The organism is Paenibacillus sp. J22R232, assembly GCF_056269165.1.
The window spans coordinates 1-57,671 of the sequence record NZ_JBWDNK010000015.1 but is presented as its reverse complement, the minus strand read 5'-3'; the positions used below and the strand labels follow the sequence as shown (position 1 = coordinate 57,671).

The window sequence follows — 57,671 nt, the reverse complement described above, 5'->3', positions numbered from 1 at the left end:
CCTTATCTAAAAGGGCAGGACAAGATACATCATTTCCTATTTTGGATATCCAAAAAACTGACGCCTGCAGGAGGACGCCAGTCTCAGTCGAATGGTCGGGTAACCGATTAGTTAGGCAAGCAGCCGGAACATATGCGCAACAGGCGCCTTGCCAGCGTACTCGCTTGGCGGCAGCTTAACGATCAGGCCAGCCTCCGTTTGTTCAAACCGCAGGCTTTCATCTGTACCGACCAAGCTAACGCTTCTAATAGGCTCGGTATATGGTATTACGACATGCTCCAGAACCGTCGTATCCTCGGAAGGGTACAAATAAGCGGCGAATACGCTGTCCTCCTTGCGGGTGAAAGCAAAGCCGCCGGTAAAGTAAGGGGCACATATTCTCGTGCCGTACACAGCGTCACCATAGGTTTTCATCCATCCGCCCAATTCCTTGATCGTTGCAATCGCTCCTTCCGGAAGCCTTCCGTCCGGCTGCGGGCCGACATTGAGCGCAAGATTCCCGCCTTTGGCAACGACCTCCATCAAGATATGGACCACCTTGCGCAAGGATTTGTACTTGTCCTCATATCGGAACGAGAATGAGGTGCCGAGCGTGATGCAGCTCTCCCAAGGCACGTTCATCGGCCCGTCCGGAATCGTCTGCTCCGGTGTTACGATATTCTCGTAGGGGCCGCCGACCGTGCGGTCTGCCGACAGCAGCCACGGCTGCGTTTCGCGCGCGCGATCGACCAATTCCCCCAAGCGAATATCCTGCGACACTCTGCCGCCATCCCTTACCCAGCCGGCATCGAGCCACAGCACGTCAATGCGTCCATACTTAGTCAACAGCTCCATCATTTGCTCATGCGTGAACTGCACGAACTTCTCCCATAGCCACGGATATTGCTTCGGATCATACGAGGGACCGCGCCAAGTATGCGTACCCCGCTCCATGCCCGGCGCCCAATAATATGGCGTGTGCCAATCGGCCTTGGAGAAGTAAGCCGAGATAGCTAGCCCCTTATTCCGGAAGGCATCGAATACATGCTTGCATATATCGGCGTACTTATGCGTGTGGAACGGCGTTTCGAGCCCGGTACTCCGGTAATCCGTCGTATGGGTGTCCCACATGCAGAAGCCGTCATGATGCTTTGTCGTAAAGGTCAAATATTTGAAGCCGCCTTCTGCGGCTAGCTCTGCCCATGCCTCCGGCTGCAGCCGAACGGGATTAAACGTTTTGTTTAGCCTAAAATATTGTCTTTTCAGCTCCTCGCTGTCCACGCCCCAATCGATGCCGTCACGGGACCAATCTCCGTCCTCGTCGCTAAGCGCCCATGATTCCACGAGACCCAGCTGCGAATAAGGTCCCCAATGCATCATAATGCCGAGCTTCTGATCCTTGAACCATTCCAGACGCTCCAGAATAAGCGGATTGTCCGGCTTGACCCACTCTTCCTCCGCGCTGAAGTTATGTACGCCGTTTTCCACCTCTGCTGTTTCCAATGCCGCTTCGTCCATAACGCTTTCCTCGTGCTGCTGTATTTGCCCATTGCTCATTTGCCTGCTCCTCCTCTATGCTCATATGTCTTTGTTTGCCGAGCCAATGACTGCTGCTCTGATTTCCTTCATGTATAATACAAAAGCCGCAGCGCCCGCAATTGCCATCTTTCCAACAAAATCACCTTTTTCGTTAAGCCTTTGTAAAGCTGCCTGCTGTAAAGTACGCCATTTTCGAAAAGATTGCTTTTTTCGGAAAAGCGCCGCAGAATACCGGTTTTCCGCAAAAAAAAGGCGCGCTTTGCGTAACAAAGTGCAGCCTTTTCTTCGATTCCACCCGATACCCGCGGAATGGATATCGCCTTATTCTCTTTAATCATACGTTCTCTGTCTTGGCAAGCTTGCCTTAATCACTCGCATCATAGATGGAAAAGGAACGAATATGGGGCGTGCCCACGCTCTCAAGAATCGTTAGGCGGATATGCGAGGTGCGAACAGGCAAAGGAAGCGAATCAATCTTCTTATGGCCGATCGCACTGCCTCTCGCGATTACCGTCCACTCGCCGCCGCTTTCCGCTTCCACCCTATAACGCCTAACCCTTTCCCCCCGCTCGATTTGCTCCATCAGAACGATGCGATGGATATCCGCCTCCTGTTCCAAGCGGATCGACACCGAATGGCCACCGCTGCTCTCCGCAAGAGGTGTTCCATATCTTCGCTTGATTTCGTCGCCCAGCTCCAACAGCCGCTTGACCTCCGCATCGGGAATCAAGCCCCTGTCGTCAGGCGCTGCGTTTAGCAGCAGCATCGCGCCATGGCCGACGGATTTTTCATATATATCGATGAGCTCCTCCAATGAACGGAGCGGCGTCTTGTCGTTCGGGTGCCAAAACCAATGATTGCCTCGGATCGGAACGGGGCATTCAGCCGGTACCCAATCCGGAGTTTCTGGCAGCCATGCCGTCATATCATTCGTGAACATGCTGACTCGCGCCGCATCCGCCGTATTCCAGCAAGGATATGGAGCGACTCCGTCCTCGTTGCCTACCCAGCGTGCGGTCGGCGCTCCCATATTGAATACGATGGCATTAGGCTGGTGCTTCCTCACGAGGTCCATAATACGCGGCCAATCGTACTGCCTGCCTTCAGAGCCCGCGCCATCGAACCACAATTCAACGAGCGGACCGTAACCTGTGAGCAGCTCCGTTAGCTGCTCGCAGTAAACCTCGTCATAGGCTGCTTCATCCGGATAACGCGGATCATGCCGATCCCAAGGCGATAAGTAAATGCCGAAGCCCAGCCCCTCTTCCCGGCAAGCATCCGCGCATTCACGGACGACATCCCCTTCCCCGTTCCTCCATGGGCTGGATTGGACGGAGTATGCGGTCGTCCTCGTCGGCCATAAGCAAAAGCCGTCATGATGCTTCGCAGTAAGCATCACATAGCGAAATCCGGCTTGCTTAGCCGTCTTTGCCCACTGCCTGGCATCCAGTTCCGTCGGATGGAACGCCTCAGGGCTGTCCTTGCCTTCTCCCCATTCGTGATTGCAAAAGGTGTTCAATCCAAAGTGACAAAACATGCCCAGCTCATAGTCCTGCCATGCCAGCTGCTGCCGTGTCGGCTTCGCTAAATACGGTTCCGTCATATTTCTCCCTCCATTTATCCGGTATCGGCATAGCCTTGCCTTCAATCCGCAATCGACATGCGCAAGCTTCCGGCACCTTGCAGCTGCCTGCGTTTCTTTGACGATAATCCGTTTTTGAACGTCATTCAATGGGAAATATTCATCCTCTCCCCTTTTTTCAGCTGTTGCTCCCAATAATCGGGCGATAATAGAGAAATATACGTCCTTACTAATTTCTATTCAAAAGCCGCAGGGAGAAAAAGGAGAACTTCCGCCTGTACCGTGGCAAAAAAAAGAGATGCCGAGCGGTCATGTAGACCGCTCGGCATCTCTTCAACAGCATGAATGGTTATTCAGCCATCAAATTGCTCAAACGTAAAATGGTCGTATAAGCCTGCTGGCGTGTGTACGTGCCTTTTGGACTGAAATTGTTGCTGCCCGTACCGTTCATAACGCCAAAAGTAAATACAAAATCAACGCTTGGCTTTGCCCAGCTTGCGATTGCCTTGTTGTCCGCGAATGTCGATGCATCGCCCGTAACGTCAAAGCCGAACACGTCTACTGTATTCGTGAGCATAACAGCCGCTTCTTGCCTTGTGATACTGCCGTAAGGATCAAACTTTCCGTTTCCTTTGCCGTTAACGATTCCCATGAGATTAGCCGCGATGACTTGTTTGATCGTCGTATCCGTGAACGGGTTATCGCTCAAGCTAACTTCATTCTCGTCAAGAATCACATCGATCGTTTTGCCTGTCGTAACCTCAAGCAAATTAACGATGAGCTTCGCGAAGTCCGCGCGCGAAATTTGCTGTTTATAGTAGCTTTGCAGTCCTTCCGGAACGAGGCCGCCCGCAATAGCTGCATCTACCTCTGCTTTGGCCCATGCATCAGGCTGGTCTCCTGCAGCGTTAGCTTTGTCGATTTTGAAAAAATAACTCGTTTGGTCGCCAGTCGTCTCATCAAATATGAACAATTCGTAATACGGCAAGCCGTATTCAAAGGCTACCGTTCCCGTTGTATTGGCAGCAAGGCTGTTCACAAGCTCTTTCTTGCCTTTTATCGTCCAAGGAAGAGACTCGGAAACGAGAATGCCCTTCTCTAGGCTGTAACCTAATACGACTGCGCTTGTCGTTGCTTTCGCCGTAAAGGTAAGCACTGCTTTATCCGGTACGATTGTCGATGTCACTTCCAGATCCTCGTATAGCTCGCCTAGGTCTTCGATCGTGATGACCTCATCCACTTGGCCTAGGCTTTTGGATACCGAGTAGGTATACTTCTCCTTTGCAACTTCTGCTGCCGCAGCCGGCATAATGAATGACAGCGACATCAAACAAACGGCCATCATTACAAATAAAGACTTCTTCGTTCTTTTCATTTGCTTACCTCCGAGAATATGGTATTAATACCTGTATACCATTCTACGGCCCGTCTGGAAATACCTTCATTTTCGACAAAATTCAGTGCTTCCCTCCTATAGCCGCAACGTTGCGCCTTCATTTCATAGTGGCCCTGCTTTGGCTTTTAATCGCTCCCGATCAAAAGGGCAGCCAAACATCATCCAAGATGACGCCGGCTGCCCCTCTATTTGCTTATTGCATACATGCCATATGAGCGTGCATTACCTACAGCTGATGCTGCTGTATAAGATCACGCTTCAGCTCCCACAATGCTTCGCTCAAATTAACCCGGTAGGCCTCCGCATTCAGCTTGCGCAAATATTGCGGCCAAAACCAATCGAATTGTTTGAGATGGTGATCTCTAATTTGCTCCAAGCCCGGCAGCTCGTACGCAAGCTCTCCGTCAATAAAGATCGGTTTTAATAGCGGCAGCGCCTCATAATGCTCAATATATTTGTGAATGTAAGGGTGTATCGGATCAAAGAGCTTAATACGCTCGCCCTTTGCGATATGCTGTTCATCCTTCAGCGCGATATAATCCGCCTCCGCTTTGCCTGTCTCCTTGTTAATGATCCGGTAAAGCGATTTGAAGCCCGGCGTTGACACCTTCTCCGGGTTAGCGGATATTTTGATTACCGGCTCATAGCTGCCGTTTTTCTCGCGCGCAACAAGCTTGTATACGCCTCCGAGCGATGGCTGGTCTGCTGCGGTAATGAGCTTGGTACCCACGCCCCACACATCGATCTTGGCTCCTTGCGACTTCAAATTCGAGATAATGCCCTCATCAAGATCATTGGAAGCCACGATTTGCACATAAGGAAAACCGGCTTCATCCAGCATCTTCCGAGCCATCTGCGATAAATAAGCAAGATCCCCGCTATCAAGGCGGATCGCATTCATTCGCTTTCCTTGCTTCTCTAGCTCCCTTGCGATTTGAATCGCGTTAGGAACGCCGCTTTTGAGCGTATTATAGGTATCTACTAGCAAGGTTACTTGATCTGGCAGCGACTCCGCATACGCACGGAACGCCTCTTCCTCCGAGTCATGGCCCTGCACCCAGGAATGGGCATGGGTTCCTTTGGCCGGTATTCCAAACAGCATCCCCGCGCGCATATTCGAGGTGGCATGGAAGCCTGCTATATAGGAGGCTCTTGCTCCCCAAATGGCAGCATCCGCCTCCTGCGCGCGCCTTGTGCCAAACTCGAGTAAAATATCATTCGCTGCGACTTGCTTGATTCGCGCAGCCTTCGTAGCGATCAATGTTTGATAATTCATCATATTCAGGATTGCCGTCTCCACCAGCTGCGCTTCGAATACGCGTGCCTCCACGCAAAGCAGCGGCTCATTCGCGAATACAAGCGTCCCTTCTTCAACCGCATAAAGATTGCCGGTGAAACGGAAATTTCTTAGCTCCTGAAGAAACGCCTCTTTATAATTTTCCTCTTGCTCACGCAGGTATGTAATTTCTTCTTCCCCGAACGACAGCGCCCGGATATATGATATGATTCTTTCCAGCCCAGCAAAAACAGCGAAACCATTGCCGAAAGGGAGCTTGCGGAAATAGGCTTCAAAAACCGCTTTCTCGTTCAAGCTTCCTTGGAGCCAGTGTGCATACATCATGTTAATTTGATATTTATCGGTATGAAGTGTCAAATTCGTATCGCTCATCCCCATCTCTCCCTTCCCTATTACTCTTTCCAATACCCATTCCTTTCACTCTTGTACCTCTATATAAGAAGAAACGCGTGACGCGTCCTTTAGCGGTGCGGCGCGTTTCATTCCGAGAAATATAGAGAATGGATCGGCTAAGGATATACTTTCCTATATATAAAACAAAAATAGCGCTGTTGAGATCGGATCGCTCCACTCAATAGCGCGAAATCGCTTGCCTACTCGTGCGATTAGGCTTGTTATTTGAACCAGCCCTTTTCCTTGAAGCGGGTAATTGCCTCAATGCGGTTGCTGACGTCAAGTTTGTCTAGAATAACGGAGATGTAGTTGCGCACCGTTCCTGTCGTGATAAACAGCTCACTGGCTATTTCTTTCGTATTTTTGCCATCTGCCACAAGAACAAGCACTTCCTTCTCGCGTTCCGTTAACGGGTTTTCTTGGCCGTAGGCTTCGTCAACCAGCTCAGACGCAAAGATGCGCCGGCCGGCCATGACGCTGCGAATCGAGTCAGCCAGCTCTTCGCTCGGGCTGTCCTTTAGCAAATACCCGCTCACGCCCGCTTTGAGCGCACGTTCAAAATAGCCGGATCTGGCAAAGGTCGTCAGGATGATCACCTTGCAGTCTTCCCCCTTCAGCTCCTCCGCGGCATCAAGCCCTGTTTTGGCAGGCATCTCGATATCCATAATGCAAATATCCGGTTTATGCTGGTGGACAAGGTTGACCGCATCCTCTCCATTGCTTGCTCTTCCGACGACCTTCATGTCCTCTTCCAAATCAAGCAAAGAAGCGAGGGCGCCCAGCAGCATGCGTTGATCCTCGGCGATGACGATTCTAATCATACCCACATTCCCCTCTCTCGCAATTGCATTAGATTTGCTTAATCACATTAGGGATTTTAATAACTAGCGTTGCTCCGGCTTCGTTCACGATATCCAAGCTCCCGTTCACGAATTCCAAGCGCTCCTTCATGCCCTGAAGGCCATGCCCTCCGTAGTTGCGCGCCGACTCCGGAATGCCCACCCCGTTGTCCTTCACCATAAGAAGCAGTTCTGTCCGTGAAGACTCGATCGTTACGGTGCAGGTAGAGGCTTCGCTATGCTTGACTACATTCGTAACAGCTTCCTTCAAGCACATGCTGAGTACGTTCTCGGTTAATAAATCCGTCGTGCCCAGCTTGATATTTCCTTCGAATTCGAATTCGATTTCGGCTGCTTTCAGTATCTGCTTGATCCGAAACATCTCGTCTTCGATCCGCGTGCCCCGCATTTGGGTAACCATTTCCCGAACTTCCTTAAGCGCGGTTCTAGCCGTCTGGCGCACGTCGTTAATTTCCGCCTGCGCCTGAGCGGGATTTTTGAGCATCAGCTTCCCGGCCAAATCGCTTTTCAAGCCAATCAAAGAAAGCTTCTGTCCGAGCGTATCATGCAAATCGCGTGCGATCCGTTGTCTCTCTTCCAGCTTGACGAGCTCCGATATCCGTTTGTTCGCATCCTCAAGCTGTCCTTCCAGCTGGCCCTGCTTGTTTTTGTTGTACGTGTTGAAAGGCAGCAGGATGACGACGATCAAGCTGATGAGAATAAACGGAAACTGCGTGAAAAACAAAGAGTTTTGAGTAGCAAAGCCATAATTGACCGTAATGAACGTGCTGACAATGTGGATCGCGTACAAGGTGAAAAATCCAGCCCTATTCTGAATATTCCCGATAAAAAAGGCTAAGAAAATCGAAAAATAGACGTAGCTGAACAACAAAGTCATCGCAATCGATATGACAATTTGCACACTCGTCCAGAAATACACGAGCCAGCCTTTGGATACAAAGGAGAGCCGGTAGCATATAAAAAACAAAATAATCATAATAATGCCCGATACAGCCTGATAAGGAGTGGATGAGCGGAATATGAAATAGAAAGGCAAAATACAGAATACGACCCACACATACGGGCTTAAGCCAGTATTTTTATGAAAGATCTGATACCATTTGTTCATCGTCGTTCATCCTTTGTGTTAAAGCCGAATCGAGCTGCATGGAGCGAGCATAATACCATTTTATCATATACATCTCAACGCGTATTTATTTTACTTATCGATTTACATGCGAGAAGCCAGCCTGTGAGGGCGTGGCTTCAAGGTCGTCTATAGGGCAATCGTTATTTGAATTTCAAGCTTGGCTGATTCGCTTTCAGCTTATCGGAAGCCGATTGCACCTTCCGAAGGCGATGCTTGATGCCTTTGAAGCTGACGAATTTCTTGTCCGTTTCGTCCCACAAGCGGAATTGCAGCGATTCCAAGCTTTCGCTTATCGTAATCGTCGTTGCTTTATGAAGCGGAGGCGTCGCATTATGCGCTTTCTCCAGATTGTAGTTAGGAACCTTAGGGCTTAAATGGTGGACATGGTGGAAACCGATGTTTCCTGTAATCCATTGCAGCACTTTAGGCAGCTTATAGTATGAGCTTCCGTCAACGGCTGCGTTCACGTAGCTCCATTCATCTTCATGCTCAAAGTAGGAATCCTCGAATTGATGCTGTACATAGAACAGCCAAATGCCCAGCAAGCCTGATACGAAAAATACCGGTCCTTGCACGAGAAGGAAGGACTGCCAGCCAATTGCCCAAATCAAAAGCGCATATAAGCCTACGATTGATGCATTCGTCAAATACGTATTCATGCGTTCCTTGCGCCTAGCGCCTTTTACGTTGAAACGGTATTGGATAAGGAAAACGCCGATTGGGCCAAGTCCGAACATAACGAGCGGATGGCGGTACATCCGGTATGCAAAGCGGCGCATAAACGGCGAAGCCGCGTATTCCTCTACTGTCAGAATCCATAGATCGCCAGTGCCTCGTTTGTCGAGGTTGCTGCTTGTTGCGTGATGGATGGAATGCGAGTTTTTCCACTGTCTATAAGGAACGAGCGTGATGACACCTGTGATTGTCCCAAAAATGTCATTCGCTTTTTTGCTTTTAAAAAATGAGCCGTGACAGCAGTCATGGAAGATGATGAAGGTACGGATGACAAAACCTGATGTAAGCAGCACGAGCGGTGCCGTAAGCCAATACGAAATCGAGAGACTATAGTAAGCAGCATACCAGAGCAGAACCAGGGGCACTAACGTGTTGATAAGCTGTCTGATGCTGGACTTCAAATCCGTTTTTTCAAATGGGGCAACATCTTTCTTCAGGTGAGCATGCTTCAGCTCTGTCATCGCATTCTTCCTCCTCAATATGACGCTTAGGAGTGTCCGTGGCGTCTATCGCAGTATTCTAACTTTATTGTAAAGAAAAGCGTCACGTGCTCACAGTCATAAGTGTCATCCGTTCGTATGACAAATGTCATATAAAACGCTGAAAATCCACCAGATATAGGTATGTGCTCCTACTAAAAAGAAAAAAAGCTATTCAAAAGAGGATCTCGCCTCTTCTGAATAGCTACATGCTGTTTGCGCTTTATTATATAGCCCAGTTTCCTTTACGGAATATCGGAACGACCGTGCCGTCGCTCTTAATGCCGTCGATATCCATGTCCGCTGAACCGATCATGAAATCGTTATGCGTGATGCTTGAATTGACGCCGCTTGCTTCAAGCTCTTCGGGAGACATCGTTTTGCCGCCTTCGATATTAAACGCATAGCCGCTTCCGATTGCAAGGTGATTCGATGCGTTCTCGTCAAACAGCGTATTGTAGAAAAGAATGTTGGACTTCGAAATCGGAGACTCATGCGGCACTAGCGCCACTTCGCCTAGATAGTGCGAGCCCTCGTCGATATCGACCAGCTTCTGCAAAATCTCTTGGCCTTCCTCGGCTTCTACCTTTACGATTCGGCCTTCCTCGAACGTCAGCTTAAAACGGTCGATGATGTTGCCGCCGTAGCTAAGCGGCTTGGTGCTGGATACATAGCCGTTCGCGCCGGTTTTGAGCGGCACCGTGAATACTTCCTCCGTCGGCATATTCGCCATGAACGGGATGTTGCTCACGTTCGTGCTGCCAGCTGCGACCCAGATATGCTTCTCGGGCAATTCGATCGTCAGATCGGTGCCGGGCGCCGTGTAATGCAGTTTTTGAAAATGGTTCTGGTTAAGCGTCTCGCCTTTGCTATGTAGGTTCGCATTGTGCTCTTCCCATGCTTTCACCGGATCGTCCGCATGAAGCCTCACGGATTCAAAGATCGCTGTCCACAGCTTCTCGACTGCTTCATCGCCTGACTCTGGGAATACCTTTGCCGCCCACTCCTTGCCGGCAGCCGCTACAACCGTCCAGCTCACCTTGTCCGATTGGATCGCTCTGCGGAATTCCCTCAACCCTTGGCCGGATGCCTTCTGGAAGCTTGAAATACGGCTCGAATCGATTCCCTTCAGCAGATCGGGGCTTGAAGAAACGATAGAAATAAAGGCTGCTCCGCGTTCTACGAAGGAATTGCGTTTCGCGGTTTCCCACTCGGGAAATCTAGTGAACACGTCCTCGGCTGCCTTCTCGTATTTCAAGCGCGATAAAGAATCGTCCATCCAATCGACGTGTACGTTGCCCGCTCCCGCCTCATACGCTTTTGCGGCTATTAGCCTGACCAAAACGGCCTGATCGACTGCTCCCGTTACGAATACCTCTTGGCCTTGCTGTACGTTAACGCCTATTTTCACAATTAATTGTGCGTAAGTTTCTAAATGATGTTCAAAACCGCTCATAATTTCGCATTCTCCCTTCAATCCTGCCTCTAGGCTCTTCTTGTTGTCCCCTAAATTGTATCGAAAATACAAGCCTACAGTCAAATAAGGGATTACAAGCGTAAACGGCTGAAACCGTCCTCTGGCGGCTAAGCTTACGTTTCGCGTAGAAATATAGAGAAAGCTGGCGAAATCATATGCTTTCCTATATTTTGAATAAAACAAAGACCGCTCCCCTTAATCGGAGAGCGATCTTCGTCAAGCGTATGGGCTGCTATTGAATAGCCGACCATATCAGCTTAGCAATCTCAGCGCGCGTTACCGTTGCTTTCGGAGCGAAGAGGTTGCCGCCTTTCCCCTCCAGAAGTCCGAGTGACTGCGCCACTTCTATCGATGCCCGCGCCCATGGCGAAGCTTTGGCGATATCGCCAAAAGCCTGTCCATTTGGCGACGGTGTTTGTGCGCCATTCAAGCGTTCATATAAACGAACGACGATTGCTGCCGCTTCCTCGCGCGAGATCGTAGCCTGCGGTCGGAAAGCGCCATCGTAGCCTGTCACTAGCCCAAGCTCTGCAGCCTTGGCCACATAACCGGCATAATAGCTGTCGGTGGAAACATCCGAGAACGGACCGGATACGGCCTTGACGTCAAGGTAACCTAATGCTTTCACTGCAATGACAGCAAAGTCCGCGCGTGAAATGGCTTTCCCTGGCGCAAAATGCTCCGCGTCAATGCCGGTAATGGCATGCCTTGCCGCCAATTTGGCAACAAAGGCTTCCGACCAATGGCCAGCCGTGTCCGCAAATGATTTCTTGTATTCAAAAATCGAATACATAGAGAAATGATCGGTTTCGAACGTTACCTTATTTCCCTTGAATGAGCTCGGGACATAGGATGCTTGCCCGTCGTTCAAATAATATACGCCTGCATAATCGAGATCGAGTGCTGCAAGCTCTTCCGCTGAAAGAGTTCTCGTTATTTTAATCGGCTTATTAAAGCTATGGATCATTGACGGGCTTCCTGAGCCATTGCTTGTTCTCAGCTCCAGTGTATAAACAAGCCCCGTTGCTTTAAAGCTCTTTTCTTGACTGGCTGCTCCGCTAACCGCTGTTGCTGTCGCATCCGTCTGCTTCACATTTACGAACCATTCCACAGAATCAGCTGCCGACGCCGCTTCCGGCAGCGCATCTGCCGGAACATCCAGCGTGACCGCGTGCGAAGCGATGCGAAGAGGGTGATTGCCTTGCTGCAAGGCGCGGATTCCTTCTCCGCTCATTACAAGCCCGTTCCCACCGGCTTCATTCGCACCAACTAGTCTCACTTCAATGGCTGCTCCTGCTGCTGCGCCTTCCATTGCCTTTTTGATCACGCTCGCATCAAGCTTATACTCGCCAGCTTTGCTGGCCGTAAGCTCAATCACCCCGTTAGCAGGCGACGACGTTGGTGTCGGCGATGCCGGTGACGTTGGCGTTGTTGGTGTCGGCGTCGGTGACGTTGGCGTTGTTGGCGTCGGTGACGTCGGTGGTGTCGGCGTTGCCTCGACTGCTCCCGTACGGAAGCGCCAAATGTCCGAGCGTCCCGATCCGCCATGCTCATCCTCAGCTAACGCGTACCACTCGTATTCACGGTTCTCGTTTAGCCCGTCCCACAAACTTGAAGCCTCTTGGCCGCTTTCGGCCTGAACCGTGTCCCCAATTTGATTGGCTGTATACACCCGCACCCCGAAATAATCGGTCGCGACACGTTTGTTGGAAGCGCCCAAATCCAAGTCCACGGAAAACTCGTCTTTGCCTGGGAACTCCTTCGGATCGTAGTAATTGTAATCGTCAAGCGTAGGCGAATAGGTTTTCATATGCATCTTGTTGTTCTTCATATCGAATTGCATCAGCCTGATATAGCCCAAACCGCCGTCTTCCGCGCCTTGGTAATCGGCAAGCATCTGGTAGACGTTACGATCCGTTTTGCCGTCTCCGTCATCGTCAATCGCGTCGAGCTTCAGCTCCGCGTCGTGGTAATGACCCGACAAGGTAGCGAATACGTTTTTGTTAGGCAGAACGACACGCTCATACACCTTGTCCGCAATCGGAGCCCGGTTGCCGGATACGAGCAAATATTCGTGGAATGCCAGAATTGCTTTCCGGTTCGGATATTGCTTCACGATCTTGTCCATCCAATCGATCTCGGTATCGCCAAGGCCCCAGCCCATATAGACGATAATGAAGTCGTTGCCCCCGGCGGATACGAGATCATAATGGCCCATATTGTTCTGGTAAGAGCCGCCAAAGGTAGGCTGATCCTTGAAGCGATCCTCGCCGAACCATTTCCAATAGTCCACATAGGAGCCCTTCTGATGGTCAACGTCATGATTGCCTGCTAATACGCCGTATGGAATCTTGGCATCATCAAGCACCTTCATGTTTTTGTCCGCTTCTTCCCACTGGTACACCTTATCCGATTCATCTACGATATCCCCGGTATGAATCACGTATTTAATTTTGTTTTCATCCATGTGATCCCGAATCCAGGCAACGTTATCGCGATAATATTGGAAATACGTTTCGGAGTAATACTGCGTGTCCGACATCCACACGAAAGAGAAGTCGTAAGGATCATCCGATTCCTGGACCTGATCCTGCACCATCACTTGGATGCTGTTCCCGTCACGGTACTGGCCGGCTGCCACCTCGGCGCGAAGCTCGAAATCCGCATTCCCCGCCACGGTCGTGTCGAGCATTTCCCATTTCTTCGCGTCCGGATTCCACGCATAAAGGCTGACCAAGCGGCCTTCCAGCGATTTCCCGGTCCAGTTGATTGCGACGAAATCCGTATCCTTTACCGACGGATCAAGCGTAATCGCGAAACGCTGATAAGGAAATTGCTCCGTCGAATCGTCTATCTTATATTGACCGTCAATCTGGCCAATGGCCGAGTAATCTTCTACGGTAAACGCCTTTTCTCCCGCAGGAGCCATTTCCTTCGGAGGCTCTACGTCCGCTGCGTTGCTGTAGGCATTGAAGCCTGCTTTGGCATTCGCATCATATTTGAAGCCCTGGAAAAACGTTACCTTCATGCTGTCTCCCAGCGGATCCTTCACCTTGACCGATAGCTTAACGGAACCGCCAAGATCGGCAGCATCCTGAGCAGGGGCTACCAGCTCCGGACCAAGCGGGTTCTCGTCCGGCACCGTGAAATGAATCTCTGCTTCTGCCTGATTGCCCGCCATATCCGCTGCTTCGACCTTAAAGCTGTGCGAGCCCGGCTTAAGCTTCGCCGACGAGGTCGCATACGGCAGTGTGATCGACACGCCGTCAAGCAGCGCATGGGATGACTTCACTCCGGCAATCGGATCGCTTATGGCTGCATCGATGACGAAGCTGCCTCGATAATCCTTTCCTTCTTCGAGGGAAGGATTAATGACAGGCGCGGTATTATCAACCTTCACCTTGCGGGTAATCGTCCCTAGCGTTCCATGGCTTAACGTGACCGTGTGCTCGCCATCCGCCATTTCCTTCGTTTGCCATACGTATGCTTTGGAACTCAGCTTCTCGCTTGGAATCGCCAATTTGAAATCAATGAACTCATGTTTGCCCGCACTGTCGCCCATCTTGAGCGAAGTCGATTTATTCGCGAACGCGGGGTCATAAATTTCCGTACCGTCGGCAAGCACCAGCCGTACGTTGCGCACCTCGAAATCATCCTTATTCTCCTCTGGACGGTCATCGAATGGCCCGGATTTGGAGCCTGCATAGATAGAAAGGATATTCTCGCCCTGCTTCAGACGGTCGGCCGAGATCGGAACCGTGAGCGTTGACCAAGTCGGAATCGGATCAAGGAAGGTATTCAATATCTCCGTTCCCTGAACGACCGCATTTTTGAAATAATAATTGACGCCTTGAACCTCGAAGGCAAAATAAGCATCGCGTTCAACCGCATTGTATGTGCCCGCTGTTAAAGGCTCCCCGTCTATGGAGAGCGTAAGCTCATCGGCTGCAGCCGTTTCGCTCGTTCCTCGCAAAATTTTGGTGCCTGCCAAAACCTCGTCGTCCGCTGCGTTAAGACGAAGCTCCGAGCGGTCAGCGCCTCCAAGAATCGCAACCTGCTTCGGCTGCGTCGTCACCGTATTGGTCCCGTCGGAAACCTCGTAATAGTACGTGATATGCTTCCGGCCAATCAGTTCCGGCGAGAACAGCGTATGATGATATAAGCTGTCATCGTAGCTTTTCGTCAAATAGATCGGTGTATATTCGCTCTGGATGTCGGATTTATAATACAGGAGCACCGTTTTAACCAACTGGTCATCCTTCGCGTCAACCGCAATTGCCAGGCTTTTGGATTGATCGATTTCCGAGCTCCCCGTCAAGTCCGCAATGGTTGGCGGTGTAAGATCGGCAATGATATGCACCGGTACCGCTGGCGCTTGTCCTTGCGCAAGGCTGCCCGGTGTAGCTGCGCTCCTGCCAGGGCTGTACTTAATCATCGAAGTCGTGCCGTCCGCTGGATACGTATAGAAAATACCCTTGTCCGGTTTCGTCTCTTCGTCATTATCGTAATAGGCCGCGGTAACCTCGATGCCGCTGTTCGTCGATATGACCATCGCGCGTTTGCCGGCGTTAGCCATGCCGTCGCTGTAAAGCTTGAACAAATTCACGCCTTCCACAAGCTGCGTCCCGCCATAGTTCGCATTGAAATTGGCTGCGGTTGCCGCCGTATTGCCGCTGTTAATAACCCAGAACACGACCGTCCCGCCCGCTGGAATAACCGCATCCTCTTTGGAGGAAGGCCAGATCACGTCTGCCGACGGACCCGAATCGGTGTACCGATAACGGATTTTATAGTCCTTCAGCTGGATAGGCTGATCGGTATTGTTATACACCTCGGCGAATTCGTAGCCGTCGCCGCCATTCAAATTCGTGGAATCCGGCACAAGCTCGGTTAATAGCAGCACCGGCGCTTTCTGCGGATCGAATTTCTCGAGGTAGACCGTTACCGGATATTCTCCCGAACGAATCGAATGGGACCCGTCGCTCGCCTCGATATAATAAACCATTGTTGCGTCCGTAATCGCTGCATCCGGAACGAGAGCCTTGAAGCTGCCGTTAGAATAAACAAGAGGTGCAGCCGTGAAGGCAAGCTGAGGCGCCGTCTTGTAATAGATCGTCGCTTGAACCGCTGACGGCTTCTCATCCGTAATAGCTGCCGTTACCTCGATGCCGCCGCTAGCCTTTGCGTAGCTTGTCCCTGTTACGGCTGGCGCGTCATCCGGCATTTCCGGCAAGGTTACCGTTTGGGCAGGCACCTGCGAAGACTCGGTAGTTCCAGGCGTAGCAGCAAGCGTTCCAGGCGAATCCTGCATACGCATATTTTTGCCGCCATCGATCGGATATGCATAGAAAATGCCTTTGTCCGGCACGGTTTGCGCATCATTTTGATAGGATGCAATAGAGAGATCAAGACCATTGCCGTCCTTGATCACCAAATCCCTGGCCGAACCATTGGCCATGCCGTCGTAGGCTCTTGTGCGGAACAGGTTATCGTTCAGTACAAGAGAGGTGCCGAACAGCGTATTGAAATCATCCGCCGTATAGCTGCCGTTCAAGCTCGTCTGAATCCACAGCACGATCGATTCGCGCGACGGAATGTTTACCTCGCCAGCCGTTTCAAGCGCCCAAGCGACATCGCTGCCTGGACCTTTGTCCGGATAGCGGTAAGCCAGGCTGTAATCGTTGAACCGGATCGTTTTGTCCGTATTGTTATACACCTCGATAAACTCAAAGGCATCGCTGCTTTGGCCTAGCACGTTCGTGCTATCAGGCAGCAGCTCCGTAATGAAGAGAGGCGGAACCTTGCTGAAATCAAAGCTGTCCGTACGCACGACAACCTCGTACAAAAGCGTCTTTGCCGTTTCAAGGCCGTCCGACGCTTCGATGTAATAACTTAAAGGGGAAACGGTCAGCTGCTCTTTCGGAATCACCGCTTGAAAGCTGCCGTTTGATTCCGTCATCGGCAGTACCGTGAAGGCTATATCTGCCCCCTTCTTGTAATACACGCTTGCCGTGACTGTTTTCCCTGATGACTGGGAGATGCCGGCAGCAACCGTCAGATCCTCTTCGAAGGAGGCGTTCGTCAGCGGCGTGTGCGTAATAACGGGAGGCAAGCTTGGCTCACCCGGCACTTGAGCCGGATCGATTACGCCAGGCGTTGCCGCCTTGGTGCCCGCTCCCGGCATCATCGCCATATTCGGCGTTCCATCTACGGGATAGGAATAATGAATGCCCATATTTTCTTTTGTCTGGTCGTCGTTCTGGTAGGAAGCGATCGAAATGACGTTATCGCTCTTATCCTTGATGATCAAGTCTCTCGGCGCGCTGTTGTGCAAGCCGCCTTCGGTTTTAACTTCGAACAAATGAACGCCATCCTCCAAGGCGGAGCCGTAATTGGCGTTGAACTGGCTGACCGTAAGGGCCGGATTCAGCTCATAGATCGGCTTCCCCTTCACCCACAACACGATTGGCTTATGGGCTGGAATGATGACTTCTTGATCCGTTGACAGCGTCCACGGTATATTTTGCTCAACGTTAGAGGCGTTGTAATAGTGGTACACCAGCTTGTATTGGTTGAAATCAATCGGCTCATCCGTATTGTTGTATACCTCGATGAACTCATACGCATCGGAGCCACTCGCATTTTTGGAGTCGGGCACGAGCTCTGTGATCATTAATGCCGGCAGAGCAGCAGCTGCTCCCGTGTTCGATGGATTTATGGCGCCATCATCCGCAAAGCCCTGCTGGGCTACGGCTCCGAATAGCATGGTCATTAAGGTTACGGTGGAAACCCACTTGCGCAACGGTCTGAATTTGACTTTCACTTGACTAACACGCTCCCATATTTCGTTTGCTTTCTTTAATCATGGACGTATCTCTCGTACGCTTGCCCGTAAATGTGCATATATTCACGGACGCCCATCGCATCCAAAGTGGATAGATAGCTGTCCCACTCCGCAAATGGTACGCTGCCATTAATGAATTTCAGCTCCATATCGTTAATATAGGCTTCCAAATCGGCACCGACCGTTAACATGAACAGCTCCTCATCCTTCGTGAAGCTGAATTTCCCCCAAACTTCCGCAACCGCATCCGGCCTTGCCTTCTCCGCTGCCATTAGCGAACCCTTCATCGATTCCGATCCTCTAAAATAAGACTGGCGCACAAATCCGGGATAGCTGCCTCCAAGCCAAGTCACATAGGGCATCAACGCTTGATCCATCGTTAGCCCGTCAGGATTATCCGTAATAAAAGGCAAAAATCGGGGCTGTCCCTCTTCGTCCTTGGCATAGGTTACGCCCTCCTCGCCCATAAAGAAGAGGGAGGCTCCCTCCTCGCCAAAGAAATAATCCATCCAGCGTACGGTAGCTTCGGGATATCGGTTTGCGCTCGTCACGGCGAAAGCGCCTTGATGAACGAGAGGTACCTTCATTTGCGTATAAAGGTGATCCCCGTATGGTCCCTGAAGCGCGCCGAGGCCGATATATTCGTCCCTGCCCATAACGGCTGCGGGGTTAGGCACGATCATTGCGCCTAATAGGCCTTCATTCCCTTTCGCATTCAGCGCGTTCTCTTTAATCGAGAAAATGTCCCTGTCCAATAATCCGTCTTTTTTTAATCCATGGATATATTGCAGCATCTCTTTGTATCCGGGCAAAGCTTTCGTAAACCGCAGCTGCTGCGTAAGGGGATCTACGTCAACGAACTTATGTCCTAAGCCGCGATTGCCCATTCCCCAAGCTCCCTTTAGCTGATTGATCAGCGTACCGACCCCAACTCCGCTATAAGGGATTTCATCCTGTTTTCCGTTGCCGTTCAAGTCAGCCCCTTTAACCGCGAGCAGGTAAGACCGGAATTGCTCCGTCGTTTGAGGCTCCGCCATGTCGAGCTTGTCCAGCCATTGCTTGTTCACCCAAAGCGGCGTACCGATCTGCATCGATAAAAAGCTAGGATCGTAGAAGGACGGAAACGAATAGATATGCCCATCCGGCATGGCAAGTCCTTTGCGCAGCATCGGATACTTTTCCAGCAGCGCTTTAAAGTTAGGCGCGTAGTCGTCAATTAGATCATCGAGCGGGATGAGTACGCCTCGCTTTCCGTATGCGGCAAGCTCCTCCGGCGTTAGCCGCGCAGAGTAGAAGCCATCCGGAAGGTTGTCGCCCTCCAGCGACAGCGCCCGTTTCTCCGTCAGCACGTCGAAGGGGACAAGCTCGAACCGAATATTCATATTCGTAAGCTTGGCGTATGTCTTCCACACGAGAATATCCTCGAACGGCTCTCCGTTATTCGGCGCTTTGCCCGTAAAAAACGTAAGCGAAATCGGTTCGCTCACAATCGGCATGCCCGGCTGCCCTTCGGCATGCTCCGTATCGCCTGTCGCAGGGCCGTCCTTGGCATTGCAGCTGGCCAGCAGCACTGTCATTAAAATGCATGCGGCCGCTGCATATTTATAAGCTCGTTTCATCTGTTGTTATCCTCTTCTCATCTCACCCCGTTACTTCGGTTCATGTTGCAGCCCGATCTTATAACGGCGCGTATTTTTTGTGAATCATCGATTTTTACGAATGTTTCCCCTTCTTATGAAATCGCATTAACATTGGGAAATCGGGCAATAACAGCCCTTTTTCTTCCCGTTCCCCAAGCTCTCTTTACAAAAAAACAACATGGCGGGCATACCGCTACCCCGCTTGCGTGAAGTAACATAAAGAGTGAACCGAGTCCTGACATCATCGATCCGACCTCATGCCGAAAGGAGCTGAAAGCCATGGCCTTCAGACGTTTGTTTCCGTCCCGTTCTCTCTTCGTTACCAGCTTGCTGTTCTTTATATGTATCATTGTTTTGTTTTCACTGTTTAATGGCGTCAGCTTTATTTTTTTCAAATCGAAGCTGGAGGAAGAAATTATCGCATCGAACCGCATGCTGCTGCAGCATTCGGCAGAGCGTTACGCCAATCACTTCTCCAGATTGCAAACCTTGCTTTACAGCAAATATAAAGAGACAGACGTGCAGAGCTTCAACCGTCAAATTCGTTTGTTCGGAGAAACCGGAACCGATTATTTGACCGCCAAAAAAATCTCATCGCAGCTTCGTGCCGAAGCGAATGACCCGCTCTTCTATTTAGAGAGCTTAATCCTCCATTTTGGCGGCAACGCCTTCGCGATTGATCAGGAAGGCAGCAGCAGCGCGGAGGATATGTTAGGCAGAGCCTATCAAAGCTCGGTTTATACGTATACATACTGGCAAAATCAGCTTCTCGCGGACAACACGCTCACTCTTTTGCCCGCCGTGCGCTATAACCGATCTGTCGAGCTGCCGCACGGCAGCACGCTGATGCCGTTTGTCTATAAGACGCCTGGCAGCCAGTACCAAATCATCGCGTTGCTCGATATGGAAAAAACGCGGCACGCTTTGTTTGGCGACGAGCTCAGCAGGACATTTGCTATAACAAGCAAGGACGGGCTGCTGCTCTATAGCTCGGATGCAGAACTAAATGCGGGCTCGATTCCTGCATTCGGCGAGGGAGAAAGCCATTTGCTGATAAACGGCCAATACTGGTTTCGGACAAGCGATTCCAGCGGGCTGCGCTATTTCACGCGAGTACCAGCCCAAGCGATTACCTCGCAGCTCAGTGAGTGGAATTTCACTGCCGCAGTCGTTCTTGCCCTAACGCTGATCATCGGGATCGCCGCATCCATTCTGTTCAGCAAGCGGCTTGAGCTGCCCGTCAAGCAGCTGGTTGACGCTTTCTCCAACAAGCTTCAGGATAAACAGCCCAGCCCTATCGAGGAATATGCTTTTATAGACCGGAACATTAAGGAGCTGTTGAAGGAACGGGAGGAAGTTCAAGCCAAAATGGCTAAGCAGCGCACGCTGTTAACCAACTTCGGTTATATGAGCCAATTGAAAAACATCAATGAGGATATCGTGGAGCTGGAGCAGCTTCAGTCGATGAATGAATCCTATACGGTTGTGCTCTACGAGCTGCGTTTCCGCGGCTCTATGCTCAGCGTGCTCAATTTAAGGCCAGAGACTGCAACACTTGCCATCCGTGAACACATTCGGCATATCGCGCAAGAGCATTGCGCGTCCTCCCACACGTTTCAAATGGAGAAAAATTATATATTAACGGTTATTAAAGAGAGTAAAGGCGTGGAAATCGAGGGCATGCTGGAGAAGATGAAGGGGATGCTGGATCAATGCAAGCATTATTGCTTGGCGACGATAGCAGTCAGCGCTAGATTCGAGCACCCCTCCCAGCTCGGTTATGCTTACGAGCAGGTCCAAATGCTTTCCCGGCAAGCTAAGCTGCTCGATGAAACGCAGCTTATTCTGGAAGCGAGAGAATTGCCCGATCCACTTCGGTTAACGCTTTTGCAGGAGCAAGAGCTTGTCGCGGCTATACAAGGCGGCCAAGGGGATGCTGCATTCATGCTGATTGACAGCCTCTTGGAAGACATGTACGCAACCGGAGCAGCAGCCCTGCAATACGAGGCTTTCTCTACGCTCGTCTTCGAGAAGGTAGCAGCCTCACTAGGAGCCATGCAATTGGATGCGAGCCAGTCTTGGGCCATCAAGCCGCTGCATTACAAACTTGCCGCATGCTGCACGCTCTCTGATTATAAGGAAGTGCTCAGCCGCCTTTTCGAAGCTGCTGCCGTGCTAATGATTGAGAATAGGGCCGACACCTTCGATCCCATTGCGGCTAGAGTGATGGAAATTATAGAGAAGCAATTCGCGGAGGAGCTTTCTCTTGATTATTTGGCGCATACGCTGAACATGTCGAGCGCGTATTTATCCGCCTATATTAAAGAGAAGACGGGTACCAACTTCAGCGAGCATCTCAATAGCTTGAGAGTATCCAAGGCAAAGGAGCTGCTCACAGGCACGACCTTAAATATTAATGATATTAGCCGCCAAGTCGGCTATCACAACGTTACATCGTTTAATCGCATGTTCAAGAAGGGAACGGGCCTTGCCCCTAGCGAATACCGCAAGCAATCCGTACTGGAGCGGAAAATCGGTTAATCCGCGACCCGCATGGTTTAGTGTACGGTATACGCATCCAGCGCGGCACGCAGCTCCTTGGTCACCAGCTCGCACAGTTCATCAGGCCATACCACCTTGATGCGCGAGCCGTAGCTTAGAATGATTTCCCTGGCGGATTGCTCCGCTTGGAACGCAACATGCGCGGTCATCCAGCCCGCCGGATCTTCGGCAGGGCTTGTTTCCGTTACGGTGACATACCGCTCCTTGGCAAGCCGCGCAAGTACAGACGCGTCGCTTAACGCAATAACGGCGGGATACTTGGGCAAGCATTGCTTGAACGCGCCGATCGATTGCTCCCAATAGCCAGCCAGATCGAAGTCTTCCGGGCGCTCGAATCGTTTCTCCAGCATGACTGCGCCGAGCAGCTTAGAGATGCGGTACGTTTTCCTCTCCCCCTCTGCCTCACCGACGACATACCAAATATTCCGCTTGGCAACCAGCCCAAGCGGGCGAATCGTACGCTCGGCGGCGTCCTCGCCCCGTTGGTAACGAATGTGCAGCAGCCGCTCCTCCCAAACCGCTTCCTGGACAATCGGCAGGAAAATCTGCGACTCCTCAACCTGATGCCAGCCCGCTCCATCGATATGGATTTTCTGTCTCACCGATGCCGCTCCTTTGCTCACGGCATCGGGAGCAGCGGCCAGCAGCTTCTGGACAGCCGCTTCGTATTGCTGCGATATGCCAAGATCGCCCAGCAACGACGTTGAGCTGGCAACAAGCACGGAGATGAGCTCATCCGGATGTATCCCGGTCAACTGGGTCCGGTAGCCGCCATCCAGCACCCACCCGCCATGCAAGCCCCGCTCCGCATACACGGGTACGCCTGCTTCACATAATGATTCCATATCGCGGATAATCGTCCGCTCGGACACCTCCAGCTTCTCGGCCAGCGCCTTCGAGGTCATCTTGCCGTTATTTTGCATGAGCAGCACGATTGCGATTAGCCTTCCCGCCCGCATAGAGCTTCCCCCTTTTATGTCTGCCAGTGCGGCATCACTCATTCTATTATTATTTTTTATTGTAGCATGTATATATGACAGTACTTGTCGTATATCGTTTGCTAAACTAGCGAAGAGTAAACAAATGAAAAGAGACAGGAGAGACAAACATGAAACCATTGCAAGGGAAAGTAGCGATTGTTGCCGGTGCGACGCGCGGAGCAGGCCGAGGCATTGCTGCAGGTCTAGGCGAAGCGGGAGCTACCGTGTATTGCACAGGCAGGAGCATTCGAGGACAGGCATCGGACTTGAACCGGGCAGAGACGATTGAGGAAACCGCCGAGCTTGTAACGGCGAAGGGAGGGATTGGCATACACGTTCAAGTCGATCATTCTGTCGAAGCGGAAGTAAAGGCCCTATTCGAGCGGATAGATCAGGAACAGAACGGACAGCTCGACATTCTAATCAACAACATTTGGGGCGGCGAGAAATTAACAGAGTGGAATACGCCGTTCTGGGAGCATTCGCTGAGTAAAGGACTGCTCATGCAGGAGCGTGCAGTGAAGACGCATCTCATTACGAGCCATTACGGGGCACCTCTGCTGGTGAAAAGAAAAAGCGGCTTAATTATAGAAGTAACGGACGGCATTGACTACCGTTACCGCGGAAGCTTGTTCTACAGCTTGGCCAAAATATCGCCAATCCATTTGGCGTCAGCGATGGCCGCCGACCTGAAGCCTCATGGGGTCGCTGCCGTAGCCGTAACGCCGGGCTTCCTCCGCTCCGAAGAGATGCTGGAACACTTTGAGGTCGAAGAAGCCAATTGGATGGATGCCGTGACCGGCGGCAAGCCGGACGCCGAGCACTTCAGCCAATCCGAAACGCCTTTTTTCGTCGGTCGGGGCATAGCCGCGCTATCAGCGCAAAAAGACCTCATGGAGAGGTCCGGCCACGTATTCTCCAGCTGGCAGCTGTCCGACGAATTCGGCATCATCGATGTCGACGGCAGACAGCCACACTGGGGAAATTATGCGAAGCAGCATGGCTTCCTGTAAGCCTGCGCTATCCGTTAACGACTTCTCCGCCATTAATATGCAGGAATTGCCCGGTCATATAGCTTGAATCATCGCAAGCCAAGTAGACGTAGGCAGCCGCTAGCTCATGCGGCTGTCCCGGCCTTTTCATCGGCGTATCGGAGCCGAATTCCGCTACGGCCTGATCATCGAACGTAGCTGGAATAAGCGGCGTCCAGATCGGTCCGGGAGCGACACCGTTAACCCGGATGCCTTGCGCCGCTACATTGACGGACAGCGCACGCGTAAAGGAAACGATCGCTCCCTTTGTTGCCGAATAATCAATCAGCGTCGGATTGCCGCGGTACGCGGTGATGGAGGCTGTATTGATGATCGAGCTTGAAGCCTTCAGATGCGGTAGCGCCACGATTGTTAAATAGAACATGCTGAATACGTTCGTACGGAATGTGGCCACCAGCTGCTCGGAGGTGATGTCCTCCAGCTTCTGCTGCACATGCTGCTCTGCCGCATTATTCACAAGAATATCCAGCTTGCCGAACTCGTTGATGGTCTGCTCGATCACGCTCTTGCAGAACGCTTCATCTCCAACGTCGCCGGCGATCAGCAGGCATTTCACGCCTGCTTTCTCGACGACCTCCTTCGTTTTCTCGGCATCCCCATGCTCATTCAAATAGACGATGGCAACGTCGGCGCCCTCCTTCGCGTATGCGACGGCTACGGCACGGCCGATACCGCTGTCTCCTCCTGTAATGATTGCCGTTTTTCCTTTAAGCTTGCCTGCCGCTTTGTAAGCATCCGTTTCATATACGGGAAGCGGGTTCATTTCGGATTCGATACCGGGTTGGCGGTTTTGGTGCTGTGGCGGATTCACTTGGCTCTTCGATGCAGGATTAGGCATAACTGATCAGCTCCTTATATTTTTCCCATAAAAGATTTCGTCCATTTCGGTTTTCAGCCTGTGCGTAATTTCCTCTTGCTCTATCTTGGTCAAGGAGTCCTTCGTATAACCGAACAAATAATTGTTCAGATCGAATTGCTTCAGCTTGCATTTCGTATGAAAAACATTTTCTTGATAAATATTAACGTCAATCATGTCATACAAAAGGCATTCTTCCTTCGGTATGTAGTTCTGGATGGAGTTGATATCATGGTCTATAAACAGCTTATGCCCGTTAATGTCGCGCGTGAAGCCGCGCACCCGGTAATCAAGCGTCATGATGTCGGTGTCGAAGGAATGAATCAAATAGTTCAGCGCTTTAAGCGGTGAAATCTCCCCGCAGGTCGACACATCGATATCAGCCCGGAAGGTGCTTATGCCCTCATTCGGATGATACTCCGGATACGTATGGACCGTTATATGGCTTTTATCCAAATGCATGACAACTGAATCAGGCAGCGGCCCGGGCGATTCCTCGAACGACTCATTCGGCCCGCCGACGACAGGTCCTTCCGAGACGAGCAAGGTTACGCTTGCTCCCTGCGGCTCATAGTCCTGCTTGGCAATGTTCAGGACATGCGCTCCGATAATATCGGATACCGTATTCAAAATTTTGGTCAGCCGATCCGAATTGTATTGTTCGTCAATATAAGCAAGATAAGCATTGCGCTCATCTTTTGTTCTCGTATAACAGACATCATACATATTAAAGCTGAGTGACTTCGTTAAGTTATTGAAGCCATGCAGCTGTATTCGCTGCTCCGGCGTTAGTTTCAAGCGAACATCCCCCTTTTCAATAACTACTATTTCCTTTTACCCAAAGACCGATGCGGCCAAACGGTTTTTTTGCAATAAAAAAAGCATTTCACGCCGGGCGGATGCCTAGCGCGAAATGCTTTTCCTTTATTCTTATTGCAGCTTCTTTAGCTCCTTGATACGCGCGATCGGATCGCCTACGTAGATTTGAGTCTGGGGCATGATGCCGTCGCGCTGCTTGATCGCCAAATGATGAAGGGCTTGAACGAGCTCGCTCGACTCCTTTTCTTTCATCTGGAACTGTACCCCATATTCATAAATATCGCTCTCCGGCTCGTTGTACCACACAATATATCCGTACAATACGTAATCCTGATTGCCGATCTGGCTCTTGAACATCAAGAGAATGTCGCTATTGACGGGGAGCTTGACCCCAACCAAAAATTTGAGACCGCCTGGCCCGATGTTCCTGACCAGCACCTCCGTGCTGCCAAGCCTCACGTTCCTTCCCTTGAACATCGTAATCGTCATTTCTGCCAAAAGGCAGTGATTCAGCTCCAGTCGAAAATAATTTCTGCGATTAACCACCGGCTGTTTTTTTTCCTGTACCGCGGCAGGCCGCAGCAGCGTCTTGCTTTTTAACAGCTGCACGATGCTATCCGGTTCTACGGGGCGGCTGAAGTAAAAGCCTTGTATCTCGTCGCAGCGCATCTGCCGCAAGCACTCGAACTGCGCTTTGTTTTCTACGCCTTCCGCAACCACCTGCATGTCGAGCTCTCCTGCGAGCCGAATGATGCATTCGATAATGCTCTTGTTATGCGAACCCGTCAGCATTTCGTCAACGAACGACCTGTCGATTTTGATCGTATGGAGCGCCAAACGCTTCAACAAATAAAGCGACGAGTAGCCCGTACCGAAATCATCGAGCGACACTTTTATATTCCTTTTCCTCAGCTCAAGCAGCAGATCCGTCACGGCCTTCTCATTGCTTATAAATGAGCTTTCCGTAATTTCAATCTCAAGCCTATCCGGCGACAAGCCCGATTCCTCGACGATCTGGTCGATGGTTTGCAATATATTGTGCCGCAGCAGCTGCTGCACGGAGAAGTTGACTGACACCGTTATCGGCGGAAGCCCCATGCGCTGCCAGCGTTTATTCTGCATGCATGCCTCGCGCAGCACCCACTCCCCGATCGGTACGATAAGCCCGGTCTCCTCGGCAATGGGAATAAATTCGGCCGGCGACACTAAGCCCCAATCGGGATGGTTCCAACGTAATAGCGCCTCAACACCGACGATCTGCATCGTTTGCGCATGAACGCGGGGCATATAATCCAGGAACAGCTCCCCCTTGTCCAGCGCTTTGCGCAAATCATTGCTTAGCGAGAACAGCTTGAAGGATTGGACATTCAATGAAGAGGAGTAAAACTGCGACTGGTCCCTCCCGCGTGATTTGGCAAAATAAAGCGCAGCGTCCGCGTTTTTCATTAAGTCTTCCGCGGAGGAGCCGTCAAATGGCGATTGGCTGATACCAATGCTTGCCGTAACGTTGAGCTCATAGTTCTCAACGAAAAAGGGCTCCTTGATCAGTTGGATCACTTGGTCCGCCCTATTCGACAGATCAACCTGCTGCTTCACATTCGAAATAATTAGCGCAAATTCATCGCCGCCAAGCCGGAAAGCTGTATGCTCGCTTCCGCTAATTCGGTTCAGCCTCATTGCGATTTGTTTAAGCAGCGAGTCGCCAATCGGATGTCCCAGCGTATCATTCACATATTTGAAGCGATCTAGATCGATGAGCATGATAGCCAGCTTTTGCTTGAAATATTCGCTTACCCGAAGCTGCTTGTCCAGCTGCTCCTCGAATTTCCGGCGATTCGGCAGCTCTGTCAAATAGTCATGATAAGCTAAGAAATGGTTAAGCTCCTCCGCCTTGTTCCGATCCGTGACGTCCAGTACGATGCCGACTACCGCTTTCTCCTCCGAATGGGACACTCGGTTATAATGCACCTCGCAGTCAATAACCGTTCCGTCGATCTTTAACGCCCGATGCCGAAAATTTGCAATGGATTGGCCTTCGGCAAGCTGCATGACCCTGCTGATAACGGATTCACGCTCATCCGGATGGATGACCTTCTCCACTTCAAGGCCGACTAAAGTGCCGTATCCCAGCATCTGGTTAAGCTGTTCGTTCGCATATACAAAGCAATCTTCATGCGCGACAAAGATGCCTACAATGGACTGCTCCAGTATGCTCCGGTACTTCAGCTCAGCCTCTGTCAATGATTTTTCAATCGCTTTTTTTTGCGTAATATCCTTGGCTATGCCATAAATGCCGATCAGTTCCCCGTTGACGACAATCGGAATATTCGTCACATTCACCTCGACGAGCTCACCGCTGTTGGTTACGCCGGTCGTGTCGTAATTTTGCGGAGTAAGCGTTCTCAGGGTTTCCTCGAAATGCCAGATTGTCTTGTCCAGGCTGCTCTCTTCTACGAAACGATGGAAGCTCCCCTGCAGAACCTCGTCTCTCGTGCAGTTGAACATCCGCTCAAGCGAGCCGTTGCAGGATAGGAATTGTCCCTTGAGATCAAAGGAAAATATCGCATCCGGGTTGTTGTCGAATATCGATTTATAATACTGCTTTTCCACGTTGAGCTCATGCTGGAGCTTCTTCGTTTCGGTTACGTCCTGAATGGTTCCTATCGTTAATGGAATGTCACTCGCTTCATCCAATATGAAGGATAGCGTCTCAATAATATGCCGTACCTCGCCGTTAGGACGAATGATGCGGTACTCTTGAATGCTCTCCTTCTTCGTAGCAAAAGCTTCATAAAAGATTCGTTCCGCGCGCTCGCGGTCCTCAGGGTATACCTGCTTAAAACAATCTTCCTGCGTCATTGGAAATTCGCTATCCAACCCATATATGTCAAACATATAGCTCGACCATGATGCTTGCATGCTGGCATGATCGTACTCACAGTATCCTAGATTCGCTGCTTTCTGAACGACATCAAAGCTGCTGCTGCCTTTAAATCGCTTGATCGTGAATTCCATAGCTGAATATCCCTTCCTATGTATAACGTTTGCGGTAACCTGATGTGCAGGAAGAGGATTTACTCGAATAATCGCTATTCCCTTTGGCAACCCAGCCACCTTTGGACATTTCCTTTAGGTCTGTTGGCTTTGCGTCATTGCCTTTCAGCAACTTTGCTATTAACTAGGACTTTCTACTTATATGATTATTTCATATAATTCCGATATATACCATATCAAATAGGCATAAATATTTGCGTTTCCATAAGGCGAAACGGCTATCGATGCCCTTTGGCGGCGCGGCGCGTTCATTCCGAGAAATATAGGGCATGCGTAGCATACGGATATACTATCCTATCATTAAAAAAACCTCCCTTGCCAGGGAGGCTTATCACGTTATAGACGCGGATCTATTTCCTTTTCTTTCGCTACCTCGAACAAGAGATTCGCGACTGCTGCCCGGTACGGCTCATGGTCTGGCGCAATGTCCGCAAAGGAAACGGCCAGCATGCGCTGTCCAAGCCGGTATTCATTCAAAGAGGTGCGCAGCTTCATCGCAATGCTCTTCTGTTTAATCAGCTTGCTGTATTTATGAGGGAAGCGGTAGTCGTAGCCATAGATAATCGACATATAGTCCTTGTTGCGTACCTTCATATAAGGAACCGTATAGGGAACCGGGAACTCCGGCTTGATGACGACGCCCTCCATGTGGCTCTCAACCGTCAACGTGCGGAAATACAGGTCAGCCTGCTCATAGCTGTCCGGATCGGCTAGCGTAATCGAAACGAATGGATCATCCGAGAGAAAACGGTACATCTCCGAGGTTGGCCAGTCCGGAAGCGACTCGCTGCCGTCCGCATGGACGATTTTGAGCAAGGCAAACGGTTTGTATTCAAGCTCGCCAGCTTCCGCATACAGCTCCAGCTGTTTCTTGTATGTCTTATGGGCGCTAAGATGCTCGTCAAGCGGAACATGCTTCTCCATCATTTCATGGACATGCTTGTAGTTCTGATAGACATGCAGCCCGTATTTCTCATTAATCGCCGCTTTGGTTAGATGGTGCTGGTCCTTCTCGAAGCCGCTTTCTTTGTAATCGGCAGCCAGCTTAGCGAACGCTTCCTCGAAGCCATTCTCCGTCAAGAAGGATAGCTCCGTCTCAAGCGCCTTCTCGATCGGTTTGAATTGCTTCTCGATGAGACCTTCGCCAAGCGCTTGCCAAGGCAGCAGCTCACCGTCCAGCAGCAGCATCGTTATCGCGTTCTCCTTCATATAATGACCGAATCTCTCGAGCAGCTTCCCATATACCGACGTCAAGTCCAGCTTGCTGATTTTGTAGCCATTCCGGCTCACCGCGAAGCATTGCTCCGCCTCTGCATGCAAATAAATATTGCAGCGTGATCCCATATATTTCGGCTGCAGAACTACCTCTTTGGCATTACGCTCCTTGAAATAATCCAAGCCCTTGCGCAGCGACTCAAGCTCCTGAGCGGCTTCATCTTTGTCGGCTGGCGCCATCGTTCCGGATATAAAGTTAATTTTGTTGCCCGAGCAATAGGTCAGCCTGCGAACCTCCTCCTCGCCAAGCTCCTGCAGAGATACTCTGCGTTCTTCCTTGAAGAGCGCCGGCAGCTCTTCCGTCATAGCGGAATGGGCCGATTTCTGGGATTTGAAATAAGGCTTCGCAGAAAACGTAACCGATGTAAGCTGGTTCCCGTGCACCGCTCCGGAATCGAGGTGGATTTTGTTTTTTAGCCGGAACGTATTTTTGGCTGCGACATGCCCAAACACATGATAGGGCTGGTTGGCCGCTGCTTCACGCTTCAGGAAATGGAGCTGCTCCTCAAGCGGCGCGGAACGGTCGATCCTGAAATTCCGCTGATGCCTGACCGAGTTCGTATCCAGCTTACCGATATATTTGTTCTCGCATGGCGCATGCGTCACATAGTAGGATGGCCCGTTTATGCCAATCATTCGATAAAAGGGCTGCGACAGCTCTGTAAGCTCATTAAATCGCGCGAGCAGCTGCTCATCGGCCTTCAGCACCTCGGTAGAGTCGAAGTACGCGTGCAGCAGCTCCTCCTCCACTCCCTTTATTTCGCCACGCATATACTTGTAGACAAAATTCTCATGGTTGCCCAGCACGAACAGAAAACGCTCTTTGTTCGCGTAGAGGAAATCGATGATTGCTCTCGTTTGGTTCCCTTTATCAATCCAGTCGCCGACCAGCAGAACCTTCGTTCCGCCAGCCCTGCCCGTTTCTATCAGACGTTCTCCGTCCAATTGAAAGCCGTAGCTTGCAAGCAGCGCCTTCAGCTCATCCACACATTCGTGCACATCGCCGACGATAATCGTTTTCTGATCGAGGGGAAGGATCGTTGACAAATAATCATCGGTGTCCTCGATGATTACCTTATAATCCGCATTCGCGGTCCCTTCGCCAGGAAGATAGAAATCCTTGGCGCGAACCTTATGGATTTTGGCATACCTCTCGCGCGACAGCGAGCCAAGCACCTCTTTGCGCAGACGGTTGATATGGCTCGTTATGAGCTTCTTCGAGCGGTCCGAGGCATAATAATCATCCCGCTTCCGGTAATCGAACAGAATAACCTCCAGATTGTAATTGTTTTCCTTCGCGACTTCCCTTACTCGGGCACGGAAATCCTCCGCCAATCCCGTCGTATCGACCACAACAAATTCCGCGTTGATCGGAAAGCTCGTCACGAGGCGCAGCTTCTCGAACAGCAGCCTAAAGGCTTGGTCGCTCGCCTCGAGCATCACTTGATCGTATTTATCGTAATCCACGCCGAGCAGCTCCTGACGCAAGCTGTCCGAGGAAATATATTGCACATTGGCATTCACGCCCTTATGCTCATCGCGGAACCGCAATTGCGGCATCAGTACTTCCTTCGCAAACGTCGTTTTGCCGCATTCCGTCGAGCCGATCATCATAAAAATCGTATGGATTCTCGTTTTAATTTCCATCTGCGCTACTCCCTCCTTCTTTCCAATATGGCACCCTGCGTCGTTTGCACGCCGTTCACGCCATCTCCGATTGAAACAAAATGGCAATCCACTTCCTGTCCCTTCAGCACATCCAGCAGCCACTCTTGAAAAGCCGGACGGCCGAGCTCCCATTTATGGTCGTCATGACGGAAGTCGCTTAGCTCGTAATAAGCATTGAATTCCGCATTAGGCGTCGTCAGCACGAAGCGGTCAAAATCGACGCCCTCGCAAATTTGCCGAATGAGTGCTCCAGCCTCATCCAAGCTCATATGCTCGATCACCTCTGTCAGCACCACGTCCACCTGCTCGCCGTTATACGCCTCAAGGAAGCGGTCAATGGACGGGAATGTGACAATGTTGTCGAGCTCCTTCGCCTTCGCTTTGCGCTGAACGATCTCCAGCAGCGACTCTTCGATGTCGATGGCATAATAGCTAGCCTCCGTCTTCGACGCAAACGGAATGGCATAAAAGCCTTCGCCGCAGCCGACGTCGAGAATCGACTTGTCAAACGGAAGCACGCTTCCGATATAGCTTCTCCGCTGCTGCGCCGTTCCGCCAAAAGCTAGCTGTATCGCATAACGGTCCGTTTTCTCCAGCTCCGCTTTGTATTTCTTGAACCGATCCCGCGATGCGAGGAAATGACGGGCAAACAAGCTGCGAATATAAAATGGCGCATCGATAATTTGGATGCTTTTCACATATTTGACGAGGATATCATCGGAAATATCGATATACTCCTCGCTGAACATCGATAGGAACAAGCAAAGAACGCTGACGACATGCATCAGCTCATAGAGCGGCCTGCCGGTCTTAACCGTTAGCGAATAGCTTTTGCTTGCCTGATGCACCGCTTCAAACGAATAGTCAGGCAAATGACGCTCAAAAAAATCAATATAGCGAAGCAGCTGGATATGAATCATATTGATATGGAACGTATGCTCATACTGCTCTGTATCGCTAGTATGCTGCGCCTTAATCAGCGACGCAAAAAACTCGTTGATTGCTCCAAGCACGAATAGCGGCGTATTATACCTGGACACATTGAGGTATTCGAATTGATCCTCTCTATGCTGCTTATAAGATACCTCATTGTCAGCGTCCTTAAAATAAACGTTGAAGGTGGATTCATCCGTATACCAGCCGTATGCCATGCCTTTGCGCACGGCGCGGAGCAGCATGCCGGAATGCGGGTTTTTTCGAATAACGAACGAAAAGTTCGGATTCGTTGATTTCAATTGCACGATAGCCATGATGACGTTCCCCCTGCCTCTAAAATAACTGCCTTAATAATTAGCGCCATACCTCGTCTAATGCGCTGCGGAACAAATGGTCGAGCTCTTCGTCCCGCGCTCCTTCTCCTTGCTTCAGCTGCAGCGCGAATTGCTCGAAATAGGCGATGCGGTCCTCCAAATACGCATTGATCGGCTGCAAACGCGGCTCATAATCCAGCTCCTCGCCAGCCTTTTTGCGCCGCAATAGCTGCTCCACCGTGAACCAAAGCTCGCTTCCTCTCGGAATAAGCGCCTGCGTCAATTCGTCGAACGCGATCGGCGGCATCGACTGATACGTTTCGATCCAGCCGCAGGCTAAAATGGGCCGAAGCACGTAAAAATACTTTTTGATCTTTACTTGCTCGCCCTGCAGGTAATCCCTGTAATTGCCCTTCGCCATATTAAGGTAATGGTATAAACACGACTTTGGCGAGAAGGTAATCGGCGATATGCCCCGCAGCTGCTCGGCGACCGAATATTTCGTAAAGTAAGGGATTGGCGACTGCAGCCACTCCATCAGCGGCGGGTTCGACTTGCGGAACAGGTTGAGCGCCTTTCTCAGATCCCAGCCGTTAATATCCAGCATGTCGCTGATCGGCCTCTCAATGACATCCCGCTTATCAAAAATCGATAAATACCACTCGATAGGCCTGACGTAGATAAACCGGACATCATAATCGCTGTCCTTGGACGGAAAGCCCCATGCCCTGCTGCCTGATTCGCAGGCATATACGATTCGGACCTGCTCCTTCTGCTCAATCCTGCCCAGCTCCAGCAAAATTTCGCTATGTATGCTTGTCATTAGTATTGCTCCTTTCACTCTGCTAAGAAGAAACGCCTGACGGTGTCCTTCACTTTCTTATGGATTTCAAAAAAAAAGACCATGGACGCATTCGTCCATGGCCTTAAGGCAAGGATAGGCAGCGCCGCAGCTCTTCGCGCTGCATGCGCGTGCCCTCCCATCATTTAAGATCGCGGGTTCGGCGGGTAGAGCTATGTTCTTGTGGATCAGCGTTATCGCTTAATTCCTGACTCTCGTTGAATAACCGTTCCATAAGATGTTGATTTAGCATTCTCCCCGCACCCCCTATTTTCCTTTATTTTACGTTCCTTTAACGGCAGCCAGCGGCTTGCACTTCGCTACGACCCTCGCAAGCCCTGCGCCTACCACACTCTCAATAATTTGATCAACATCCTTGTACGCCTGCGGTGATTCATCCACAAGCGACTCCATCGATCGCTGGTTCACCACGATTTCATCGTCCGTCCCTACCCGCATCGCAGCTGCTACCTCTTCTACCGACACTAGCTGCTTCGTCGCGTTCCGGGAACGAATGCGTCCCGCTCCGTGGCAGATCGAGTAATGATTCGCTTTCCCCTCCGGGCTGCCGACCATAATATAGGAGGACGTTCCCATCGAGCCTGGAATAAGCGCGGGATGCCCGGTTGCACGGTACGCCTCCGGATTGTCCGGATGACCGGCGGGCAGCGCCCTAGTCGCCCCTTTGCGGTGCACGAAATACGAATGCCCATCCATCTGCTCTTCCCAAGCATAATTGTGCATGAGATCGTACAGCGTGCGCAGCTCGAACTTCGGACCGAATATTTCCTTGCCTGCTTCGCGAACCGCGTAAGCAATCAAGTGACGGTTCACAACCGCATAATTCAATGCGGAGTACATGAGATTCACGTACGTTTGCCCGAGCGGATGGGAGAGCGGCGCATAGAGCAGCTTGGGATCGGAGGTCCCGATCCCCTCCTGCCGCATCATTTTGGCAATATCGGTACCGCAGTATTGGCTGACCGCGCCTCCCCAGGCGCGGGAGCCGGAATGAATCATAATGACGACTTGGCCGTCGTACAATCCCCAAGCCTCGGCGATCTCCCGATTTTCCTCCGCGATCTCGATCGCTTGGATTTCGACGAAATGATTGCCTCCGCCGAGCGTGCCAAGCTGTCGGTGCGCGCGATGCCAGACCATCTCCGGGAATATATCCAGCACATCCTCTTCGAAATCGAATCTGCTGCTCTCCACATGGGTCAGCGAGGTCGCTTTGCGCGGCGTGTACGCATCCGGGATATATTTCTTCGGCAAGCCGTGCAGCCCCTTTTTCACGACATGCTCCAGCCTTATATCCGAGAAATGGCCTCTGGCATGCTCCTCGGCAGGCAAATACTTCTCGATCGCCCGAACCAGCTTCCGCCGCAGCTTAACCTCCTTCAGATCATCCTTGTGCAGGCTCGTGAGCTGCACCCGCATCCCGCAGCCAATGTCACTGCCGACGATGGAAGGGGAGACGAAGCCGTCACTCGCATTCCATACCGCTGTCGTGCCAATGCAGGTTCCAATGCCCACATGAACGTCCGGCGTGTAGCTCATGTACACCTGGTTCGGAATTTGCAAATTGTTGTTCGCCATTTCAAATACTTTATAGTCTAAGGACGCGAAGAGCTCGGGTCCTGCATATACGTGTACCTGCCCCGATGGCAGCTGTACGTTTTGGTAATAGGTTTCTTTCATAAACGTTTAATCTCCTTAACAATCAAATGAACACAAAAAAGCCATGGACGAGTAATGTCCATGGCTTTACTTGCGCCTTGCCTTCTTCCCTTGCAGCTTGAAGCATGCAAAAAATTAGAAAGCAGTCATAGGCCCCGAAGAGGCCGATGCAATGGACTTGAGATATGAAGCTGTGCTTTGTTCTGAATGGCTTTGTTCTAAACTGCTTAGTCCTAAATTGTATTGTTCTAGATAGAATGGGAACATTGTCATCGACCTCCTTTCATTTGATTTACATCATAATATTCCCAATACCCGGCATATGTCAATCTTTTTGTGAAAATAAAATTGGTTATAAGCAAACAGCGACACCCCCCGGCTTCTTTCAAGCCTTTGGCTGTCGCTGTTTTCATTACGCTCTTCTATCCATTGCCTAATTTCATATTATAAATGAGCCAATAAGTTCGCGCGTACCTCGGCCAGAGTCAAATCCTGCACGAGCTTCCCGTCCTCGAATACAACCTCGAGCTGATCCTCCGCTTTGCGTGCTTCATACTCCGCTACGCTTAAGTTGTCGGTGAACGCAAGCTTCCCGTCCTGCTCTGTGACGAGCACAAGCCCCGTTTGCGATTTCTTCACGCCGTTATCGGTTTTAGGGTCCTTATAAATTTTGCGTTCTTCGCCTTCAACGATCGTGAAGGTCGATTTCAAAGCAAAGCCGAAGGTGTCGCGGGTATTGTACTGGTACGTGAACGATCCGATGCCGAATACCATATTCGTCGAGGCAAAGCCTTTGGCAGCCAGCCTCTCGCAAATTTCGCTGCAGCGCGAGATCGTAATCGCATCGCCATAAATAGCTCCGATGTGGCTGTCAAGCTGCTTGTAGCCTTTCTCCGTAACGGTTCCGCCAAAGATATCCCATAAAATCTCGATGACGCCTTTGCGCTCGAGCTCGCTTTCCCCGTTCGGATCGCCGCAAATAATGTTAACCGGGTCCCCGCTATCCGGACGGATGACTACCTTGCCGTCCCTGCTCATAATATCTTCCTTCAGCCCGCGGATAACAACATCCAGCACCGTCCATAGGTCCCAAGTGTCCGATACGATCGATACAAAGCCGTTCGGATACACATCTTTGATCAAATAGCGGTACGACGCCATCTCGTCACGTCCATGCGCGCACATGACGCTGTGCTCGGTTGCCGGAATCGAAGTGCCTACCAATTCGTTCTCAATGTTCGCGTTATAATAATTTTCCAAATAGATAATTGCCGGAATCGTATCGGTGCCCGTGAACGATAAGAGATGCCCCGCGCTGCTGCCGAGCGCCGATTCGAGCGCGCCCATGCCCCGCATGGAGAAATCATGTCCTTGGAACGGTACGCCTGTGCTGTCGCCGTTCGTCTGAAGCGCATAAGCCTCCAATATTTTGCGGTATTCGAAAGCAAGCGTAGCGCTGGTAGCTGGCATCCACAATTGGCACGACATCAGCGTTTCCAAATAGTTCGTCAGCCAGAAAAACGCGGGTTTCGTGTTCTCGATCGTCAGCATCGGAACTCTTATCGGCACTAATTTACCTTCTTTGATCGCTTTAATTCGGATAGGCAAGTAACCGAGATCATGCAGCTCCTCGATATGCGAGGCGTCAGGGTTCGCTTCGCCAAGCGCGTATTGGATGAGCCGTTTGTATTCCGCGGCAACGTCCTCTTTGGCCCGGGCGAAAAAATGCTCATTGAAGTAAGCGATCAGATATTGCTTAATAAACGATTGGAAACCGAAAGCAACGACCTCGTTAATGCCTTCCAGACGGCTCGTGCGAGCGGTCCAGGTCGAATAAACAAGCTCCGTTCCTTTTGGATACTGGTTTTTGTGGCTCACCTTGTAGAAATCACATAGCAGCGTTGCTGGATAAACGAAAGTTTGAGTCATCTTATAGGCCTCCCATTTCGTATACGCGAATTTTTTCATGCCCGGCTTGATTGAGTATCGTATCGGTCGTAAACACTTTATCGATAAGGTCTGACTCTAGAATTTTCCCTTTAAAGATCGAATTCTCGCAATGCGCCACCAGCAAGTAGATACGCGATGCACCGATCTCTCTCAGCTTCTCCGCGCTTAGCATGAAGGTCCCGCCATACGAGCAAAGATCATCGACGATAATGGCCGTAAAGCCCTTGCGCTCCACGCTGCCTACCACCTCAAGGCTCTTGATCTGACCCGTCTGGAAATCTCTCGCCTTAAAGCCTACCAGCTGCTTATACCCTTCTACCTTGCTGTACCGCTTCTGAGCCCCGGCATCCGGAAAGAACAGATAGTCCTGCCAGATATCAAATCCTATCTCCTCCGCCACCTGCTCCAGCAGCTGAATCGTCGGATATTTGCCAATGCTGCGGTCTATAAGCGCTAGCGTCACATCCGAATGCGGCTCGATAACCGTAACCGACTCGAAGTTCAATTGGTTGATGAAGGCAGCCGTATATTTCAGCGTGAAGGCAGAGGTCCCTTCTATGCGATCCATCCGGCTGTAAGGCATGTAGTAGATCGTAAGCGTACATTTGACTCTCCGGTCATCGAGGTAGCTTTTGACAAACATCAGCTTAATGAGATCGCCGTCGTCCTCGTACTTCCATACGATCGTATTGAAATCCGCCATATGCGTCAAAATTTCATCGCCGTTAATTAATGTCTCCCCGTTCGGGAATTGCTTTAGGCCTAGCTCCACTCCATTAAACTTCAGCATGCCGTCACTCTCCTCGTTAGCGTTCAGCTATAGATAGACAACTGGGGCTCTTCCTTCGTGAACCGGTACAACTGCGCAGCACGCTGCGAATACTGCTTGGATTGCTTCGGCAGTCCGTTCTCGTCCACCGCTTCCTCGATAATCGCGCTGCGGCTTTTGGTCGACGTCAGCTTGCGAATGAAGTTTGGCTCTTCGAAGTCATGCACCACTGTCTGAATAACCTGATACAGCTCGCTCAGCGTAAATTCCTCAGGCAGAAACTCCCTCGCGATCGTCGTCGTCATCATTTTCTTCCGTATGCCCTCCAGGGCGTCGGATAAAATCTGTTTATGGTCAAAAGCAAGATCCATGCGCAGCGCTTCCTCCACGGTAAACAGCCGTACATCCGAAGCGTCAACGGCCGCCGCCCTGTGCGCCAGCAGCTTCTCGTTGACCAGCGCAAGGAATGCGTGCGAGATGATCCAGCCCCGCGGATCGCGTCCAGGCGCGCTGTATACGTTGAAGTATTCGATGTGCACGTCTTCGATCGCTGTCTCTTCATGAAGCTCGCGCTTCGCGCATGCGTAGACCGTCTCGTTCTCCTTCGTGAAGCCGCCAGGCAGTGCCCATTGCCCTTCGAAGGGCCAGACGTTCCGCTGGATCAGCATGACATGCAGCTCGCGGGTTGGCAGTGCTTTCTTAGCCGACTGCTTCTCGGTGGAGACGATCGTAAAGATGACGATATCCGCCGGAGCGCCATCCGGCGTTCTGTAATTAGCGGCTGAGTAATTGGATTCATTCTCGACCATGGTTGTCGCTCTCCTGATCAGAAGTATTGTTTCGATTTGATATTATCATAATGACATTATTAAAATCCGTTGTCAATCCTTTTGCCGAAAATAGGCCATTTGTCATACAGGGAACGCTTGATCTGCCGGATATGCAAGGCCGATTTGCTTCCGAGCTTCATCCATGATTTCGAGCGTTGTCAACGAGTTCTCAAACGTATTCACGTCAGATTCCGTGCGTCCCGATTGGATCAGCTCGATAAACGCTTTCGCCTCGTAGTACATGGACTTGCTGCTCGTTTCCCGCGAGATGTCCTCGCTCGTTCCGTCCCGGTACTGGATTTGAACCTTGCCAGGCTCGCTGATCTTATCAATCACGATGCTTCCGCTCTCCCCTTGGATCTCTGACGGCAAGGACGAATGCGTAATCTTCGAATACATAATGACCGCATCCATGCTTCCGTATTGCAGCACGATGCTTCCCTCGCCGTCTACGCCGGATGCAAGCATGACCCCAGTCGCTTTGACGACATCGGGTTTCCCGAATAGCGCAACAAGCGGATACAAGCAATAAATGCCCAGATCCATGAGCGCTCCGTTTGAGAAAACGGGATTAAAAGCATTAAGCACCGTTCCCGACTTGTACGCATCATATCTAGACGAATACTGGCAATAGCTGGCGAAGTAGCGGCGAATCTCGCCCAGCTTGTTTACGTTTTCTTGAATCGCTTGAAAGCCGGGAAGGAAAGTAGACTTAAGCGCCTCCATCAGCAGTACTCCGTTTTCCTTGGCTGCGGCAACCATCTTGCGCAGCTCGTGCGCGTTCGAAGCGATCGGCTTCTCGCAGAGCACATGAATGCCGTGCTCCATGCACGTGATGGCGTGAGCCGCATGGAACGAGTTAGGGCTTGCTATGTACACGGCATCAATCTTTCCGCTGGTTGCCATTTCAACAATATCCGTGAATTTAGCTGCAATCTGATGCTTCTGCGCGAACGCATCCGCCGTTTCCGCCGAGCGCGAAAAAACGGCTGCAAGCGAGAAATCCTCTACCCCGCGCGCCGCTTCAATAAATGTCTCCGTAATCCAGTTCGTGCCGATTATGCCGAATCTAATCATTCTGTTCTCTCCTTGGCGGTTTTATTGGTTTCCACATGGAATTCGGATCTTATATCCGCTTCTGCCTATTATAGCGATCTGAGGCGCTGCCTGTCCAAAGACAGCCGCTCCTTTTTGACTAACGGCTTTATTTGTATTAACATTCATAATACAAATAATACTTTGTAAGCAGGGGTGATCCGATGATATTGAAGCTCGACTATAACAGCGACATACCGATCTACGTACAGCTCCGCAACCAAATTATTATCGGAATTGGAGTAGGCGGGCTTGATTACGGAGAACGGTTGCCTTCCGTCAGGCAGCTTGCGGATGATCTGGGAGTCAATGCCATGACAGTGAACAAAGCGTATGCCATACTAAAAAACGAAGGATACATATCGATTGACCGTCGTCATGGCGCAAAGGTCAGCACCCTCTGGACCAAACAACAGGACTTCAACCGGAAGCTTGAGCGCGAATTGCAGCTCGTCATCTCGGAGGCCAGCTTAAAGGGAGTCGGGCAAGAGGAGTTTATGCAGATTTGCTCGACCATTTTTACGGCAGCAGCCAGCAAACATCATCCCCTGCTAGAATAGGAGACCAACTATGAGCAACTTATATCTCATTATCCCAGCTGTCATCGTTTATATCAGTATCGTTGTCATGTATCTGAAGCAAGCCGTGCCAAGCAATCAGCTCCTGTTCGGCGTCACGCTTCCCAATCAGGGACTTAAGGACACCAGAATCAAGCAGCTTCAAGCGGATTACAAAAGAAACTACACGCTCTACGCCGCTATTTCGCTTCTGACGCTAGCGCCGTTTTTTGTGCTTGGCAGCTATTTCTCGTTGTCGCTTATTTATCTATTTGTTTGGATCGCCGCTTTTCTGTATACATCAAAGCTGCCCTTCAACAGCATTCACCGTAAAGCTAGCCGGATCAAGCGCGAGAACGATTGGTTTGTCGGCGAGAAGCGGACAATCCGTATCGATGCCACAATTACGCAGCTCAAGAAATCGAAGCTCGTCTCTCCCTACTGGTTCATCATCCCTGCGGTTCTTTCCGTCACGCCCATCCTCATTTCCTTTTCCAATCACGACCGTCTCCTCCAAATGACCGGGATTGCCTCGCTTGCTATGAGCGTCATTCTGTATGTCATTTTTGCAGCCTTTGGCCATATGAAAACGAAGGTTTACAGCGAAAACCACGATATTAATGCTGCTATCAACCGCGCCGCGCGGCGCTACTGGTCCATGCTTTGGCCCCTGCTGGCTGTTTTTGAGAGCATTAATGCCTTTGTCGCTTATATGATACTCTCCAATGGAAGCTCGCTTACCTTCACCCAGTGGATGATTGGCATCGTCATGGTTTCCTTGATTCCGCTTGGCAGCATCTTCTTTGTGCACAGCAAAGTGCGTGCCTTGGAGGAAAAGCTGGCGGATACGGACGGCGAAGCGATTCTGACCGATGACGACGGCTACTGGATTAACGGCTCGGCCTACTACAATCCGGAAGACCAATCCGTGATGGTTCCAAAACGCATGGGCATTGGCTCGACTGTCAACTTGGCTACGCGGGGCGGCAAATGGATCCAGTACGGCAGTATCGCATTCGCACTGGTCATTATCATTCCGCTCGCCGCGTTTGCCGTACAATCCGATCAAACCTCGCCTGCCATTTCGGTATCAGATAGCGGAGTCGTAGCCATTGACTACCCGCTGTACGATTACAGCTTCAATCTAAGCGACGTCAAAGGCATCACGCTTGAGCAAGAGCTTCCGAGCGGCTTCCGAACCAACGGTACGGCGACAGCGGAATACGCGCGCGGCAATTTCTCCTTGGAGAAGCTTGGCGCAGCCAAGCTTTATGTATTCAAAAATACGCCGCCGTACATTCACATCGAGCTGGACGGACTTGCCGTTATATTCAATGACAAGGAAGCTGCCAAGACAGAAGCTTTGTTCAGCATGCTGAAGGCACGATTGCCGCAATAGTCTACGCTTGGGGAGAGGCTTCGCCGAATACAAATTGCTCCAGCGCCGTTAGCTTCTCCTCGGTCAGGGGCTCGGAATTGTCGAAATACAGCACGGACGACGATGCGATCGGCCATTTCAACTCCCGCTTAACTAGTGCGCGGCTGAATGCCGTCCAGTTGTCCAGCTTGTATTGATCCAGCTCCAAGCCCCTTTTCTTAATTCGTTCATGGTGAAGCCGGTCATCGCGCAGCTGCACGAACACGACCCGCACGTCCACATCCGACACGGAGGCACCGATTGCCGAGAGTTCTTGCTTGATCCAATCGGAGGCCTCCGTTTCTTTCGTGAACGGACCGACGACGAACATATTTACTTCATTCGCGATGTTCTCCAGCGCCGTATCCATCGTAAGCCGATACCCTAGATCTCGGCATAACGCCTTGTAGCTGTCGGAATCCCGGTCGCTTGGATCAAGTCCGGCTTGGGTCATAAGGGCAACCGCAGCTGGGCGCAGCACCGTATCCATGTCAATTACGGCTACTTCTCGCTTCCTTGCCAAAGCCTTCGCCAAAGTCGTCTTGCCCGCACCGGCTCCGCCAACAAAAAATACAAGTTTACGCATCATCCTGCCTCCTGTCTCTTTATACATAACAAAAAAACACCTCGCAGCGCAAGGTGTTTCGGATGTTTTCGTATGGAGCGGAAGACGGGAATCGAACCCGCGACCCTCGCCTTGGCAAGGCGATGCTCTACCGCTGAGCCACTTCCGCATGTTATTTTATATGCCTTATTTTGCGTTTAGCATTTCGGCGACAAGAAATAAAATAACATTTTACAGAGAAAAAAGCAAGCTTTTTTTCAAATATAAATTATTTTCAATCCCATGCCAATCCTTGAACCCTGGTGCGTCCCGCGCCTAACGTCCGCTCTTCCCCCGGTATTCGCCAGCACTAATACCCACATAGGCTTTGAAGCGCTTATAAAACCAATCCAGCTCGCCATAGCCGACCTCTTGCGCAATCTCATACACTTTTTTGTTCGAGCCGAGCAGCAGCTGCTTCGCCTTCTCCATGCGCACATGAAGCAAATAATCATTGAAAGACTGATCCGTGCCCGCTTTGAACACCTTCCCAAGATAATTGGGATTCAAATATACCTTCTGCGCCACGGAGCGCAGGCTAATATTCGTGTGGTACTCCTGCTGCACGATTTTCTTCACCTCGGTCACGACATGATGGGGCTGAAGCTCCTTCATCTGGCGGAGCAGCTCCAGCACGCCTATGCATTTGCTTGCCGTAATTGCATATAACTCGTCAATCGTTTTGGCCCTCATCACCCGTTCATAATCACCGAGCTCGTAATTAAAGAGCGTATCCGAGCTTGCCCCCGACGTCTTCACCGCCTGAAGCAGCTGAACGAGCAGCTCCAGCACCGTCATACGGGCATGGTCGCCTGCGCCAGCCGAAGCGCCACCAGCGTTGCCACCGCCTGCTCGGAAGCTATCCCACAGCAGCCCAAGCGCCTCCATCAACGCCTCCTCCCGGTTGCTTCTGACGGCTTCAAGCAAATCCTCCCGCAGCTTGCCGGTATCCTTCTGCTTCATGCCATCCCTGTCTGCGCTGCGGCCTGTCAGGATCGTGTCTCCGCCTATGAGAAACTTTCCGTCCAGCGCGGCTTCGGCGCCCGAATAGGAATCCGCCAGCCGTTCCGCAGCTTGGACCCATTCGCCAATCCCAATCGTAACGGTCTCCTTGGCATATTGCTTCGCTGCCGCTGCGAGTGCTTCCGCAAGCTGACGGGCGTTGCCGCTCTCCGCCGCGCTGCTGTCTCCTCTCATGAAAATACCGAAGCGCTCCTCTGATTCCTCGAAAAGATAACCGCTCCCCAAGCACAGCTCCTCCGCGATATTCCGGATCGCGTAGCGCTTCAGTTCAATATCCTGCTCGGAAATCGCTTTTCCTTCCCCCGATAAGAAGTCGAGCTCCAGCAGCAGACAGCAGCATGGGCCTTCCAGCTCCAAGCCCAGCAGCTCCGCCTGCTCGCCAAGCTCTTGTCCGCCTGCTTGCCCATGCGCCAGCCTGCGCAGGAATTGATCCCTAAGCACGGTAAGTCCGAGCTGCTCGCGCCGCCTCGTGCGCTCGCGCTCCTTAATGACGCCGACAACCCGCTGCAGCACGTGAACCAGCTCCACCTCATCCACCGGCTTCAGCAAATAGTCGGTCACGCCGAGCTTCAGTCCCTGCCTTACGAAATCAAAGTCCTCGTAGCCGCTCAGAATAATGACCTCCGCTTCGGAGCATTGCTGCAGCTGCTCAATGAACTGCAGCCCGCTCATTCGCGGCATTCGGATATCCGTAAGCACCATCGAGAAGTGCCGCTCCTGGATAAGCTCGAGTGCGCGCACTCCGTCCTCCGCTTCTGCCGTAATCGCATACCCATGCTCCTCCCAATCGATTAAATACTTCAAGGATTCTCGTGCAAGCGGCTCATCATCCACAATCAATACCTCAAGCATCCCTCTCGCCTCCGTTGTCTTGACCTAGTGGAATAAGAATAGTTACCGTGGTACCTGCCCCCGCCTGGCTGGTTATCTTCAAGCCATACCCTTCGCCGTACAAGTATTTCAGCCGGGCATGAACATTCCGAATGCCAATGTTCCGATCCGTTGCCAATGAATCCTCATCCAGCCAATTCATGATTTCGTCAAGCCGTTCCCCGGATATGCCCAGTCCGTCGTCGCCGATCGTAAGCTGCAAGCACTCGCCCGACTTCTCGCCTGTGATCCAAATGCGCGATTGCTCCGGATTCAGCTCAACGCCATGCGAGATCGCATTCTCTACCAGCGGCTGAATAATGAGCTTCGGAATAAGGAGCGCATGATATTCGGGCGGAATCTCGATCGTATACGTGAACTTATGGCCGAACCGGTATTGCTGTATTTGCAAGTAGTTATCGACGAATTCCGTTTCATCCGCAAGCTTGATCATCTGCCCGCCGTTTTTGAGCATCATGCGGAACGATTTCGCCAGAAGTCCGACCACCTTGGCCGTGTCACGCTCACCGATAATTAATAATTTACCACGTATCATATTAAGCACATTAAACAAGAAATGAGGGTTAATCTGCGTCTGCAGCGCATACAGCTCCACCTCCTTCGTCCGGTAAGCCTGCTCCTTCCGGTCGATCTCGGATTGATAAACCTCGCTGATCAGCTGGCCCAGCCTGCGCACCATCATATTGAACATTTCCCCAAGTTGCGCAACCTCATCCTTTCCCTTCACGACGACGAAGGACTCGAAGTTATCCTTATGCACCCGCTTCATCTTCATCGACAGCTCGGTTAGGCGTCTAGTCATACCGACTGATATCGCCGATATAAACAATGCCGTTAAACCGAAGGCGATCAAATAAAGCGCGATTGCCATCGACCGGAGCTGCTCAACCTTAGGCATCACATCGTTGATCGGAATATAGGAAATCACCTTCATGCCCCGGACCGAATTATGCGAATCCAGCGTCTTGAACAGGATTTGGTACGTGTTTCCACTGGCCTTTTCTTTATAGATAAAGCTCCCGCTCTCGCTCGCCTGAATACGGTCTGCATAGGCAAGCGATTGAATATGGCTCAGCGATCCGTCTCTTACCGTATCCATTAACACGCTGCCGTCAGCCAGTGCGAACACATAGCGCTTGGTCTTGCTTTCCTCGCTCACCAAATCGTAGAGTACCTTCAGCTTGATTTCGATCGAAACCACCTTGGGCGAGTCCGCAACGAAGTTGTTCAAGCGCTTCTTGTAACTGAATAAGCGAATATTGTCATAGGAAGACAAATACGCGCCGGTCCAATAACCGCCGATTTGGCTGTTCAGCGCTTCCTTGTACCAGCCTTTGTCTTTGATCGTCTCATCAATTAGAAATACGTTCGAGAAAAGAAACGTAGGATTGTCCGAATAGAGATAAAAATGGTGAATGTCCTTCGTCGTCTGGACTGCCGATACGAAGGGCTGGTAGTAATCGAAATATTGCTGGTACGCGGTTATATTATCCTCGAATCTGGTTTCCGTTATTTCATCGAGCGCACGGTTCAGGAATAGCGTATTCGTTATTTCTTCATATGAGGTCAGCTTATTGTCAAGGTTGGAGCTGACTTGCGATAAGGAAAGCAGGTTGTTTTCCGTTATCGTCTCGAAGACCAGATCGGTGCTGCGCTTTACAAGCACATAGCCAAGCGATCCGAGCAGGAAAAGCACCACCAACAAATGGGATAAGATTAGCTTCGTTCGGATCTTCATCTCTGTATCGACCCCGCATCTGCGTAATGGCAAAACTCGTACCTGTTAGATTCGCCGGAGACGCCAATACTCCTTGTCGACGTGAATCGACAAGGAGTACGGCTTCGCGCCGTTAGCCGGCTATATTTTGATTATACTTCTCGATAAATTCCTGCCAAAGCTTCGTATACGCCTCATTTACCTTTTTGACGCCGGCCTTGTCGATCTCGGATACCATCTCGCCCCATGACTTCTCGAAAGCTGCCGCATCCTTGGATAAAATAATTTTCGGGATGTTTTTCCGCCAAGTGTCGTCCATCTTCTGTTCTTCTACTTTCGTAGCCTCTGGAGGCGTAAGCTGCCATAAGAAACCTGGCACATACTCGACTGGTGCCAAGAAGTCAGCCCATACCTGCTTGCCGTATTTCGCAAGCACTTCCTTCGTCATGTCATCGTAGCCAAGCTCCACGACATCCTTCGTAAGCGGAGTCGAATAGTCGCCATCAGCCAGCTTAGCGCCATGGCCGACGCCGAACCAGAAGGTGTTGCCCGTACCTACGCTTTTGAACCCTCTGTCGTAGTCGATGTTGGCATCCGTTTGGCGTTTTGTTACAAGATCAGGATTCACTGTTCTTTTACCTTCAACAACCGAGTAATCTTCACCCTCGATTCCCCATTGCGTCAGAATTTGGGCTTCGTCGGAGAACAAGTAATCGATCATTTGAATGATGCGCTCCGGATTTTTTGTCTTGCTGGAGATCGTCCACTGATAGTTGCCCGCGCTCGTTGGCGTGCTGGAGTTCGAGTGGTCAACGACGTTTTCGTTGAAGTAGATCGGAATATGCGCATAGGCTTTCTCAGGTTGCCCCGCTGCGCGCAGCGACTTCTCCGCATCGCCAAGCAGCCAGTTTGGCGAATATGCCGCAAGGATTCTGCCTTGCGCAGCCTTCGCCTGGAACGCTTTTTCATCCATCGAGAACGATTCTTTATCCAGCAGCCCCTCGTTGTTAAGCTTGTTAAGGAACTGATAATATGTTTTCGTTGCTTCGGAGACCGGATTGTAATTAACTTCGCCGCTATCCGAAATGGTGTAGTTCCCGTGATCGGCAAGACCGCTGCCCCAGATGATGGGGTTGTTGAATGCATGCTTCATAACCCAGCCGTTCATGTAAGCGCCAAAGCCGATTGTATCTTTGCCGTCCACCTGCGGATGCTTCGCTTTGTATGCCTTAATTACCTCATAGAGCTGGTCGAAGGTTTTGATCTCCGGATAACCGGCTTCCTTCAGCACATCGTATTGCACGATGAAGTTCCCGGTTGCGTCAGCTGGCGCTTCCTTGGCAAGCAGCACGGAATATAGGGAATAAATGTCGCCATTCTCGTCCTTCAGCAAATTGAATTTATCGCCAAACTTCTCTTTAATATTAGGACCGTATTTCTCTATTAAGTCATTTAGAGGAATAATGGCGCCGGCTTCCTTATAGCGAAGCGTATATTTGGGGTCAAGCACGATAATGTCCGGGTAATCCTTGCTTGCAAGCCATAGATCCCAGCGCTGGAATTGATCGCCGACCGTTAGGTCATACTTGAAGGTTACTCCCGTCTTTTCCGTAATTTTTTTATTGATTGGCGTGTCCCATTTCAATTGGTCATCGGATGTGTTAATCGTGAATTCTACCGGCGTCAAATCCGGAGCGGCCGGCGTTTCTTCCCCCGCTGCCTCACCGTTCGTTGCAGCCGGTGAAGCTGGTGAATTGGTTGGAGCGTTGTTATTGCCGTTGTTGCCGCTGCAGCCTGCAAAAATGACAGCGATTAGAATCATGACCATGCTTACGGTAAGCGTTTTCTTTGTCCCGCGTTTTGTCATTGTAGACTCCCTCTCATTCTAATGATTGTAATTATATCATCGAAGCTTTCGCTCCGTTAGATATCCTGGCTACTCTTTCATCGAAGCTACCATAATCCCTTTTACGAAATAACGCTGCAGGAACGGATACACGAATAAAATCGGCATCGTTACAATAATCGTCATGGCCGCCCGAATCGCATCCGGATTCGTTTTGAGCGCGTCGCTGTTCGTCGGATTAGACGAATTGGCAACCTCGTTAACCGAAGTCAGCAATATTTTCATTAGCTCCAGCTGCAGCAAATTAAGCTCCTTATTGCCGCTTGTGTATAAGTAGTTGTCGAACCAGGAATTCCAATGCATGACCGCGATGAAGAGCGTAATCGTCGCAATGACCGGCATGCTGACCGGAATAATGACCCGGAATAAGATTTGATAATCGCTGGCTCCGTCTATTTTGGCCGATTCTACCATGCCGTCCGGTATTTGCTCGAAATAGCTTCGCACGATAATAATGTTGTAAGCACTGATCAGCATTGGCAAAATATAAACCGCGAAATTGTTCATTAGATTCAAATTGACGATTAGCATGTAGCTCGGCAGCAGCCCTGCGTTGATAAACAGGGTGAATACCAAAATCAGGTTGAGCGGCTTGCGCAGAACGAATTCCTTGCGGCTAAGCGTGTAGGATACCATAACGGTGGCAAGCACCCCGCAAACCGTACCGACGACGGTTCTCGTAACCGACATGATCGTCGCCCTCAGCAAATCTCCCTGCTCAAAAATAATCTGGTAGTTCAGCAGCGAAAACTTGCGGGGCAGGAAATAAATGCCTCCCCTTAGCGAATCAAGCGCATCATTGAGCGAGATCGCAAATAGGTTGATGAACGGATAAATCGTTATAAAGCCGAGTATGGCAAGCAGCGTGTAGTTAAAGCCGTCAAACAGACGGTCACCCCATGTTGTTCCTTTCATCCTTCTCCGTCCTTTCCCTTCTGCCGTCTATGCATCCGATTAGAACAACCGGCTCTGCTGCGTTTTCTTCGCCAGATAGGTAACCGACAGAACCATCAGGACGCTAATGACGGACTTGAACATATTAATGGCCATGCCGTACGAATAGTCGCTTAGCTGGGTGGAGTACCGCAGCGCGTAAAGATCGATGACATCCGAATATTCAATGACTGCCGGATTGCCAAGCACGAATTGGGATTCGAATCCACTGTTAATCGCCCAGCCTATGGACATCGTCAGCAGCAGGATCGCCGTGGGCATCAGCCCCGGAATCGAGATATGCCACATTTTGCGGAACCGGCTGGCGCCGTCCATCTCGGCTGCCTCGTAATGCTCCGGATTAAGTCCCATAAGCACCGCCAGGTAAATAATGGTGCTCCAACCGAGCTCCTTCCACAAACTCGCCAGCGTGTGGATGATCCAGAACCACTCCCCTTTAATCATGAAGTAGATCGGTTCGTTAATCAGCTTAAGCTTCATCATGATTACGTTAAGCAAGCCGCCATCCGGCGAAAGAAAAAACGTGACGACGTTTGCGATAACGACCCAGGATACGAAATGAGGAATATACGTAATCGTTTGGATCGCTCTTTTGAAAAATGTTTTCCTTACCTCATTCAGGAGCAGCGCTAGCACAATGGAACCGACAAAGCTTGCTATTAGCCCCATAAAGCTCATCGCCAGCGTATTTCGCATCACGAAATAAAATTGCTCGTCCTGAAAAATGTTGACGAAATTGTCGAAGCCTACGAAAGAGCTGCCTAACACCCCTTTGCCAATCTTGTAATCCTGGAATGCCATAATCCATCCCCACAGCGGACCGTAGGAAAATACGAGCGCGATCAGCACAAAGGGCACTGACATGATGAGCAGCTGCTGTTGTTTGATTAGCTTCCCGAAGAAGCCGCGCCGCTTTGCTTGTGGTAAATAAGGGGCGAGCTTGATCTGCTCGGTTGCTTTGGACATCTTTTTTGCACCTTCCTTGTAACCGTTTTCGAAGTAAATCTATCTTTATTATGCAAGCAGAGCATCCACCCAACAACCTTAGAAACACGTTCTCCTCACCCTACAAAAAAGAGCAGCCGCACGGTTAATCAACCAAGCGGCTGCCTTTTTCAAGCCCATTAACCGGTAGAACACAGCACGAGCACGCCATTCGGCTCCAGTACGACCACGCCTGAGCGTTCCGTTCCCGTCATTGCGTCCGCATAGGTACGGTCAAGCGCAAAAGCAGCGTCAATGCGGTTATGGTTGATCACGAAAATGACTTCCGACCTCTGCTCGCCTTCTTCCCGCATGCGGCAAATCGCTTCTACACCGCCCGGCAATCCAGGCAGCGCTGGCTCGAGGTTAAGGTCTGTGCATATCGATTGAAACAAGCCATGCAAGGAAGCAGGATCAAGCTCCGTTGCTAGATAATAGGCCGTCCCTTGTCCATAACGATTGCGCGTAACCGCTGGCTGACCTGCGAAATAATCATTGGCGAACAGCAGTAGCGGCTCTGCGCCCTTTAACTCAATAACGTCGTACCAAGTTGCTGCTTCGCCCGGCGAGGCTGCTGATTCGCTTGCCGCAGCCGATTCCTCTTCCGATGCACGCAGGCCAATGGATAGGTCATCCTCGATAATGCCATAATCGTCAATGGATATGCCTAGCAAATCTGTATATAAGCCCGGTAGCCTTTGAGGCAGCATCCGGTTGTTCCATTCCTTGGCTCCTGCCCGGAAGTCCATGACAATCGTCCCGCCGCGCTCGGTGAACGCATGGATCCGCTTCGTCGCTTCCTCCCGTGCCATCATGAGATTCGGTATAATGAGCAGCTCATACCCGTCAAAGCTTTCGTCTGGCGAAATAATATCCACCTGTATGTTCCGCTCATGAAAGTAACGGTAATATTGTGCCTGATGCTCCTTGTATTCGTAGCCGCTCGCATGGGGCTGCAGCTCGAATGCCCATTCATTGTGGAAGCATTTGAGCATGGCAACCTTCGCTTTCACGGTGGTTCCCGCTAGCAGCGGTGAGATAGCGCGAAGCTCCTGCCCAACCTGCTTAACCTCCTCGAACCGTCTGCCGGGTTCTCCGTGATGCTGCAGAATGCCATGCCAGAATTCCTCCAAGGCATACGTCAGCGTGCGCCAGCGGAAATAAACGATTGCGTCCGCACCCCGGGCAATCGACTGGTAGGTCCATCTTCTAAGCTCGCCCGGCCTTGGCGTGGAGGACATCGCATAGGTGCAGGGTGCGCCGCTCTGATGCTCCAGCACCCAAAAGTTTTGGCCCTTCAGCCCGCGCATCGTGTCATGGTTAAGCCCCGTCCGGAATGCTCTCTCTTCTGGCACTCGCTTCATAATCGGATAAATATCGAGCGATACGATATCCAGCGGAGCGGCGAGATCATAATAATCCAGATCGTTAAAGCTGCCCATCATATTCGTTGTAAGGGGCTGCGTGGACGGGCACAGGCTGCGCAAAATATCCAGCTGCAGCTGCTGGTATTTCACGACGGAATCGGAGCTGAAGCGCCTGAAATCAAGCGCCAACCCCGGATTATGACCTTGATGCACCGAATAAGCAGGCAAATGCAGCTGCTCCCAGCTCGTATAGGTTTGACTGGAGAAGATCGTTCCCCATTCTTCATTTAGCTGTGCTAACGACCCGTACCTTTGCTGCAGCCAAGCGATGAATGCCTCCCTGCAATAGCCGCAGTAACAGCGCGCCGTGTCAATCGCTCCCAGCTCGTTGTCGATTTGCCAGCCAATCACGTTTGGATGCTCCCGGTATTGCTCTGCCATTCGCGTAACGATCTTGCTCGTATATTCATGGTAATTCGGATTGTTGGAGCAGTAATGGCGTCTTGTCCCGAACCCGCGGACATGGCCTTGGTAGTCGTGCTGATAAATATCGGGATGCTTATCCATCAGCCACTTGGGCGGGCCTGCCGTCGGCGTTCCGAGAATGACCTGAATATCATAATGGCCGAATAGCGCGATTGCCTGGTCCAGCCATTCGAATTCATACCTACCCTCTTCAGGCTCCATGCGAATCCAGGCAAACTCCGCCAATCGGACAACGTTAAAGCCTGCTTCCTTCATAAGCCTGGCGTCGGTCTCCCAACGCTCCTGCTCCCAATGCTCGGGGTAATAACATGCGCCGAATAACATGCCTGCATCCTCCTTATAGTCCTTGCTCTTATCGCTCGCACCGACCAGTATATCGGATGATCGTAACCGTTGTAAGCGTCGAAAACGCTAATATGACCCGTCAAACTAGACATCCTTTTGTGCCAAGCATGCATGCTAAAAAGCGCCCAGCGAGACAGGCTCGCCGGGCGCTTCTTTTCTATGAGCTCGTTAATGAATAGTTATCGAAATAGAACGTTCCTCTCATATCCGTGAAATACGTATATACTCTAACCTTTGCGGTATTGGCTGGGGCAGTTGCCGTGCCGCTCACATTCTCGAAGCCGCTGGTTGTCGTACCCGAGTATGTCGCTAACGTGCTCTCGCTGAGGACTGAGCCAGCCGAATTCAGGAATTGCAGCTTGAAATAAAGCGTTGATCCGTTATTAGCCGTAATATTGACCGATCCGCTAAAAACATACGTGCTGCCCGCGGATGCATTTACATCCTGGTACCAAGCATGCCATGGACCCGTTGATCCGTCTAAGCGCAATGATGCAGCTCCTGATTGTTTAACGGACGTGTCGCGGGACACATAATAAGGCTGCTCATAAACCCATGTCGCGGGCTTCCCTGAGCCGTCATCTGTCTCGAAGCCGGGATTCGCAAGCAGATTTCCCGCTGTCGCAGCGTTCGTCGTGACGCTCAGCGCACTGCTTGCCGCTGACAGGTTGCCTGCCGCATCTTTCGCTTTCACCGTAAAGCTATAAGCGGTATTTGCCGTTAGGCCGGTTACTTGCAGCGTCGTCGCGCCTGTTGTCGTACCGGCGAGCGTCGCTCCGCGATAGACTTCATAGCCCGTAACGCCTACGTTGTCCGTTGATGCCGCCCAGCTTACATTTACGGTCGTGTCAGTCTTCGAAGGCGCCGCCAGCCCAGTCGGCGCGCTTGGCGCTTGCGTATCCGCAGCCGCATTCGTAGTGACGCTAAGCGTATTGCTTGCCGCAGATAGGTTGCCTGCAGCGTCCTTCGCTTTCACCGTGAAGCTATATGCGGTATTTGCCGTCAAGCCCGTCACCTGCAGCGTCGTGGCGCCTGTTGTCGTACCGGCAAGCGTTGAACCGCGATACACCTCGTAACCCGTTACGCCTACATTGTCCGTCGATGCCGTCCAGCTTAAATTTACCGAGGTGGCTGTCTTCGATGGCGACGTTAACCCTGTTGGCGCGGATGGTGCCTGCGTATCCGCGGCTGCATTCGTTGTTACGTTCAGCGTATTGCTTGCCGCAGATAGGTTGCCTGCAGCGTCCTTCGCTTTCACCGTGAAGCTATAAGCGGTATTTGCCGTTAATCCCGTCACCTGAAGCGTCGTGGCGCCCGTTGTCGTGCCGGCAAGCGTTGAACCGCGATACACCTCGTAACCCGTTACGCCTACATTGTCTGTCGAAGCCGTCCAGCTTAAATTAACGGAAGTTGCTGTCTTCGAAGGTGAAGTCAACCCTGCCGGTGCGGTAGGCGCAACCGTGTCACCGCCGCCGGAGCCTCCATCTGCACTGCTCGACAAATAAAAGTCATCCAGATAAACCGTTCCGTTTAAGTCGCGCAAATATACGTATACTCTTGCGGTAGCCGTATTCGCCGGTGCCGTGAACGCACCGCTCATCGCCACGAACCCTGCAGTTGTCGCCGTCCCGTTATAATTGGCAACGGAGTGGCTGGACAATTCGGTTCCAGCGCTATTTAAGAAGCGGATGGTTGCTTCCGATTTCGTTGCGCTTGCGATATTCAAATACCCTTCAAAGGTGTAGGTATTGCCCGCGCTCGCAGCAACATCCTGGTAGACACCGAACCATGCGCCTGAATTGCCGCTTAGCTTGAAGGAGCCTGAGCCGTTACGTTTAACGGAGGTATCCCGCGTGCAGTAAAATGTTTGCTCGCAAGTCCATTGATTGGGCCGTCCCCAGCCGTCATCCTGATCAAACCCTGGGTTCTGCAGCAAATTTGGAGCGATAAGCGGAAGCGTCGTAACGGTGACCGCACTGCTCGCCGCCGAGCTGTTCCCTGCCGCATCCCTTGCTTTAACCGTATATACATAGGAAGTTAATGGCGTTAATCCCGTATCCGTGAAGGCTAGAACCCCTGCGCTTGACGAGCCCGCGAGTGTTCCTCCCCGGAAAATATCATAGGCGGTAACGCCTACATTATCGCTTGAAGCACTCCAGGTTAAGCTGACGGTCTTATCCGTCTTTGTTGGGGAAGCTAAGCTCCCTGGAACGGTAGGCGCTTGCGTGTCCGGCGGAGGCGGAGCGTTTGTCGTCACGCTAAGCGCGCTGCTCGCTGCCGATTGATTGCCTGCGAAGTCCTTCGCTTTCACCGTGAAGCTATAGGCCGTGCTTGCCGTCAAGCCCGTTACGACGAAGCTCGTTGCACCTGAAGTAGACCCTGTCAGTACACCGCCCCTATAAACGTCGTAGCCGGTCACGGCTACGTTATCCGCCGATCCCGTCCACGACAAGCTGACGGTTGTGTCTGTTTTCGCCTGTACGGCAAGGGCTGACGGAGCCGTCGGAGCCTGCGTATCCGGCACCTCGCTGCCTTGGCGGACTGCCTTAACCGCAATGTCGCGGTTAAAAGAAGGAATCGCGCTTAAGGCAAGGTTGCCGACTCCGCTTACCACGGTTGCCGTCGTCGTCGAGATAGCGGAACCAGTTACCGTGTTGTAGTACAAAATATCGTAAGTACCCGGATTCATGCCCGGTACATTGAACGACATGCCGCTTACCGTTCGCGGACTGCTCACCGTATGGTTAGCCGTCGAATCATTGACCCAAAGCAGCGCTCGATCACCATTTTTATATCCGCCGACCTTAGTCGAGTTTGACTGTGCGCCGTAATCCACATGCGGCATATTGATCAAATGCTGCTCCTCAGGCTGAATGAAGTTTGCCAAAGCCGTGTAAATCGCTTTGTAGCTTGCCGGAATATCGAAGCCGTTTTCGAAAATCCACCAAAGGTTGCCTCCAGCGGCTCCGGCCCTAAAGATCGGCCCCCATAAGCCGTCATGCATAAAGCGAGGCAAATTCGGATCCGCGGAATTATCCGAATGCGTACTGCCGTATTCGCCGACAAAGGCTGGCCTGCCGTCAAAATCCTCGATGAAATGCTTCAGCTCCGCCTCCCATTTGTTCAGCGCCGCTGAGGAGCCGTCATACATATGAAAGTTAGTCGTATCCAGCGTATTTAAGGTTTCCCAGGTTGGTTGGTTAAACTCCTCATGATCCTTCCAAGCGAAGCTCGTTGTTGTCGGACGATTGTAGAAGTCGAGGCTCTTCCAATACGTGTCGACCGAACTATGCCAGCTGCTGCGGTTCGCGGCACTCGTATCCACGCGATTGTCCGACTCATTCCAATATTCCATCATGCCGAGGCTTCTGCTGTAGCCCCATCTTGCGAACACGTAGCGAAGCAGCTTCTTCTGATAACTGATTGCCGTAGCGTTCGTCCAAAAGTCCGTATTGTTCTCCGTCCAATACGATGGACCGCCGTTAGCCGTGCTGTAAGCATTCATCGGCCAATCATAGTAGAAATCGCCGAAGCTGTTCAGCGTCAACATGATATACACATCATTGTCTGCGGCTTCCTCGATTAATTCGTCCATGCGAGCCTGATTCTCAAGCTGATATTTCCCAATCCCGTCATAGGACATCGTAATCCCGTTTTGCGTTGTCGTGATCGGTCCCCATTCCGGCGCATAGTTGTTCCACCAGCACGTATACCATACTCGCATTATATTCATTTTCGCGTCCTTATACCTAGGGAGCTCATCCAGAATCGTATTCGCGTTCCAAGCATAGTTGCTGCCAAGCAGCGTCAACTGCTTGCCGTAGCTGTCAACGAAGCGGCTTCCGCTCGTGCCCATGAAGCCGCGATTCGTGCCAGCGCTGCCCGCAGTGAACGTAAGAACGCTCGACTGGCCCGTTCCACTTCCGTCAGTCACTTGAATGACGACGCTGTGCGAGCCCATCTGCCTCGGCGAGTAACGAACCGCCCATTTCGGTGAGGAGGCTTTGTTATAAAAGCCTGGCATAACCTCCGTCTGACCGGTAGGCGTCGTGAAATAAGCTTTGACATCCACCTCGTCCGGATTAAAGGGATTCGAATAGTTGCTGCTCAGATCGAACTGGATTTCGTACTTTCCATATACCGCAGGCGTTGTCGTATTGACTGAAACATTCGAAAAGGCTGTGGCAGCAGCAACGGTTGTCGCTTTCAAGCCTAAACCTGCTGGCAGAATGGTTACGAATAGCATTAATGTCATTAAACATAAGAGCAAATACCGTTTGCTTGCAAAGTTCGTTTTCATGATACCCTCCCATAGCTATAGTGGATGTGTTTGATTGTTGTAATGTATGCGCTATCATTTCGAGCTTAACGAATAGCCATTTAGGTCTCAGTCATTAATTCACCCCTATTCATTTTCGATTGCTTGAAGCTCTCCGTGCTTGTAATGAATCTGCGAATCGTAGCTGATGCTTTCATAATCACGTAAATAGGACGCCAAAACAACCTGACTAACCTCATTTTTCAGCCTTACTAATTGAAGATTACCCCGTATAACGCAAAAAAACGCTAGAGAACCATCCCTAGCACCTTCAATGTGTATGGTAAGAGCGCAAAAAAAAAAAAGCCCTTGCTCAGCAAGGGCTTTTCCATCGTATGATGCGCGTAGAGGGACTTGAACCCCCACGGTCGCCCGCTAGATCCTAAGTCTAGTGCGTCTGCCAATTCCGCCATACGCGCGCAATTACAAATACCAGCCGCTTTAAAGAAAGTGGCTGGGGATTCAGGGATCGAACCTGAGAATGACGGAGTCAAAGTCCGTTGCCTTACCGCTTGGCTAATCCCCAACATCTATTTTTCGTTCACTTTTGTTAAAATGGCGGAGCTGACGGGATTCGAACCCGCGGTCTCCTGCGTGACAGGCAGGCATGTTGGGCCACTACACCACAGCTCCATATGTAAGCTCGGATAAAATCCGAAAGTGAAACCAAGGATTGGTTGCGGGGGCAGGATTTGAACCTGCGGCCTTCGGGTTATGAGCCCGACGAGCTACCGGGCTGCTCCACCCCGCGTCAATTGTTGCATATTGTTGCATCTTTGGTTGAATCGCCTTCTGAATGAATCCAGAATAGATCCAATCAAAAGTTTTTCAAGGCATTGTGCCCTGAAAACTGGATACGAAAGAACAGGTTTGCTGAACCTTTATTGCTGCTGTTTGCCGGATGTATGGGTCCAGGGCAAACGTAAGTCTATGCTTACGACGTCCGTTTGCTTCTCAAACTGTTTAGGATAAGCCCTCGACCGATTAGTATTCGTCAGCTACACACATTGCTGTGCTTCCACCCCGAACCTATCAACCTCGTCGTCTTCAAGGGGTCTTACATACTGGGAA

35 protein-coding genes, 5 tRNA genes, 1 rRNA gene and 1 riboswitch are annotated in these 57,671 nt (G+C 51.1%); of the genes, 4 read left to right on the top strand and 37 right to left on the bottom strand.

Annotated elements, in window-relative coordinates; genetic code table 11:
* Positions 1-111: 111 nt before the first annotated feature.
* The 11 genes from AC0YN3_RS27660 to AC0YN3_RS27610 form a co-directional block, all read right to left on the bottom strand.
* Positions 112-1,497, bottom strand: coding sequence for an alpha-L-fucosidase (locus AC0YN3_RS27660; RefSeq protein ID WP_475778188.1), 1,386 nt, complete (start codon positions 1,495-1,497; stop codon positions 112-114).
* Positions 1,498-1,557: 60 nt separating this feature from the next.
* Entirely contained in the window at positions 1,558-1,788 is a 231-nt protein-coding gene (locus AC0YN3_RS27655; RefSeq protein ID WP_475778128.1) for a hypothetical protein, read from the bottom strand.
* Between the two features lie 94 nt (positions 1,789-1,882).
* Entirely contained in the window at positions 1,883-3,121 is a 1,239-nt protein-coding gene (locus tag AC0YN3_RS27650; protein ID WP_475778187.1) for an alpha-L-fucosidase, read from the bottom strand.
* Between the two features lie 328 nt (positions 3,122-3,449).
* Positions 3,450-4,475 carry an S-layer homology domain-containing protein gene (locus AC0YN3_RS27645; RefSeq protein WP_475778127.1) on the bottom strand — a complete coding sequence of 342 codons (1,026 nt, stop codon included), beginning with the start codon at positions 4,473-4,475 and terminating at the stop codon, positions 3,450-3,452.
* 247 nt (positions 4,476-4,722) lie between these two features.
* Positions 4,723-6,165, bottom strand: a complete 1,443-nt coding sequence (locus tag AC0YN3_RS27640; protein ID WP_475778126.1) for a nicotinate phosphoribosyltransferase — start codon at positions 6,163-6,165, stop codon at positions 4,723-4,725.
* A gap of 242 nt (positions 6,166-6,407) precedes the next feature.
* Positions 6,408-7,007 (bottom strand): response regulator transcription factor, encoded by a 600-nt coding sequence (locus AC0YN3_RS27635; protein WP_183562236.1) that lies wholly within the window; start codon positions 7,005-7,007, stop codon positions 6,408-6,410.
* 28 nt (positions 7,008-7,035) lie between these two features.
* The gene (locus AC0YN3_RS27630) at positions 7,036-8,154 is read right to left on the bottom strand and encodes a sensor histidine kinase (RefSeq protein ID WP_475778125.1); all 1,119 of its coding nucleotides are present in this window, start codon (positions 8,152-8,154) and stop codon (positions 7,036-7,038) included.
* 161 nt (positions 8,155-8,315) lie between these two features.
* Positions 8,316-9,371: a Delta(5) desaturase DesA gene (gene desA, locus AC0YN3_RS27625; protein WP_475778124.1), complete on the bottom strand. Its 1,056-nt coding sequence runs from the start codon at positions 9,369-9,371 to the stop codon at positions 8,316-8,318.
* Positions 9,372-9,615: 244 nt separating this feature from the next.
* Positions 9,616-10,845 carry an aminopeptidase gene (locus tag AC0YN3_RS27620; RefSeq protein WP_475778186.1) on the bottom strand — a complete coding sequence of 410 codons (1,230 nt, stop codon included), beginning with the start codon at positions 10,843-10,845 and terminating at the stop codon, positions 9,616-9,618.
* A gap of 253 nt (positions 10,846-11,098) precedes the next feature.
* Entirely contained in the window at positions 11,099-17,689 is a 6,591-nt protein-coding gene (locus AC0YN3_RS27615) for an S-layer homology domain-containing protein (protein ID WP_475778123.1), read from the bottom strand.
* A gap of 35 nt (positions 17,690-17,724) precedes the next feature.
* A complete protein-coding gene (locus tag AC0YN3_RS27610) occupies positions 17,725-19,329 on the bottom strand; it encodes an extracellular solute-binding protein (RefSeq protein ID WP_475778122.1) in 1,605 nt (534 codons plus the stop codon).
* A 300-nt stretch (positions 19,330-19,629) separates the two neighbouring features.
* On the opposite strand from AC0YN3_RS27610, the gene AC0YN3_RS27605 reads away from it, so the two are divergent.
* Positions 19,630-21,891, top strand: a complete 2,262-nt coding sequence (locus AC0YN3_RS27605; RefSeq protein WP_475778121.1) for a helix-turn-helix domain-containing protein — start codon at positions 19,630-19,632, stop codon at positions 21,889-21,891.
* 17 nt (positions 21,892-21,908) lie between these two features.
* On the opposite strand, the gene AC0YN3_RS27600 is transcribed toward AC0YN3_RS27605, so the two are convergent.
* A complete protein-coding gene (locus tag AC0YN3_RS27600; RefSeq protein WP_475778120.1) occupies positions 21,909-22,871 on the bottom strand; it encodes a helix-turn-helix transcriptional regulator in 963 nt (320 codons plus the stop codon).
* A 149-nt stretch (positions 22,872-23,020) separates the two neighbouring features.
* On the opposite strand from AC0YN3_RS27600, the gene AC0YN3_RS27595 reads away from it, so the two are divergent.
* Positions 23,021-23,905, top strand: a complete 885-nt coding sequence (locus AC0YN3_RS27595; protein ID WP_475778119.1) for an SDR family oxidoreductase — start codon at positions 23,021-23,023, stop codon at positions 23,903-23,905.
* Between the two features lie 7 nt (positions 23,906-23,912).
* Here the strand turns inward: AC0YN3_RS27595 and AC0YN3_RS27590 are convergent, their stop codons facing one another.
* From AC0YN3_RS27590 to AC0YN3_RS27540, 11 genes are all read right to left on the bottom strand, one after another.
* On the bottom strand, positions 23,913-24,782 hold the full coding sequence (locus AC0YN3_RS27590) for an SDR family oxidoreductase (protein ID WP_475778118.1): 870 nt from the start codon (positions 24,780-24,782) through the stop codon (positions 23,913-23,915).
* 6 nt (positions 24,783-24,788) lie between these two features.
* Positions 24,789-25,598, bottom strand: coding sequence for an adenosylmethionine decarboxylase (speD, locus tag AC0YN3_RS27585; protein WP_475778117.1), 810 nt, complete (start codon positions 25,596-25,598; stop codon positions 24,789-24,791).
* Between the two features lie 132 nt (positions 25,599-25,730).
* Complete coding sequence (locus AC0YN3_RS27580; RefSeq protein ID WP_475778116.1) at positions 25,731-28,634, bottom strand: EAL domain-containing protein; 2,904 nt, start codon at positions 28,632-28,634, stop codon at positions 25,731-25,733.
* Between the two features lie 82 nt (positions 28,635-28,716).
* Positions 28,717-28,802: riboswitch (cyclic di-GMP riboswitch) on the bottom strand.
* Positions 28,803-29,009: 207 nt separating this feature from the next.
* Positions 29,010-31,595, bottom strand: a complete 2,586-nt coding sequence (locus AC0YN3_RS27575) for a metallophosphoesterase (RefSeq protein ID WP_475778115.1) — start codon at positions 31,593-31,595, stop codon at positions 29,010-29,012.
* 5 nt (positions 31,596-31,600) lie between these two features.
* A complete protein-coding gene (locus AC0YN3_RS27570) occupies positions 31,601-32,866 on the bottom strand; it encodes a class I SAM-dependent methyltransferase (protein ID WP_475778114.1) in 1,266 nt (421 codons plus the stop codon).
* Between the two features lie 40 nt (positions 32,867-32,906).
* On the bottom strand, positions 32,907-33,689 hold the full coding sequence (locus tag AC0YN3_RS27565) for a nucleotidyltransferase domain-containing protein (protein ID WP_475778113.1): 783 nt from the start codon (positions 33,687-33,689) through the stop codon (positions 32,907-32,909).
* Between the two features lie 300 nt (positions 33,690-33,989).
* Positions 33,990-35,408 carry an RtcB family protein gene (locus AC0YN3_RS27560; RefSeq protein ID WP_475778112.1) on the bottom strand — a complete coding sequence of 473 codons (1,419 nt, stop codon included), beginning with the start codon at positions 35,406-35,408 and terminating at the stop codon, positions 33,990-33,992.
* A gap of 423 nt (positions 35,409-35,831) precedes the next feature.
* Positions 35,832-37,316 (bottom strand): nicotinate phosphoribosyltransferase, encoded by a 1,485-nt coding sequence (locus AC0YN3_RS27555; RefSeq protein ID WP_475778111.1) that lies wholly within the window; start codon positions 37,314-37,316, stop codon positions 35,832-35,834.
* 1 nt (position 37,317) lies between these two features.
* The gene (locus tag AC0YN3_RS27550) at positions 37,318-38,127 is read right to left on the bottom strand and encodes a ribose-phosphate pyrophosphokinase (protein ID WP_475778110.1); all 810 of its coding nucleotides are present in this window, start codon (positions 38,125-38,127) and stop codon (positions 37,318-37,320) included.
* A 23-nt stretch (positions 38,128-38,150) separates the two neighbouring features.
* Positions 38,151-38,915 carry an NUDIX hydrolase gene (locus AC0YN3_RS27545; protein ID WP_475778109.1) on the bottom strand — a complete coding sequence of 255 codons (765 nt, stop codon included), beginning with the start codon at positions 38,913-38,915 and terminating at the stop codon, positions 38,151-38,153.
* A gap of 102 nt (positions 38,916-39,017) precedes the next feature.
* Positions 39,018-40,013 (bottom strand): Gfo/Idh/MocA family protein, encoded by a 996-nt coding sequence (locus AC0YN3_RS27540; protein WP_475778108.1) that lies wholly within the window; start codon positions 40,011-40,013, stop codon positions 39,018-39,020.
* Positions 40,014-40,195: 182 nt separating this feature from the next.
* Between AC0YN3_RS27540 and AC0YN3_RS27535 the strand changes: the two genes are divergently transcribed.
* Both AC0YN3_RS27535 and AC0YN3_RS27530 read left to right on the top strand, forming a co-directional pair.
* Positions 40,196-40,591 (top strand): GntR family transcriptional regulator, encoded by a 396-nt coding sequence (locus tag AC0YN3_RS27535; RefSeq protein ID WP_475778107.1) that lies wholly within the window; start codon positions 40,196-40,198, stop codon positions 40,589-40,591.
* A 10-nt stretch (positions 40,592-40,601) separates the two neighbouring features.
* A complete protein-coding gene (locus AC0YN3_RS27530; protein ID WP_475778106.1) occupies positions 40,602-41,987 on the top strand; it encodes a DUF5808 domain-containing protein in 1,386 nt (461 codons plus the stop codon).
* Position 41,988: 1 nt separating this feature from the next.
* On the opposite strand, the gene AC0YN3_RS27525 is transcribed toward AC0YN3_RS27530, so the two are convergent.
* The 14 genes from AC0YN3_RS27525 to AC0YN3_RS27460 form a co-directional block, all read right to left on the bottom strand.
* Positions 41,989-42,594: a P-loop nucleotide/nucleoside kinase family protein gene (locus tag AC0YN3_RS27525; protein WP_475778105.1), complete on the bottom strand. Its 606-nt coding sequence runs from the start codon at positions 42,592-42,594 to the stop codon at positions 41,989-41,991.
* A gap of 70 nt (positions 42,595-42,664) precedes the next feature.
* Positions 42,665-42,739, bottom strand: a tRNA-Gly gene (locus AC0YN3_RS27520).
* Positions 42,740-42,885: 146 nt separating this feature from the next.
* Positions 42,886-44,484: a response regulator gene (locus AC0YN3_RS27515; RefSeq protein ID WP_475778104.1), complete on the bottom strand. Its 1,599-nt coding sequence runs from the start codon at positions 44,482-44,484 to the stop codon at positions 42,886-42,888.
* Positions 44,477-46,261 (bottom strand): sensor histidine kinase, encoded by a 1,785-nt coding sequence (locus tag AC0YN3_RS27510; RefSeq protein ID WP_475778103.1) that lies wholly within the window; start codon positions 46,259-46,261, stop codon positions 44,477-44,479. The genes AC0YN3_RS27515 and AC0YN3_RS27510 overlap by 8 nt, the downstream gene beginning before the upstream one ends.
* Positions 46,262-46,373: 112 nt before the next feature.
* Positions 46,374-48,107 carry an extracellular solute-binding protein gene (locus AC0YN3_RS27505; protein ID WP_475778102.1) on the bottom strand — a complete coding sequence of 578 codons (1,734 nt, stop codon included), beginning with the start codon at positions 48,105-48,107 and terminating at the stop codon, positions 46,374-46,376.
* A 69-nt stretch (positions 48,108-48,176) separates the two neighbouring features.
* The gene (locus AC0YN3_RS27500) at positions 48,177-49,061 is read right to left on the bottom strand and encodes a carbohydrate ABC transporter permease (protein WP_475778101.1); all 885 of its coding nucleotides are present in this window, start codon (positions 49,059-49,061) and stop codon (positions 48,177-48,179) included.
* Positions 49,062-49,100: 39 nt separating this feature from the next.
* Entirely contained in the window at positions 49,101-50,066 is a 966-nt protein-coding gene (locus AC0YN3_RS27495; protein ID WP_475778100.1) for an ABC transporter permease, read from the bottom strand.
* Between the two features lie 158 nt (positions 50,067-50,224).
* Complete coding sequence (locus AC0YN3_RS27490) at positions 50,225-52,261, bottom strand: beta-galactosidase (RefSeq protein WP_475778099.1); 2,037 nt, start codon at positions 52,259-52,261, stop codon at positions 50,225-50,227.
* A gap of 178 nt (positions 52,262-52,439) precedes the next feature.
* Positions 52,440-56,582, bottom strand: a complete 4,143-nt coding sequence (locus AC0YN3_RS27485) for a fibronectin type III domain-containing protein (RefSeq protein ID WP_475778098.1) — start codon at positions 56,580-56,582, stop codon at positions 52,440-52,442.
* A gap of 357 nt (positions 56,583-56,939) precedes the next feature.
* Positions 56,940-57,019: transfer RNA gene (locus AC0YN3_RS27480), tRNA-Leu, on the bottom strand.
* Between the two features lie 32 nt (positions 57,020-57,051).
* Positions 57,052-57,126 (bottom strand) — tRNA-Gln (locus AC0YN3_RS27475).
* A 30-nt stretch (positions 57,127-57,156) separates the two neighbouring features.
* Positions 57,157-57,233: transfer RNA gene (locus AC0YN3_RS27470), tRNA-Asp, on the bottom strand.
* Between the two features lie 41 nt (positions 57,234-57,274).
* Positions 57,275-57,351: transfer RNA gene (locus AC0YN3_RS27465), tRNA-Met, on the bottom strand.
* Positions 57,352-57,564: 213 nt separating this feature from the next.
* A 23S ribosomal RNA gene (locus tag AC0YN3_RS27460) occupies positions 57,565-57,671 on the bottom strand; the annotation flags it as partial.

Bases quoted from the DNA above. Each gene is read 5' to 3' on its own strand.
- AC0YN3_RS27660 (WP_475778188.1), bottom strand. From the start codon at position 1,497: ATGGACGAAGCGGCATTGGAAACAGCAGAGGTGGAAAACGGCGTACAT.
- AC0YN3_RS27650 (WP_475778187.1), bottom strand. From the start codon at position 3,121: ATGACGGAACCGTATTTAGCGAAGCCGACACGGCAGCAGCTGGCATGG.
- AC0YN3_RS27645 (WP_475778127.1), bottom strand. From the start codon at position 4,475: ATGAAAAGAACGAAGAAGTCTTTATTTGTAATGATGGCCGTTTGTTTG.
- AC0YN3_RS27640 (WP_475778126.1), bottom strand. From the start codon at position 6,165: ATGAGCGATACGAATTTGACACTTCATACCGATAAATATCAAATTAAC.
- AC0YN3_RS27635 (WP_183562236.1), bottom strand. From the start codon at position 7,007: ATGATTAGAATCGTCATCGCCGAGGATCAACGCATGCTGCTGGGCGCC.
- AC0YN3_RS27630 (WP_475778125.1), bottom strand. From the start codon at position 8,154: ATGAACAAATGGTATCAGATCTTTCATAAAAATACTGGCTTAAGCCCG.
- desA (WP_475778124.1), bottom strand. From the start codon at position 9,371: ATGACAGAGCTGAAGCATGCTCACCTGAAGAAAGATGTTGCCCCATTT.
- AC0YN3_RS27620 (WP_475778186.1), bottom strand. From the start codon at position 10,845: ATGAGCGGTTTTGAACATCATTTAGAAACTTACGCACAATTAATTGTG.
- AC0YN3_RS27610 (WP_475778122.1), bottom strand. From the start codon at position 19,329: ATGAAACGAGCTTATAAATATGCAGCGGCCGCATGCATTTTAATGACA.
- AC0YN3_RS27605 (WP_475778121.1), top strand. From the start codon at position 19,630: ATGGCCTTCAGACGTTTGTTTCCGTCCCGTTCTCTCTTCGTTACCAGC.
- AC0YN3_RS27600 (WP_475778120.1), bottom strand. From the start codon at position 22,871: ATGCGGGCGGGAAGGCTAATCGCAATCGTGCTGCTCATGCAAAATAAC.
- AC0YN3_RS27595 (WP_475778119.1), top strand. From the start codon at position 23,021: ATGAAACCATTGCAAGGGAAAGTAGCGATTGTTGCCGGTGCGACGCGC.
- AC0YN3_RS27590 (WP_475778118.1), bottom strand. From the start codon at position 24,782: ATGCCTAATCCTGCATCGAAGAGCCAAGTGAATCCGCCACAGCACCAA.
- AC0YN3_RS27580 (WP_475778116.1), bottom strand. From the start codon at position 28,634: ATGGAATTCACGATCAAGCGATTTAAAGGCAGCAGCAGCTTTGATGTC.
- AC0YN3_RS27575 (WP_475778115.1), bottom strand. From the start codon at position 31,595: ATGGAAATTAAAACGAGAATCCATACGATTTTTATGATGATCGGCTCG.
- AC0YN3_RS27570 (WP_475778114.1), bottom strand. From the start codon at position 32,866: ATGGCTATCGTGCAATTGAAATCAACGAATCCGAACTTTTCGTTCGTT.
- AC0YN3_RS27565 (WP_475778113.1), bottom strand. From the start codon at position 33,689: ATGACAAGCATACATAGCGAAATTTTGCTGGAGCTGGGCAGGATTGAG.
- AC0YN3_RS27560 (WP_475778112.1), bottom strand. From the start codon at position 35,408: ATGAAAGAAACCTATTACCAAAACGTACAGCTGCCATCGGGGCAGGTA.
- AC0YN3_RS27555 (WP_475778111.1), bottom strand. From the start codon at position 37,316: ATGACTCAAACTTTCGTTTATCCAGCAACGCTGCTATGTGATTTCTAC.
- AC0YN3_RS27550 (WP_475778110.1), bottom strand. From the start codon at position 38,127: ATGCTGAAGTTTAATGGAGTGGAGCTAGGCCTAAAGCAATTCCCGAAC.
- AC0YN3_RS27545 (WP_475778109.1), bottom strand. From the start codon at position 38,915: ATGGTCGAGAATGAATCCAATTACTCAGCCGCTAATTACAGAACGCCG.
- AC0YN3_RS27540 (WP_475778108.1), bottom strand. From the start codon at position 40,013: ATGATTAGATTCGGCATAATCGGCACGAACTGGATTACGGAGACATTT.
- AC0YN3_RS27535 (WP_475778107.1), top strand. From the start codon at position 40,196: ATGATATTGAAGCTCGACTATAACAGCGACATACCGATCTACGTACAG.
- AC0YN3_RS27530 (WP_475778106.1), top strand. From the start codon at position 40,602: ATGAGCAACTTATATCTCATTATCCCAGCTGTCATCGTTTATATCAGT.
- AC0YN3_RS27525 (WP_475778105.1), bottom strand. From the start codon at position 42,594: ATGATGCGTAAACTTGTATTTTTTGTTGGCGGAGCCGGTGCGGGCAAG.
- AC0YN3_RS27515 (WP_475778104.1), bottom strand. From the start codon at position 44,484: ATGCTTGAGGTATTGATTGTGGATGATGAGCCGCTTGCACGAGAATCC.
- AC0YN3_RS27510 (WP_475778103.1), bottom strand. From the start codon at position 46,261: ATGAAGATCCGAACGAAGCTAATCTTATCCCATTTGTTGGTGGTGCTT.
- AC0YN3_RS27505 (WP_475778102.1), bottom strand. From the start codon at position 48,107: ATGACAAAACGCGGGACAAAGAAAACGCTTACCGTAAGCATGGTCATG.
- AC0YN3_RS27500 (WP_475778101.1), bottom strand. From the start codon at position 49,061: ATGAAAGGAACAACATGGGGTGACCGTCTGTTTGACGGCTTTAACTAC.
- AC0YN3_RS27495 (WP_475778100.1), bottom strand. From the start codon at position 50,066: ATGTCCAAAGCAACCGAGCAGATCAAGCTCGCCCCTTATTTACCACAA.
- AC0YN3_RS27490 (WP_475778099.1), bottom strand. From the start codon at position 52,261: ATGTTATTCGGCGCATGTTATTACCCCGAGCATTGGGAGCAGGAGCGT.
- AC0YN3_RS27485 (WP_475778098.1), bottom strand. From the start codon at position 56,582: ATGAAAACGAACTTTGCAAGCAAACGGTATTTGCTCTTATGTTTAATG.